The following is a 57671-nucleotide window of genomic DNA, read 5'->3' on the forward strand; positions in this document are numbered from 1 at the left end:
GATCGGTTCGCTGACCAGCGCCTGCAAGGCGACGCTTTCGATCGGCAGACGGAAGCCCGCCATTTCCGCCAGTTGGCTGGAATGACCGGCCACCACCAGCGCCAGCTTCTCGCAGCCGATGCGGCCCTTGCTGGTATTGACGGCGCGGACCTGCCCGGCTTCGGTCTCGATCCCCGTCACCTCGCAGTTCTGGATGATATGCATGCCCATGTCGCTGCACGCCCGGGCATAGCCCCAGGCCACCGCGTCATGCCGCGCCGTGCCGCCGCGCGGCTGATAAAGCCCGCCCAACACCGGATAGCGCGGCCCGTCCAGATTGATGATCGGCACCAGTTGCTTCAGCCGCTGCGGCCCGATCCATTCGGTCGCGACGCCTTGCAGGTTGTTGGCGATTGCGGTGCGCTTGTACCCCCGGATCTCATGTTCCGTCTGCGCCAGCATGATCAGCCCGCGCGGGCTGAACATCACGTTGTAATTCAGATCCTGCGACAGGTTTTCATAAAGTTTCAGCGCCTTGTCATAAATCGCCGCCGACGGGTCCTGAAGATAGTTCGAGCGGATGATGGTCGTATTTCGCCCGGTATTGCCGCCGCCCAGCCAGCCCTTTTCGATCACCGCGATATCGGTGATGCCGAAGTTCTTGCCCAGATAATAGGCCGTGGCCAGCCCGTGCCCACCCGCGCCGACGATCACCACCTTGTAACGCTCTCGCGGTTCGGGACTGGTCCATGCGCGCGTCCAGCCGGAATGCTGGCGCAGCGCCTCTCGCGCGATGGCAAAGATCGAATAGCGGCGGGAAGATGTGGCGGTCGGCATGCTGTCCCCCTGATGGCCCCTTGTCGGTGTTGCAGCCAGCATGCCGGGATGGCCTGCCGCGCTCAAGGGGTTCGTGCGGCAGATCACGGCAAAATGCGCCATCCCTTCAGACCTGCGTCGGATGCGCGGCGCCTGCGGCATGGTTGCGCTTTCGGTCTGCCCGATTCCGCACTAGGACTGTGGCCCAGGCAAGGGGGAAATGATGTTCTGGATTCTTTGCGCGGCGCTGATTGCGGTCGTGACCATCTCGGTGCTGATGCCGTTTCTGCGCAGACGCCGCGAGGCCCAGCCGGTGGCCGCCTATGATCTGCGTGTCTATCGCGATCAGCTGCGCGAGGTCGAGCGCGACCTTGAACGCGGCGTGATCAACAGCGAAGAGGCCGCCCGCCTGCGCACCGAGATCGGCCGCAAGGTGCTGGAGGCCGACCGCCGTCTGGCCGATGCCGGCGGCTCTGCCGGGCCGGGTGCGACCATCGGCGCGGTGGTGGTGCTGGTGGCGGTGCTGGCGGGTGCGGTGGCGCTCTATCTGCGCGAAGGCACGCCCCGGATGCCGGATCAGCCGCTGGCCGGGCGCTTTGCCGAGGCGCAGGCGATCTATGCCAACCGCCCCAGTCAGGCCGAGGCCGAGGCGCAGGCCCCCGCGCGTCAGGCGCCCCCCGAACCGGATGAGACCTATCAGACTCTGATCGCACAGCTGCGCGAGGCCGTGGCCCGCAATCCCGATGATCCGCAGGGTCTGGCACTGCTGGCCACGCACGAGATGCGGCTGGGCAATCCGGAGGCCGCGCGCGACGCGCAGGCGCGGCTGGTCGCATTGCAGGGCGAACAGCCCGATGCCGACGATCTGATCCGCCTTGCCACGCTGATGACCGAAGCCGCGGGCGGCATGATCTCGGCCGAAGCCGAACAGCATCTGGCCCACGCCTTGCAGATCCAGCCCGACAATCCGCAGGGGCGCTATCTGCTGGGCGTGTTGCAGATCCAGACCGGCCGCCCCGACCGCGCCTTTCCGATCTGGCGCCGGCTGCTGGAGGAAGGGCCGGAAACCGCGCCGTGGATCGCCTCGATCCGCAACAATATCGGCGATCTGGCATGGCTGGCCGGGGTGCCCGATTATCAGCCGCCGACGCCCCGCACTGGTCCGGGCCCCGATGCCGATGCCATCGCCGCCGCCGGGGACATGACCGACGAGGAACGCCAGCAGATGGTCGAAGGCATGGTGGCCCAGCTGGAAACGCGGCTGGCCGAACAGGGCGGCAGCCCCGAGGAATGGGGGCGGCTGATCTCGTCTCTGGCGGTGATCGGCCAGCAGGACCGCGCCGCGCTGATCTGGGCCGAGGCGCAGGAACGCTTCGCCGCCTCGCCCGAGGCGCTGGCGACGGTGCGCGAGGGCGCCGAACAGGCCGGGGTGGCGCAATGACCTTCGACGATATCGCGGAATTCGCCGCCGCACTGCCGCCTCTGGGCGCGCTGGCCGGGCTGGATCTGGGCACCAAGACCATCGGCGTGGCGGTCAGCGACGGGATGCGGCAGGTGGCCTCTCCCATCACCACCATCCGGCGGCGCAAGTTCACGCTGGACGCCGCCGATCTGTTGGCCATCGCCGCTGAACGCGGGCTGACCGGGCTGATCCTTGGCCTGCCGCGCAACATGGACGGCAGCGAAGGCCCGCGCGCCCAATCCACCCGCGCCTTCGCCCGCAACCTGTCACGGCTGACCGAGCTGCCCATCGGTTTCTGGGATGAACGGCTGTCCACCGTCGCCGCCGAACGCGCGCTGCTCGAGGCCGATACATCGCGCAAGCGCCGCGCCGAGGTGATCGATCAGGTCGCCGCCGGTTATATCCTGCAAGGCGCGCTGGACCGTCTGCGGCATCTGCCACCATCCGCGGCCTGACACCGCCCGCGCGCAGCGCGCCCGGCCAAGCGGCAGCGTCCGGGACGGGCTTTGCCCGTTCCGCCCCCCCCTTTTCCGATCCACCCTTGCCGTCCGGCACCCGGTCGGGGCAACATGGCGCAACAATTCACCGGGCCATCCATGACCGACAGCCGCGCCACTCCTCTCAGCCCCTGCACCAATATCTGCGTGATGCATCCCCGCGAAGGCATCTGCGCCGGTTGCTATCGCACGATGGACGAGATCATCGCCTGGGGCAGCCTGACCGCCGCTCGGCGGCAGGCGATCATGGACGAGCTGCCCGCCCGCGCCCCACGCATCAGCAAACGGAAACGGCGCGGCTAATCCCTGCGGATGCGGATCTGGCGCAGGGTGCGGCCAAGGCGGTCGCGCACCTCGTCTGGTTCCGAGGCCACCGCACCCAACAGCGCCCGCATATCCCCGCGCATCGTGTTCAACTGGTCGATCAGCGACATCACCATCTCCAGCGCGTCATCCTGCAATTCATAGCAATCGCTCAGATCGCACAGCAATTGCAGCCGCGCCAGATCGGCCTCGCGATAGACCGGCCCCTCGGGCGTGGCGACCGGCGACACGATCCGCGCCTGCACGAAGGCGCCCAGACGCGGTGTGGTCAGTTCATCGACAAGCGCAAGGATATCGGCTTCGGAATAGCGTCGGCTCATCGCTCATCCCCCCGGCTTCGGCTTTGCGCGCGGGTCATAGGCATGTTGCTTGCGCCATTCCTCGAAGAACCGGGCCAGTTCGTCATCGACCTTCGGCGGCATCACGATCTTCAGCTCGATCTGCTGATCGCCGCCATTCACCCCGCGCCCGCGCAGACGCAGCTTCTGCCCCGAACTGGCCCCTTTCGGGATCGTCAGGTTGACCGGCCCGTCGATGGTCGGCGCGGCGACCCTTGCACCAAGAACCGCCTCGTCCAGACCGATCGGCAGGGTCAGCAGGATATCGTCGCCCTCGCGCCGGAAATCGGGATGCGGCGCGACCGAGATCGCCAGATAGGCATCCCCCGGCCCGCCCGAGCCGGTGCCAGGCCCGCCCTTGCCCTTCAGCCGGATGGTCTGGCCGTCGCGGACACCCTTGGGGATTGTCACTTCCAGATCACCGCCTTCGGGCAGGGTGATGCGGGTCTTGCCGCCCCGCGCGGCGGTCAGGAAATCAACCTCCAGCGCGAAACGGTAATCCTGCCCGCGCATGGCGAAATTGCGCTGCTGGCCACCGAATCCCCCGGCGAAACCACCCGCACGACGCCCGAACAGATCCGAGAAAACATCCGACAGATCGGGATCGGAATCGAACCCATAGCCGCGAGAATAGGGGCTGCCCGCCGCCTCGGCATGTTCGCGATAATAGCGGCGCTGAGGCTTTTCCTGCCCCTGCGCGTCGATCTCTCCGGCGTCAAAGCGGCGACGCTGTTCGGGATCCTTCAGCAGCTCATAGGCGGCGGAGGCGGCCTTGAACCGCTCGGCCGCGGCCGGATCGGGGTTCAGGTCGGGGTGATCGGTCTTGGCGATCCGGCGATAGGCCTTCTTGATCTCGGCCTCGGTCGCCGACTTGCCCACACCCAGATCTGCATACGGATCGCCCGCCATCCCCGGCCCCCAAGGTTGTTCTTGATGTCAAACAGATAAGAACCGCAAAGGTTTCATCAATAGGGCAGCGCGTATTGCCGGTGCATCTGGCCGATGGCCTCGCACAGCGCATCGTCGGGCACCCGGCCCAGCCCCGCGATCAGATGCTCCAGCTGCTGCAACGAGGTCGCGCCGATGATCGGCACCACCTTGAAGGGCCGGGTCAACTGCCAGCCGATGGCCAGATGGACGATGTCCCAGCCATGTTCGCGGGCCAGGTCGATATAGGCCTCCACAGCCTCGATCCCGCGCGGGGTCTTGCGCCCGCCCAGATTGCCCTGCCCGCCATGTGCGACATCGACCGCCGCGCGGCTGCCTTCGGGCATGGCCCCGCCGCTGTATTTGCCGGTCAGCATCCCCGCCGCCAGCGGCGAATAGGACAGCAGCGTCACGTCCTCGTTCACCGCGGCCTCGGCCAGATCGGTGTCATAGAGGCGATGCACCAGCGAATATTCGTTCTGGATCGCCGCCATGCGCGGCGCGCCCATGCGCTCCGCCACGTCGATCCAGCGGGTCAGCCCCCATGCGGTATCGTTCGACAGCCCCACCGCCCGGATCTTGCCCGCCTTGCGCGCGGCCTCCAGCGCGCCCAGCACGTCGGCCATGTGATCCAGCGTCTGCTGGCGGTCCTGACCCGAGGGGTCATAATCCCAGTTGCGCCGGAAGGCATAGGTGCCGCGCACCGGCCAGTGCATCTGGTAAAGGTCGATCCGGTCGGTGCAGAGGCGGCGCAGCGAATCCTCGATGGCCTGCGTCACCGCCTTGCCGTCAAAGGGCTTGCCGTCGCGCAGCACCTGCCCCGGGCCGGTGATCTTGGTCGCCAGTTCCACCCGGTCACGATGGCCGGTGCGGGCCAGCCAGCTGCCGATGAATTCCTCTGACCGGCCCGCCGATTCCGCCGTCACCGGGTTCACCGGATACATTTCCGCGCAGTCCATGAAGGTGATGCCAGTTTCCAGCGCGCGATCCATCTGGGCATGTGCATCGGCCTGATCGGTCTGGTTTCCATAGGTCATGGTGCCCAGACAGATTTCGCTGACCTCGACATCGCTGCCGCCCAGTTTCACACGCTTCATCGTCGTTCCCTCGTTCGTTTCGGAGCGCAAGCTAGCGATCACGCAGCGATGCGCAAGCCCATCCGCACCCGCCATCATGGCACCTACCTGTTGAAGCCGGGTCACAATCCGGCCAGTCCGGCGGAAATACACGACTCGATCACGCAACATTCCTTGCCCACGCGCGGGGCTGTTGCTAAGTTGGGCCATGATCACGCAAAAGATGAAATACGCGCTCAAGGCGCTGATGGTGCTGGGCGATGAGCGTGTCGCGACCGGCAAATCCATGCGGATCGAGGAAATCGCCAAAAGGTCCGGTGCGCCGAAGCGGTTTCTGGAACATATCCTGCTGGAAATCCGCAATGCGGGCATCATCGCCTCGACCCGCGGACGGGCGGGCGGCTATGCGCTGATCAAGGACCCGGCGCAGATTTCCATCCCGGAACTGTTGCGCCTGATCGACGGCCCCATCGCCCCCCTGCCCTGCCTGTCGCGCAAGGCCTATCAACGCTGCGACGATTGCACGGACGAGGCAAGCTGCCGTCTGCGCCGCGTCTTTGCCGAGGTTTTCTGGTCCTATCTGCTGATCATCGAATCACTGACTTTGGCCGATATGCTGGGGGGCGCGCCTGCGGGCGACGTGCTGCTGGCGACCTCGAAACCGGCCGCTTGAGGCGGCGATCCGCCTGATTTCGCAGGTCTTTTCAACAGATATTGTGTAGCTGCACACGCCCCGCGCGAGGGAATTTTATTCTCTTTCAGCGGCAGATTTCGCTTCGTATATGCTGTTGCAAATCTACAGTTCATCTGTCGTGATTAGGGGGTAATGGCCCGCTGTCGGGTCGCTGCCTGAAGGAAGACCGCGATGATCACCACGATCAGGATTTCGGACCGCATCACAGCCCAGGGTGACAAGATCACTGACGAGGGCGATGGCCGTATCACCATTTCGACCGGGTTCAGCCTGCTGACCGGCTGGCCCGTCGCCCGTTCGCTGAAAACAGCGGCTGCGGCGCTGGCTCTGGCCTTCACCGCGATGGCCCCGCAGGCGCAGGCACAAAGCCTGCTGAATGTCAGCTATGACCCGACGCGCGAGTTCTATCGCGAATACAACGCGGCCTTCGCGGCCCATTGGGAAAGCCTTGGCAAGGACCGCGCCAGCATCGAGACCTCGCATGGTGGGTCGGGCGCTCAGGCACGCTCGGTCATCGACGGGCTGAACGCACAGGTGGTGACGCTGGCGCTGGCCTCGGATATCGACCGCATCGCCGAAGCCGGCAAGCTGCCCGAGGACTGGCAGTCGAAACTGCCGCACAACTCCAGCCCCTATACCTCGACCATCGTGTTTCTGGTGCGTGAAGGAAACCCGAGGGACATCACCGACTGGGGCGATCTGATCGCCGAGGGCGTGCAGGTCATCACCCCCAATCCCAAGACCAGCGGCGGGGCGCGCTGGAACTATCTGGCCGCATGGGCATGGGCCGAAAAGAACGGGCAAGAGCCGCAGGAATTCGTCGGCCAGCTGTTCAAGAACGTCCCGGTGCTGGACAGCGGTGCGCGCGGCTCGACCACGACCTTCGCGCAGCGGGGCATCGGTGACGTGCTGCTGGCATGGGAGAACGAAGCCTATCTGGCACTGAAGGAGCTGGGCGAGGATCAGTTTGACATCATCGTGCCCTCGGTCTCGGTGCTGGCCGAACCGCCGGTCGCGCTGGTCGAGAGCAATATCGCCGACGATGCGCAGCGCGAACTGGCGAACGAGTATCTGGACTATCTGTATTCGCCCGAGGCACAGGCGCTGGCCTTCAAGCACTTCTATCGCGCCTGGGACACGTCGGCCGCCGCGCCCGAGGATGTCGAACGCTTCCCCGAGGTCGAGCTGGTCGATATCGAGCATTTCGGCGGCTGGAAGCAGGTTCAGGACGAACATTTCGGTGACGGCGGCATCTTCGACCAGATCTACGTCCCGCAGTGAGGCCAGCCGTGAACACGCGCACGCGCCAACCGCTGATCCACCGATCCCCGATGCCGGGCCTTGGCCTGTCGGCGGGGATCACCCTGACCATGCTGTCGCTGGTTGTGCTGCTGCCGATCGGTGCCCTGCTGTGGCAGGGCGCCAATTTCGGCCTGTCCAACATCTGGGCCACGGTGAACCGTCCCCGCGTCTGGGCGGCGCTTTACCTGTCCTTCCGGCTGTCGCTGTTCGCGGCGATCTTCAACCTGATCTTCGGGGTTCTGCTGGCATGGGTGCTGGTGCGCTATCGCTTTCCCGGTCGCCGGTTTCTGGATGCCGCCGTCGATCTGCCTTTCGCGCTGCCCACCGCCGTCGCAGGTATCGCCCTGACCGCGCTTTATGCGCCCAACGGCGTACTGGGCGGGTTTGCGCGTGACTGGATCGCACCCATCGGCAATGCCGTCTTCGGCCCCTTCGGCGCGCAGTTCAGCGGCAAGATCGCCTATACCCAGATCGGTATCTTCATCGCGCTGGTCTTTGTCGGGCTGCCCTTCGTGGCGCGCACCGTCCAGCCGGTGATCGAAGAGATCGAACGCGAGGTCGAGGAAGCCTCGGCCACGCTTGGCGCCGGTCGGCTTTACACCATCCGCCGGGTGATCCTGCCGATGCTGTCGCCCGCCGCGCTGACCGGCTTTGCGCTGGCGCTGGCGCGGGCGGTTGGGGAATACGGCTCGGTCATCTTCATCGCGGGCAACATCCCGATGCTGACCGAGATCGCACCGCTGCTGATCGTGATCCAGCTTGAGGAATTCAACTATGACGCCGCCGCCGCAATCGGCATCGCCATGCTGGTGATTTCCTTCGCCATGCTGCTGGCGATCAACCTGATCCAGATCTGGAGCCGTCGGAGAATCGGTCATGTCTGATACCACCGCCCATATCCCCTTCCGCGCCGCCACCGAGGAAACCCCGCTGGCCCGCCGTCTGCTGATCGGGCTGGGCGCGGGCGGGCTGGTCCTGCTGGTCTTTGCCCCGCTGATCGCGGTCTTTGCCGAGGCCCTGGCGCGCGGCTGGGGCGCGGCCGTCGCCAGTCTGGGCAATTCCGACGCGCAGGCGGCGATCCGGCTGACGCTGACCATCGCCGCGATCTCGGTGCCGCTGAACGCGGCCTTCGGCATCGCGGCGGCATGGTTCATCACCAAGTTCGACTTTCGCGGCAAGGCCTTCCTGATCACGCTGATCGACCTGCCCTTTTCGGTCAGTCCGGTGGTGGCCGGCCTGTGCATCGTGCTGCTGTTCGGCGCCAATTCCGCCATCGGCGGGGTGCTGGTCGCGAATGGCTGGCCGATCGTCTTTGCCCTGCCCGGCATCGTTCTGGCCACGGTCTTCGTCACCTTTCCCTTCGTCGCCCGGGAACTGATCCCGGTGATGATCGAACAGGGCCGCGCCGAGGAAGAGGCCGCCCTGACCCTTGGCGCCTCGGGCCGGCGGACCTTTCTGACCGTGACCCTGCCCAATATCCGTTGGGCGCTGCTGTACGGCGTCTTGCTGTGCAACGCGCGCGCAATGGGTGAATTCGGGGCGGTCGCCGTGGTCTCGGGCAAGATCCGTGGCCAGACCGCGACCATGCCGATCACCATCGAGATGCTTTACAACGAATATCTGTCGGTCGCCGCCTTCTCGCTGGCGGCGGTGCTGACCCTGCTGGCGCTGCTGACCCTGCTGCTGAAAACCGTGCTGGAACGTCATCAGGCAGGCCAGATCGCCGCCACCAACCGACACTGAAATCCGTCACCGACAGGAGGTGCGAATGCATATAGACATCGACGAAATCGCCAAGACCTTCGGCACGACCGCCGCGCTGCATCCGGTCTCGCTGGCGATCCCTTCGGGCGCGCTGGTGGCGTTGCTGGGTCCGTCGGGCTCGGGCAAGACAACGCTGCTGCGCATCCTTGGCGGGCTGGAATATCCCAGTTCGGGCCGGGTGCTGTTCAACGGTCAGGACGCCACGGGCATGAGCGTGCAGGAACGCCGCGCGGGCTTCGTGTTCCAGTCCTATGCGCTGTTCCGGCATATGACGGTGTTTGAAAACATCGCCTATGGGCTGAGGGCGCGGCCCCGCGCCACCCGCCCGCCACGGGCCGAAATCGCGCGGCGCGTCAACAAGCTGCTGGCGCTGATCCAGCTGCCCGATATCGGCACGCGCTATCCCACGCAGCTGTCGGGCGGCCAGCGTCAGCGGGTGGCTCTGGCCCGGGCGCTGGCGATCGAACCGCGGATGCTGTTGCTGGACGAACCCTTCGGCGCGCTGGATGCCAAGGTCCGCAAGGAATTGCGGCAAGGGCTGCGCGACATCCATGATGAGACCGGGCTGACCACGGTTTTCGTGACCCACGATCAGGACGAGGCGATGGAACTGGCCGATCTGGTCGTGGTCATGTCGATGGGCCGGATCGAGCAGATCGGACGCCCGCAGGACATCCGCGCCACCCCGGCCACGCCCTTCGTGCGCGAATTCATCACGCAATAGGCGGACCAGTCCGGCAAATGAAAGGGGCGCCCTGCGGCGCCCCTTTCTCATTTCCGTTCTGACGGCGTCTTTCCGGCTGAGTCATGTTCGCGCCGGATCTCGGCGCTTTCGGCCTGCGCCTCTTCCCCGGCGGGCAGCTTCATCTCGGGCTCTCCGGCGTCGTCAACCTCTTGCAGTTTGCCCTGACGACGCGCCGTCAGCACGTTCTCGGGCAGCAGAGGCGAGTTTTCGGACCGGTCGCGATGCAGCGCCGCGCGGCCCAGCAGAATCAGCGTGACCGGCGTCGTCAGCATGATGAAGGTGCCGATGATCAGTTCGTGAATGACGATCCGGTCCTCCAGCCAGCTGGCCAGCAGCATCGAGGCGATGATGATCCCCGCCGTGCCCCAGCTGGTGCCAAGCGTCGGCGCATGCAGGCGGTCATAGAAATTGCTCAGCCGCGCGAAACCCAGCGCGCCCAGCATCACCAGCGTGCTGCCCAGAACCACGAAAAACGCGATCAGGATCGCCAGCCAGATCGGGATGCCGTCCAGCGCGTTCATTCGATCACCTCGCCCCGGAACAGGAATTTCGCCATCGCCACGGTGGCGACAAAGCCCATGACGCCGATGACCATCGCCGCCTCGAAGAAGAACATCGAGCCAAGCCGCATCCCGGTGACCACGAACATCAGCATCGCCGTCGCATAAAGCGTATCCAGCGCCAGAACCCGATCCTGCGCGCGCGGTCCCCGCAGCAGCCGCAGCCCCGCCAGAACAGCCGCCAGACCCAGCGCAATCTGGGCGTAACCCAATGCGATATTCATGATCAGCGCGCTGCTCATTCAAAAATCTCCATCAGCATCGATTCATAGCGGTCGCGGATGATCTGCCGCCACTCTTCCTCGTCCAGCAGATCGAAGACATGCAGGATCAGCATGTTCCGTTCGGAATCGTAATCCAGCCATGCGGTGCCCGGCGTCGCGGTCACGATACAGGCCAGCACCGCCAGCCCGTTGGGATTGCGCAGTTCCAGCTCGATCAGGACAAAGCCCGAGGTCCGCTTGCCGTGGCGGCCATTGGTCAGGATCAGCCCCGCCACCGCGATGTTGGAACGGATGATGTCCCAGCCCACCACAAAGAACAGCCGCACGATCATGGTCCAGCGGCGCAGACGCAGCGGCACCGGTTGCAGCGCGGCCATCGCCCAGCCCGCCAGCACCGCCAGCCCGCCGCCCAGAACCACATGCCCCAGCGAAAAGCGGGTCAGCAGCAGCCACATCAGCAGCAGCATGAACGAGACCAGCGGATAGGGGATCAACCGGCTCATTCGCTGACCTCCCCTGCCTGAGCCGCGCCATTATCGCCGCCGACCTCCTCGACATCGGCCACGGCGGTATTGTCGGGGGCCTCGCCCGCGCGCGGTGCGGAAAAGACGCCATAGGCATAGGATCGCGGCATGTTCAGCGCCGAGGCGGTTTCCTCCATATAGCGCAGGCTGTCCTGCGCCTTGACGCTGAGCAGCAGAACCATCGCCATCAGCGCGATGACCGGCCCGACCTCTTGCGCGGGAACGCGCGGCGCCATCCCGTCCGAGGCCCAGAAGGACTGGATCCCGATCCGCGCCAGCCCGATCAGCGTGGCAAAGCCCGACACGATCAGCAGCCCGGCAAAGGCCCATGCCAGATTCGGCGGCAGGTTGGTCGCATCCAGCAGCGCCGAAATCATCGCCACCTTGCCGATGAACCCGGCCAGCGGCGGCGTGCCCGACAGCACCAGCACGCAAAAGACGAAACCGATGCCCAGAACCGTCATCGAACCGGGTATGGCAAAGCCGGGCTCTTCGGGGTCGTCCAGATCGGGCTCTTCCATGCCATAGGCGTCGGCGGTCAGCGCCAGCATCGCGGCGATGCCGCCGTCCTCTCGGCTCATCGGTTCGATCAGCAGGAACAGCGCACCGGTCGCAAGGGTCGAGCCGACCATGTAATACAGCGCCCCCGCCAGCATCGCCTGCCCGCCGCCCGCCTGCGCAAAGCCGGTGATGCCCAGCACGGTGCCCGACGAGATCAGCACCAGAAAGGCCGCCATCCGTCCAAGGCCCTGATTGGACAGCACACCGACCATGCCGAACAGGATCGTCGCCATGCCGCTGAAGATCAGCAGTTCCGCCCCGAACCCGGCCGAGGGGCCGGCGCCCTCGCCAAACAGCAGCATCGACAGCCGCAGGATCACATAGACCCCGACCTTGGTCATGATCGCGAACATCGCCCCCACCGGCGCGGCGGCGGCCATGTAGGTGGTGGGCAGCCAGAAGGACAGCGGCCAGCTGCCGCCCTTGATCAGGAAGGCCACGCTCAGCAGCGCGACACCGGCATGGAACAGCGGCCGGTCTCCCTCGGGGATGGATGAGACCAGATTGGCCAGATGCGCCATGTTCAGCGTGCCGGTGACGCCATAGATCAGGCTGACGCCCAGCAGGAACAGCAGCGATCCGGTCAGGTTGATGGCGATGTAATGCAGCCCCGCGCGGATGCGCAACTGCCCCGAGCCATGCAGCAGCAGGCCATAGGACGCCGCCAGCAGAACCTCGAAGAACACGAACAGGTTGAACAGGTCGCCGGTCAGGAAGGCCCCGTTCAGCCCCATCAGCAGGAACTGGAACAGCGAATGGAAATGCTGTCCCTGCCGCTGCCATCCGGCGGTGGCATAGATCAGCGCCGGAATCGCCAGCAGCGCCGTCAGCAGCAACATCACCGCCGCCAGCCGGTCGATGACCAGCACGATCCCCCAGGGCGCCATCCAGTCGCCCAGCAGATAAAAGCCCATCGCGCCGGTATCAGACAGCCCGGCATCCTTGGCCCGGTCCAGCAGCTGGATCGAAACGACCAGCAGCGCCGCCGCCGACAGCAGGCTGAGCCACATTTTGGCCTTCCGCTGCCGATCATCATACAGCAGCATCACCGCCCCGGCGATGAAAGGGATCAGGATCGGCGCGATGATCAGATGCGCGTTCATCTCGTTCATCTTTCGCGCTCCTGCCCGTCAACATGGTCGGTGCCGGTCGTCCCGCGAGAGGCGATCATCACCACCAGAAACAGCGCCGTGGTGGCAAAGCTGATGACGATGGCGGTCAGCACCAGCGCCTGCGGCAAGGGGTCGGTATAGGCGGCGGCATCGACAAAGCCGCCCTTGGGGATGATCGGCGGCGCGCCCGGGCGCAGCCGTCCCATCGAAAAGATGAACAGGTTGACCGCATAGGACAGAAGGCACAGCCCGATGATCACCTGAAAGGTGCGCGGACGCAGCAGCAGCCAGATCCCCGAAGCCGACATGATCCCGATCGCGGCGGACAGGACAAATTCCATCAGGCGGCCTCCCCTTCGGCTGCTTCGGCCTTGGCCTTGGCCTCTTCCTCTTCCTGTTCGCGCAGACGGGCGGCGCGCAGCGACTGGTGGGCGATGGCGATCAGCATCAGCACGGTCGCGCCCATGACCAGCGCAAAGACCCCGAGGTCAAAGGCCAGCGCCGAGGCGGCCGGAACATCACCGATCAGCGGGATGTTGATATATTGCGCATAGGCCGTCAGGAACGGATAGCCAAAGACCCATGCCGCCATCCCCGTGCCGCCCGCCATCAGCAGGCCGAAACCCATCCAGCGGATCGGCAGCACGGTGATGCGGGCCTCGACCCAGCGGACATTGGTGGCGATGTATTGCAGCAGAAAGGCGATGGCCATCGTCACGCCCGCGGCAAAGCCCCCGCCCGGCAGGTCGTGCCCGCGGAAGAAGAAATAGGCCGCGATCATGATCATCACCGGGAACATCCACAGCATGATCACCGAGGGCACATAAAGGTAGTCCTTGAAGGCCGCGCTGCTGGTGCGCTGTTGCTGTTCCGGCGCGGCGATGCTTTCGGACGAAGGGCGGAAACGACGCAGCAGGCTGTAGACGGTCAGCCCGACGATGGCCAGAACCGTGATCTCTCCGAAAGTGTCGAAGGCGCGGAAATCGACCAGGATGACGTTCACCACATTGGTGCCGCCGCCCTCGTAATAGGCATTGGTCAGGAACCAGTTGCCGACATTCGAGATGATCGGCCGGGTCATGATCGCATAGGCGATCCCGGCGATGCCCAGCCCCGATGCCGCCGCGATGACCAGATCGCGGATGCGGCGGGCCTTGGCGGGCAGCAGCTTGTCCTCGGCGATTTCCTCGCGCCGTTTGGGCAGCCAGCGCAGACCCAGCAGCAGCAGCACCGTGGTCACGATCTCGACCAGCAACTGCGTCACGGCAAGGTCGGGGGCCGAGAACCACGCGAAGGTCATGCAGGTGATCAGCCCGGCCCCGCCCAGCAGCACCAGCGCCGCAAAGCGGTGATACTTGGCCTGCCACGCAGCCCCCATGGCGCAGGCAATCCCCACCGCCCACATCAGCGCGAAGCCCGGCGAAACGGGGTTCACATCGGACCCCAATGCGGCACCCGATCCGTGCCACAGCGCCGCCGCCGCCGCCGCGAAAGCCAGCAACACGACCAGCCGCAATTGCGGTTGCAGCTTTTCGGTGCCGATGATGGTGGACATGATGCGCGGCCATTTCCAGCTGAGCCGGAACATCAGCCAGTCATAGATCTTCTGCGCGCGGATCCGATACAGCAGCGGCGGCCCCTCGGGGCCTTCCGCGATCCGGCGCGCGAACAACAGATAGATGATGGCACCCGCGGCCAGCGCGATCATGCTCATGATCAGCGGCGCATTGACGCCGTGCCAGATGGCGATGTCGAAATGCGGCATATCCGGCCCCAGCACCGAACGCGCGGCGATATTCATCAGCGGCCCCAGCGTGAGCGCGGGCAGGATGCCGACCAGCAGGCAGATCAGCACCAACAGCTCGACCGGGCGGCGCATCCATGCGGGCGGCTCGTGCGGTTCTTTCGGCAGATCGACAGGCGCCGGGCCGAAGAACACCGTCAGGATGAAGCGCAGCGAATAGGCGACCGAGAAAATCCCGCCGATGGTGGCCAGCCAGGGCAGCGCACCATCCAGCCAGCTGCCGTTGTGCAGTTCGACCGCCTCGGCAAAGAACATCTCTTTCGACAGGAAACCGTTCAGCAGCGGCACCCCGGCCATGGCGGCGGCGGCGATGATCGCCAGCGTGCCGGTGATCGGCATCAGCCGCATCAGCCCCGACAGGCGGCGCATGTCGCGGGTCCCGGCCTCGTGGTCGATGATCCCCGCCGACATGAACAGCGAGGCCTTGAACACCGCGTGGTTGGCGATGTGGAAGATCGCGGCAAGGATTGCCGCCGGCCCGCCGATCCCGGCCAGCGTGGTGATCAGCCCCAGATGGCTGATGGTGGAATAGGCCAGCAGACCCTTGAGGTCGTGACGGAACAGCGCGATCACGGCGCCCATGACCATGGTGATGATGCCCGCGCCCGCCACCAGCAGGAACCACGCATCGGTTCCGCCCAGGGCCGGGGTAAAGCGCACCAGCAGAAACACCCCTGCCTTGACCATCGTGGCCGAATGCAGAAAGGCCGAAACCGGCGTCGGGGCGGCCATCGCGCCGGGCAGCCAGAAATGGAACGGGAACTGCGCGGATTTGGTGAAGGCACCCAGCAGGAACAGCCCCAGCACCACGGGATAGAGCGGATGCGCCCGGATCACGTCGCCCGAGGACAGCACCCGGTCCAGATCATAGCTGCCGACGATCTTGCCCAGGATCAGCATCGCCATCAGCAGGCTGAGCCCCCCCGCCGTCGTGACGATCAGCGCCGTGCGCGCGCCGTCGCGCGCCCCCGCGCTTTGATACCAATAGCCGATCAGCAGGAAGGAAATGACCGAGGTCAGCTCCCAATAGACCACCAGCATCAGGATATTGCCGGACACGAGCACGCCGACCATCGCGCCGGTAAAAGCCAGCAGCAGCGCATAGAAGCGCGGGACCGGATCGGATTTCGACAGGTAATAGCGCGCGTAAAGCACGATCAGCACGCCGATCCCCAGAACCAGCGTGACGAAGAACCATGCGAAGCCGTCGATCCGGTAGGACAGCGACAGCCCCAGCGAGGGCACCCAGTCCAGTGTGCCACGCACCACCTGACCGGCCGCGATCTCGTCGAAAACACCGGCAAGGATGATCAGCCCCAGCCCCATCGTGCAGGCGGCCAGCCAAGCGGCGGCATTTCGGGCATTCGATGGCAGGGTCGCGGCGGCGATCGCCCCGAGAAACGGCAGAAAGACAAGGATCAGAACCAGATTCTGTTCAGCCATGTCGTTGCCCGTCCCCCGTTTTACGTCGCATTCAGCCCGGCATCCCTGCCTCCATTATCCCCGACAGCAGCCCGGAATGCCGCAAAAGGGGGACCCTCTCGGCATCGCATTTGCAATCTGGAGAACTGCTATCCCAATGCCGGGCTGACCGCCTGTTTTCAACCCCCTTTTCCCGATTATTCCCGAGATTTGGCCAACATTTCTGTGTGCTGGTGCGCAAGCGCCGCAATCGGGGCTTGACAGTGGCAGAACCTGCGCGGGCTGGCAGGCCGGGGGCGCTTCGCCCCCCGGACCCCCAGAAGGTATTTTTCAGAAGTGCGAGGGGGTGGGGCCGCGGCTTGCGCAAGCCGGGCCACCGCCTTAGCCTGCGGGTCGAATGGCAAGGGAGGGCCGCATGACGACGGGTTTGTTCTGGCATCCGGCCGCGATCGGCCATCTGACACCACCGGGGCACCCCGAACAGATGGCGCGCGCAAAGGTGGTGGATGCGGCGTTGGAGGGTCTTGCGCTGGACCGGCGCGAGGCGCCGGTGGCCGAGGATGCCGAGATTTTGCGCTGCCATCCGCAATCATATCTGGACCGGATTCGCGAGGCCTCGCCGCAGCGCGGCTATGCGATGCTGGATGCCGATACGCATATGTCTCCGGGCAGTCTGGAGGCCGCGTTGCGGGCGGTGGGCGGTGCGGTGGCGGCGGTCGATGCCGTGCTGGCCGGGCAGATGGCCAATGCCTTCGTCGCCATGCGCCCGCCCGGCCACCATGCCGAACGCGAGACGCCGATGGGGTTCTGTCTGTTCGGCACGGTCGCCATTGCTGCCCGACGGGCGCTGGATCATCACGGGTTGCAGCGCGTGGCGGTGCTGGATTTCGACGTCCATCACGGCAATGGCACGCAGGATCTGCTGTGGGACGAATCGCGGGCAATGTTCGCGTCCAGCCATCAGATGCCGCTGTTTCCCGGCAGCGGCGGGGTGGCCGAGGCCGGCGCCCATCGCCAGATCGTGAACGTGCCGCTGTCACCGGGAACCGGCGGGGCCGAGGCACGGCGGGCATGGCAGGCGATCCTGACCCGCACCCTTGCCTTTCAGCCGCAACTGGTGATCGTTTCCGCGGGTTTCGACGCCCATGCCGATGATCCGCTGGCACAACTGAACTGGGACGAAAGCGATTTCACCGCCATCACCCGCGCCATCTGCGACATGGCGGCGGAATGCGGCGCCCCGGTGGTATCCTCTTTGGAAGGTGGCTATGATCTGGCAGCTTTGGGCCGGTCCGTCCGCGCCCATGTCGAAACGCTGATAGAGGCCGGAGCATGAGCGAGACCGAGAAGCTGTCCTTTGAAGAGGCGATGCGCGAATTGGAGGCGACCGTCGGCAAGCTGGAAACCGGCGAGGCGACGCTGGAGGAATCCATCGCGCTTTATGAACGCGGCGCCGCCCTGCGGCAGCATTGCGAGGCCCGTCTGCGCGAGGCCGAGGAGCGGGTCGAGAAGATCACCCTTGCCGCCAATGGCGAACCCACGGGCACGGAACCGGCCGAGGGGCTTTGAATGCAGCAGGCACTGGACGGCGTGAAGGCGCGGGTGCAGGTCGCGCTGGAATCGGCGATCGCGCAGCTGCCGGGCGGCGAATTGCGCCATGCCATGCTGTATGCTGCGACGGGTGGCAAGCGGCTGCGGGCCTTTCTGGTGCTGGAATCGGCGCGGCTGCATGGGGTGGCGGATGAGGCCGCCCTGCCCGTCGCGGCCGCGGTCGAGGCGCTGCATGCCTATAGCCTTGTCCATGACGATCTGCCCGCGATGGATGACGACGATTTGCGCCGGGGCCAGCCGACGGTGCATGTGAAATGGACGCAGGCGACCGCGATCCTTGCCGGTGATGCCTTGCAGACGCTGGCATTCGATCTGCTGACGCGGGACGAGATCGGCGATGCAGGCGCGCGGCTGCGGCTGATCCGCGCCTTTGCCCGCGCCGTGGGCGCCGGGGGCATGGTCTGGGGGCAGGCGCTGGACATCGCCGCCGAAAGCGCGTCCGAACCGCTGGATCTGGCCGCGATCACCCGCTTGCAGGGCGGCAAGACCGGCGCGCTGATCCGCTTTGCCGCCAGTGCCGGGCCGCTGATCGCGCATGCGGATACCGGGGCGCTGGACCGCTATGCCGATGCGCTGGGTCTGGCCTTCCAGATCACCGACGACATTCTGGACGTGACCGGAAACGAGGCCACCACCGGCAAGCGCGTCGGCAAGGATGGCGCGGCGGGCAAGGCCACCTTCGTGTCGTTGCTGGGGCTGAAAGGGGCGCAGGCCGAGGCGCAGCGCCTGTGCGATGTGGCCCAGCAGGCCCTTGCCCCCTATGGCGAGGATGCGGGAAACTTGCGCGCCCTTGCGCGTTTCGTTATCGAGCGCGACACTTGAAACGCCCGCCCCTGACATGCCCGGAGGGCCAGCCATGACCGACCTCGCCAAGACCGACCGGCCCCGGACCCCGGTTCTGGACCGCGTGACCCTGCCCTCGGACCTCAAGGGGCTGAGCGACCGCGAGCTGCGACAGCTGGCCGATGAGTTGCGGGCCGAGACGATCAGCGCGGTCAGCGTCACCGGCGGCCATCTGGGCGCGGGGCTGGGCGTGGTGGAACTGACTGTGGCGCTGCATGCGGTCTTCGAGACGCCGCGCGACAAGATCATCTGGGACGTGGGCCATCAGTGCTATCCGCACAAGATCCTGACCGGGCGGCGCGACCGTATCCGCACCCTGCGTATGGGCGGCGGGCTGGCCGGGTTCACCAAACGCGCGGAAAGCCCCTATGACCCCTTCGGCGCGGGCCATTCCAGCACCTCGATTTCCGCCGCGCTGGGTTTTGCCGTGGCGCGCGATCTGGGCGGCGATCCCGGAGATGCCATCGCGGTGATCGGCGACGGCGCCATGAGCGCGGGCATGGCCTTCGAGGCGATGAACAATGCCGGCCATCTGGGCAAGCGGCTGTTCGTGATCCTGAACGACAACGAGATGTCGATCGCGCCCCCCACCGGCGCGCTGTCCACCTATCTGACCCGGCTTTATACCGGCGGGCCGTTCCAGGAGCTGAAGGCCGCAGCCAAGGGCGCCGTCAGCCTGCTGCCATCGCCTATGCAAGAGGGCGCGCGCCGCGCAAAGGAAATGCTGAAGGGCATGGCCGTCGGCGGCACCCTGTTCGAGGAATTGGGATTCAGCTATATCGGCCCGGTCGATGGCCATGATCTGGACCAGTTGCTGCCGCTGCTGCGCACGGTCAGGGCGCGGGCCGACGGGCCGGTGTTGATCCATGCGGTGACGAAAAAGGGCAAGGGCTACGCGCCCGCCGAAAACGCCGATGATCGCGGCCATGCGCGGGGCCGCTTTGACGTGCTGACCGGCCAGCAGGCCAAGGCGAAATCCAACGCGCCCAGCTATACCTCGGTCTTTGCCCGCGCGCTGATCGACGAGGCCGGGCGCGACGACCGCATTCTGGGCATTACCGCCGCGATGCCCGACGGCACCGGCCTGAAACAGTTTGCCGAGCGTTTCCCGCGCCGCACCTTCGACGTGGGCATCGCCGAACAGCATGCCGTGACCTTTGCCGCCGGGCTGGCGGCGGGCGGGATGAAGCCCTTCTGCGCGCTCTATTCCACCTTCCTGCAACGCGGCTATGACCAGATCGTCCATGATGTGGCGGTGCAGGGCCTGCCGGTGCGTTTCGCCATCGACCGCGCCGGGCTGGTCGGGCAGGACGGCCCCACCCATGCCGGCGCCTATGACATCGCCTTCCTGTCGAACCTGCCCGGTTTCGTGGTCATGGCCGCCGCCGACGAGGCCGAGCTGGTCCATATGGTCGCCACCGCCGCCGCCCATGACGCAGGCCCCATCGCCTTCCGCTTTCCGCGTGGCGAAGGCACCGGGGTCGAGATGCCCGAGCGCGGGGAAATCCTGCCCATCGGCAGGGGCCGCATGATCGCCGAGGGCCATTCCGTCGCCATCCTGTCCTTCGGCACCCGCCTGTCCGAGGCGATGGCCGCCCGCGAATCCCTGTCGGCGCGCGGCATCTCTCCCACCATTGCCGACGCCCGTTTCGCCCGTCCGCTGGACCGCGACCTGATCCTGAAACTGGCGGCGGGCCATGACGCGCTGATCACGCTGGAGGAAGGCGCCGTCGGCGGTTTCGGCAGCCATGTCGCGCAACTTCTGGCGGATGAGGGCGTGTTTGATCGCGGGCTGGCCTTCCGTTCGATGGTGCTGCCGGACCGCTTCATCGACCATGACGCGCCCTATGCGATGTATGACGATTCGGCACTGAATGCCGCCCATATCGAGGCAAAGGTGCTGGAAGTCCTGAAGATCGGCCAGCTTGACCGCCGCGCCTAAGGGGCGTCGTTTCCCCGCGCCGGGGCAACCCTGATCGGCTGGTCATGGCCGCCCTGTGATGCGGTCTATTGACTATGGCACAGGTCGGATGGACGATCACCGACCACGCTGGTTAAGCGCCCCTTTCCGATGAGTCCAATGAGATGAACTGGGACGATCTGCGCATTGTTTCGACCGTCAGCAAGACGAACTCCTATTCCAAGGCCGCAAGACTGCTGCATATGGACGAAACCACCGTCAGCCGCCGCATTGCGCGGCTGGAAAGCAGCTTTGGTGTGACCCTGTTCGAGGCCGTGGACGGCAGACGCAACCCGACCGGCCCCTGCCGCGCCATCCTGCAACAGCTTTACGATGTCGAACAGACCGCCGACGATATCGAGCGGATGTTGCAGCGGCATGACTATTCCCGGCGGCGCCTGCGGCTGACGACCATTCCGGCCATCGCCGAACATTATCTGGCGCCGCATCTGCCTGCCCTGCTGAAGGAGCGGCCGGAACTGTCGCTCAGCCTCGACACATCGGATCAAAGTGTCGATATGTCCCGGTGGGAGGCCGATTTCGCCATCCGGCTCAGCCGTCCGCGACAGGGGGATTTCCTGATGCGCCGGATCGGAGAGATGAAGCTGTGCCTGATTCGCGGCCGCGACCCCGATCCGGTGCTGGTGGCCTATCCCCCGGTGCTGAGCGCCACGCCCGAAATGCGGCAGTTGCAACAGGTTCAGGGCGACAACCCGATCCGGCTGGAGACCATGAATCTCAGCATCATCTGTTCGGTCGTGGCCAGCGGACAGGCCACCGGCGTGATCCCCGAATTTCTGGCCCAGACGCTGGACCCGAATGCCCCGGTCGATATCACACCCCTGCCCGAATCGCGCGAAATCTGGATGTTGTCGCAGCCGCATCTGCGCAATGACAGCCTTGCCCGGCACATCTCGGACTGGTGCGCCGACCTGCTGGGTTGAGTTGCACTGCGCCCATCTCATACCAAAATATGAGTATCGAAATCCCCACCCCGGGCAAAACGTCGTAAAAATTTCACATATCCGTCAGTAACTTGGTGAAGGTCACCCGAATCCCCTGCATTTTTGCAGGGGGGGCTCGCGGATTTCCTGCCTTACCGCCTGTGACATCGCGTCGCACTGTCGCTGTGGTCCTGCCGCAACCGCAAGGAGAGGCGACCCACCAGACGAGAGGAGGCGTAAGGTGACCGCGATTAACGAAGTTCTGACACCGGAACGTTCCGAGGGCGTCAGCGACTGCATCGCCTTTACGGGCGGCGTATCACGGGGAATGCGGCTGGCATTACTGGCGGCCGGAGTTGTGCTGGGTGCCGCGGGCGGGTTCGCGCTGAAAGGCGTATCCGGCGGGGCGCCGGTCGGGGCAATGATCGGGCTGGCCGCCGTGGCGGGCGGCATCCTGTCCACATGGTCGCCCTGCGGCTATTCCTCGATTTCGCTGTTGCGACCCACGGGGCGCGGGGTGCGGGCGGTGCTGGGCTGGCTGCCCACCTTCGCGATGCACGGGCTGGGCTATGCGCTGGGGGCGATCATCCTTGGCACATTGCTGGGCGCGATCGGCGGCATCGCCGGGTTGTCGGGTCTTGCGACCACATTCGCGCTGGCCCTGCTGGCGGTGATCGGGCTGGCCTATGGCGCGCATCAGCTGGACCTGCTGCGCATGCCCTATCCGCAGCGGCGCGCGCAGGTGCCCCATGACGCACGCAACCGCTTTCCGAAATGGGTGATCGGCGGGCTTTACGGGCTGTCGCTGGGTCTGGATTACCTGACCTATGTGCAGACACCCCTGCTTTACATGATGACCGCCGCCGCGATCCTGACGGGTAATATCCCCGAAGCCATCGCGATCATCGCGCTGTTCAATCTGGGCCGCTATCTGCCCGTCGCGGTCAATCTGCTGCCGGTGACGGATTACCAGATCCAGGCGTGGCTGGGCCGCAACCAGCAGCGCGCCGCGATGGCCGACGGGGTCATCCTGTCGATGCTTGGCGCCGCCTTCGCCGTTCTTGCGCTGGCCGCCTGACACAGGCGCGGCCCGCTGACCAAATCCGGATTCTTCGACCGTTCGCCCGACCCGCAAGGCGTCGTCCGGCCTCGGTCGCCATCTCAGGGAGGAACTGATGGCCTATCCACCGAAACCGACCCCCAAATATCTGTTACTGCTGACGACCTGCCTGATCGGATCGGGCCTTGCACTTGGCCCGTCATGGGCCCAGACCGCCGAGGAACCGGCAGAGGAAAGCCAGCCCGCCGAAGCCGAGGCCGGGGAAGCCGCCCAGACGCCCGCCGAAGAGATGACCGAAGGCCAGCGCGCCGCCGCCGAGGCAGCCGAAAAGCTGGCCGCAGGCGAGGATGACGAGCCGGTGATCCTCGATGCGCCCGCACCCGATGCGCGCCGCGTCTATATCCAGGACCCGGCCCATTTCGCGGCGGTGACGCAGCAATATGTCGTTGACGGCTCGACCGGGCGGGTGCTGGGGATGACCGATGGCGGCTTCCTTCCGCATCCGGTGGCGGCCGAGGACGGTTCGTTCTTCGCGCAGGCCAGCACGGTCTTTGAACGCATCGCGCGCGGCAAGCGCACCGATTATGTCGAGGTGTTCGACCCGGTCACCTTCCAGCCCACCGCCGATATCGAGCTGCCCGAAGCCTCGCGTTTCCTTGTCGGCACCTATCAGTGGATGAACGCGCTGACCACGGACAACAAATACCTGTTGTTCTATCAGTTCTCGCCCGCGCCCGCCGTCGGTCTGGTCAATCTCGAGGCCGGGGAATTCGAGCGGATGGTGGATGTGCCCGACTGCTATCACATCTTCCCGGCCTCTCCGACGGTGTTCTACATGAACTGCCGCGATGGCAGCCTTGCCCGCGTCGATTTCGCCGATGGCGAGGCCGAGGTGACCAATACCGAGGTGTTCCATGCCGAAAACGAGCTGCTGATCAACCATCCGGCATTTTCGCTGCGTTCGGGCCGTCTGGTCTGGCCGACCTATACCGGCAAGATCTTCCAGATGGACCTGACGGAGGATCAGGCCAGCTTCCGCGAACCCTTCGAGGCGCTGACCGAGGAAGAGCGCGCTGACGACTGGCGCCCCGGCGGCTGGCAGCAGACCGCCTATCACCGCCAGTCGAACCGCATTTTCCTGCTGGTCGATCAGCGCGACGAATGGCGCCACAAGACCGCCAGCCGCTTTGTCGTGGTGATGAACGCCGAAACCGGCGAGCGGCTCGCGAAGCTGGAAATGGGCCACGAGATCGACTCGATCAATGTCAGCCAGGATGCCGAACCGCTGCTCTATGGGCTCTCGGCGGGGGACAAGACGCTGTATATCTATGACGCCGAAAGCGGCGAAGAGCTGCGCAGCGTCGATCAGCTGGGCCACGGCCCGCAGATCATCACCACCCATGACATGGATTCCTGACATGGAGGGGGTGTTTTACGAGCCGTTGCTGACATGGGGGCTGCGCGGCTTTCTGGCGCTGCTTTTCGCGACGGCGGCGATCTCGAAGCTGACCGCCATGGAGGAGTTTCATGGCGTGGTCCGCAACTTCCGGCTGCTGCCGGACGCGGCCAGCCGCGCGGTGGCGATGGTGCTGCCGGTGGTGGAACTGGCGGTGGCGGCGGGGTTGATGATCACCGCCCTTGCCGTGCCCGCCGCATGGGCCGGGGCCGGGTTGCTGGCGCTGTTCGGGGTGGCCATCGCCATCAACGTCATGCGCGGGCGCACGCAGATCGATTGCGGCTGTTTCCGCAACGGCCTGAAACAGCAGATCAGCTGGCTGATGGTGGGACGCAACCTTGTGCTGACCGGGCTGGCGCTGGCCATCGCGGGACTGCTGCCGGTCACTGGCGGCGGCGGCATCGCCGACCTGCTGGTCGGGCTGATCGCCGGGGCCGTCTTCATGCTGCTTTATTTCAGCGCCTCGATGCTGGGCGGGATCGCCGCCCGGCAGAACCAAACCCTGTCACCGAAAGGACGCTGACATGACGTTTCTGATTGCTTCCAATATCCTGCTGTGGGTCGCGTTCCTTGGCGTGTCGGTGGTGCTGCTGGGATTGATGCGCCAGATCGGGCTGCTGCATGAACGCTCGTCGCCGATGGGCGCCATGATCACCGATCACGGCCCCGATATCGGCGACGCCGCGCCCGAATTCGAGCTGCCGGACTATTTCGGGCGCAGCGTCCGGATCGGCGGCGCGTCCGAAGGGCGGCCCCTGCTGCTGATGTTCACCGCGCCGACCTGCCCGGTTTGCGACAAGCTGTTCCCGATCATCAAATCCATCGCCCGGGCCGAGAAGATCTCGGTCGTGATGGTCAGCGACGGCGCGCCCGAGGAACATGCCCGTTTCCTTGAAAACCACGAGCTGGGCCAGATCCGCTATGTCGTCTCGGCCGAGATCGGCATGGCCTTCCAGGTCGGCAAGATCCCTTACGGGGTGCTGCTTGACGCCGAAGGGGTGATCAAGGCCAAGGGCCTGACCAATACCCGCGAACATCTGGAAAGCCTGCTGGAGGCCGACAAGACCGGCTTTGCCTCGCTGCAGCAGTTCATCGCCGGGCGCAAGAAAAGCGCGGCCTGATCCGGCCGTTCAGTCTCAACCCCAAGCAGAGGGAGGAATACGATGCTGGGGAATTTCAGGTTCGACAATGTGGTCGAGAAACTGTCCCGCCGGGTCGCTGGCCGCACCAGCCGCCGTGGCGCGATCGGTCGGCTGGGTGCAATCATGGCAGGCGGGGCGCTGATACCGCTGTTGCCGGTGGACCGTCGGGGCCGGGTCAGCCGCGCCCATGCGGCCAGCCCCGCCGAGGGCACCGATCCGCGCGCCAAATGGCAGCCGCAGGACACCGATATCCAGTCCTGCGATTACTGGCGGCACTGTTCCATCGACGGCAATATCTGCGACTGCTCTGGCGGCTCGCTGACCAACTGCCCGCCGGGCACCAAGCTGGCAACGGCGTCATGGGTGGCCAGCTGCTATAACCCGACCGATGGCGAAAGCTATCTGATCGCCTATCGCGACTGCTGCGGCGCCAATATGCCGGGCCGCTGCCCCTGCCTGAACACCGAGGGCGAACTGCCCGTCTATCGCCCCGAATTCGCCAATGACATCATCTGGTGCTTCGGGGCCGAGGATGACGCGATGACCTATCACTGCACCATCTCGCCCATCATCGGCAAGGCAAGCTGACCACGACCGTCAGAGGCGGGTCCGCCGCCTCTGACACCCTGCCCCATGGAGAAAGAAATGACATTCCTGACGAAGGCGCGGACCCTGATGGCCGCAACCGCGATGGCCCTGACCGCTGCCACCGGCGCTTTTGCCGACAAGGTCGAGGTTCTCGACACCGCCCCCGAAGATGCGGTGGTCGTGAATATCGACCAGCTGAAATACGAGACGCCGGAAATCACCATCAAGGCCGGTGACGCCGTCACCTGGACCAATCAGGAGGTGATGCCCCACAACGTCCATTTCACCGCCGGGGTCGCCGCCGAGGCGGAATTGCGGGGCACGATGCTGAAAAAGGGCGAAAGCTGGTCGGCCCGTTTCAACGAACCCGGCACTTATGATTACCATTGCACGCCGCATCCCTTCATGCGCGGCAAGGTCATCGTGGAATAGACCCAAGGGAGGGCCTCGAGTCATGTGGATTCCCTATGACATCCGTTCGTCGCTGAAGGCCGAAACCGCGCCCGAGACCATCCGCCTGTCGCAGGCGGATGGCAGCAGCCGGGACTTCATCGTCGGGTTCTATTTGCGCAACCCGGTCAGCCAGTCGTGGGAGCTGGATGTGGTGGCCGATACCGAACCGCTGGACATCCCGGCAGGCCCCGGCGCGCCCGGCGCGCATATCTTCATCTATGGCAACGAAGCGGGCAAGCTGGGCGAGGTGATCTATCAGCTGCCCGCCACCTCGGCCGAAGAGGCATTGATGACCGCCCACAAGGATTTCCAGCCCCGGCTAATGCGCTATCTGGCCGAGATCGGTCGCGGCATGGCCATCGGCGGCTGGCGCATACAGGATATGTCGCATGGCGCGCGCTGGCGCTGCACGCCCTTCCGCCCCAGTGCGATGGAACTGGATTTCGAGGCCCTGCAACCGGTCGAGCGCGACCTTGCCCCCTTCGTCGAGCTGTTCCAGCGGGCGCGGAACGCCTTTGACGCCGCTAGCCGCCTGATGGCGGGCTTTGCGGTGCTGAAGGCGGCGCAGAACCGGCATCCCGCATTGGCGAACAGCGGCGCCGACTTGCTGCGGGTGACGCAGGAAATGCTGATCCATTCCGGCGCGCTGGCATGGCCGCAGCCCTTGCAGGACCTGACGCTGGATCAGTTGATCGACCTGATGCACCCCCACCATGACCGGCTGATCACGCCGGATCGGGTGCTGGCCCCGGTGCCGGACGATCTTCCGGCGCAGCGCAGTCTGGCGCAGCTGGCCAATCTGTCGGATCTCATCGCCCATCGGCTGATCCAGGCCGAGATCCGCGCCCGCAGCGACAGTCGCGCGGCGCTGGCCCATGCGCAGGCTACCGCGATGGAACGGCTGGGCACGCGCCGGGCCGGGGCAAGGGCCTGATGCGATGCGCAATTACCTGAACACCCTGCTGCTGATGTCCCCGGTGATCCTGACCACCACGGCGATCGCGGTCAGCGCGGCATCAGAGCGCAGCCAGCGCCACAGCGAAACCGGTGAGCTGACCGCGCTGGAGCAACTGGGCCAGCAGCTTTTCCACGAACCGCTTCTGTCGCGCAACGGCACCCAGTCCTGCGCAACATGCCACGACCCCAACCACGCCTTTACCGATCCGCGGGAAACGGCGGCGGGCCGGGCGGTGTCTCTGGGCGATGACGGGGAATCATGGGGCGATCGCAATACGCCGACCCTGTCCTATGCCTTTCTCAGCCCCGCCTTCCATCAGGATGACAAGGGCCGCTTCAAGGGCGGGCAGTTCTGGGACGGGCGCGCCGACGACCTGAAGGATCAGGCAGGCCAGCCGATGCTGAACCCGGCCGAGATGGGGATGCCCGACAAGGCCTCGGTCATCGGCCGGCTGCGCGACGAGGAACACTATCAAGCCGCGTTCGAGACCGTCTTTGGCGATGGCGCGCTGGATGACGTGGATGCCGCCTTCGATTACACGACCGAGGCGCTGGCCGCCTATCAAAGCACCGAGGAATTCGCGCCCTTCGATTCCAAATTCGACCGTTACCAGCGCGGAGAGGTCGAACTGACCCCGCAAGAGGAATTCGGGCACACGGTCTTCATCACATGGAATTGCCGCCTGTGCCATCAGTTGCGCAAGCAGGGCGTGACCCCGCGCGAAACCTTCACCAGCTTTGAATATCACAATATCGGCGTGCCCGCGAACCACGAGGTCCGGGCGCTGAACGGCATGGGGCCGGATCACGTCGATCAGGGCCTGCTGGACCGACCCGGCATCGACGACCCCGCGCAGGCCGGGCGGGTCAAGGTGCCGACGCTGCGCAATGTCGCCGTGACCGCCCCCTATATGCGCAACGGCATTTTCAAGGACCTGCGCACGGCGGTCATGTTCTATAATAAGTATCCCAGCCGTCGCCCGATCCATCAGATCAACCCCGAAACCGGTCAGGACTGGGGCCCGCCCGAGGTGGCCGAAAACCTGTCCATGCCGGAACTGCAATCGGGGCTGATGGTGAACGATGCGCGGGTCGATGCGCTGGTGGCGTTTCTGGAAACGCTGACCGACCGCCGATATGAACCCCTGCTGGAAGAACAGCGCCACGCGCGCCAGCAGCAACAGGAGACCGCGACGAGGGACTGAACCCGCAAACCCCAATGGGAAGGACGAACATGTCATCCAGCAAACGCAAGATGAATCGTCGCACGGCAATCACCGAGGTCGCGCGCAATGCCGGCGCGGTCTGTCTGGGCGGCTTTTCACTGGCCGCGCTGATCCACTCGACCGGACAGGCCGATGCCCGCGCCCTGCGTCCGCCCGGCGCCCGCCCCGAGGATGATTTCCTGTCGGCCTGCGTGCGCTGCGGGCTGTGCGTTCAGGCCTGCCCCTATGACACGCTGTCGCTGGCCGAATGGGGTCAGGAACCCGCCGTCGGCACGCCCTTTTTCACCCCGCGAGAGGTCCCCTGCTATATGTGCCGTGACGTGCCCTGCGCGCGGGCTTGCCCGACCGGGGCGCTGGACAGCGACATTGCCATCCGCGATGCGAATATGGGGGTGGCGGTGCTGGTCGGGCATGAGGATTGCCTGAACTACAAGGGCATGAATTGCAGCATCTGCGTTCGCGTCTGCCCGATCCGGGGCGACGCCATCACGCTGGAGCCGGGCGAGTATAACGGCCGCGCCATCATGATCCCGACCGTACATTCGCGCCATTGCACCGGCTGCGGCACCTGCGAGAAGCACTGCGTGACCGGCCATGCCTCGATCCGGGTGCTGCCGCGCGATCTGGGTCTGGGCGGATCGGGGCGCAACCGCGCGGGACGGCGGACATGAAACCGCTGGACTGGTGGATATCGGACAGCCGCAAGCTGGGCGTTCAGGCGCATGGCGTGCTGCGCGCGCATAAATGGTGGCTGCTGCGCCGTATGACGCAGGTGTCCCTGCTGGGGCTGTTCATGCTGGGTCCGATGGCGGGCATCTGGCTGGTGCGGGGCAATTTCGCCTCCAGCCAGATCGGCGGGACGGTGCCTTTGTCCGATCCCTATATCCTGTTGCAGGGCCTGTTCGGCGGCACCTCGCCCGCCATGCCGGTGGTGGTGGGGGCGATCATCATCGCGCTGGCCTATCTGATCGTCGGCGGGCGGGTCTATTGCGGCTGGGTCTGTCCGGTCAATGTCGTCACCGACGCCGCGCATTGGCTGCGCGAAAAGACCGGCCTGACCCGCGACCGCAAGCTGGACCGCCGCACGAGGCTGGGGATTCTGGCCGCGACGCTGCTGGCCTCGTTCATCACCGGCACCGTCGCATGGGAATTCGTCAACCCGGTCAGCCTGCTGCAACGCGCCTTCATCAGCGGCATCGGCTTTGGCTGGGCGATCATTCTGGCGGTGTTCCTGCTGGATCTGTTCGTCTCGCGCCGGGCATGGTGCAGCCATCTGTGCCCGGTGGGCGCATTCTATGGGCTGATCGGGCGCGGATCGCTGGTGCGGGTCGCGGCGGTCAAACGCGACGCCTGCACCGATTGCGGCGCCTGCTTCAACGTCTGCCCCGAGCCGCATGTGATCGTGCCCGGCCTGAAGGGCAAGGGCGGCCCGGTGATCCTGTCCGGCGATTGCCAGAATTGCGGCGGCTGCATCGACGCCTGCCCGGTCGATGTCTTTCGCATGACGACGCGCTTCGCGACGACGAGACCCGCCGGATCGCCTAGCCCATCGCGACCTCATCGGGAAACCCGCCCGGCACGACCCCTCCCCGCACCGCCTGCGGAGGGCAGCCATAGCGGCGGCGGAACATCCGGCTGAGATGCGATGAATCGCAAAAGCCGCATTCGACCGAGATCATCGACACTGACTTGTCGCTGTTTTCCAGCATATGCCGCGCCAGCGACAACCGCAGCCCCATGAACGCCGCCTGAGGCGAGGTGTCCAGCGCGGTCCTGAAATGCCGTTCCAGCTGGCGTTTACTGTTGCCCATGCGGCGCGCGATCTCGGCCACGGAAATGGGCATGTCGATATGCTGCTGCATGATCAGCAGGGCGCGCAGCACGATGGGATTGTCGGTGCTGAGGCTGAGCGGCAGGCCCGGCTGCGGCTTGTCGGCCTGGAGGGCCTGATCGATAATCATGATATGCAGGCTTTTGTTCGCCTGCGACCGGCCGATATGCTTTTCCACCAGATGCGCCGCCAGATGGGCGGAACTGGCGCCGCCCGAACAGGTCAGCCGGTCGCGATCGACGACGAAGATCTGGTTCGAGACCGGATTCAGCCCGTCGAACTGCTCAAGGAAATCGCGGTGATGGAACCAGCTGACGCAGCATTTATAGCCGTCCAGCAACCCCGCCCGGTGCAGCACGAAGGCGCCGGTGCAGACCCCGATCAGCGGCACCCCGGCATCGGACGCGCGGTGCAGATATTGCTTGTAGGCGTGGCTGACATTCTCCAGCCCGTCGGCCAGCCCGCCGATCACCGCGATATAGTCGAATTTCGCCGGGTCCCCCAGCCGCTCGTGCGGTTGCACCGATACTCCGCTGCTGGAGGTGACCGCATCCATCGTGTCCGACAGCACCGACCACCGGCACATGATCGGGCGCGAGCGGTCGCCCTCATCCGCCGCCAGCCGCAGCACATCCACGAAATTGGCAAACGCGCAAAGGGTGAATTTCCGCGTCAGGATGAACCCGACCGTCAGCTTGGGCCCCGATTCGCGTGGCCGCAGGGCGCCCGCCGCGACGGGAAAAGACCGGGCAACCGGCCGTGCCGACTGGTTCGTCATCCGCCACCCCCTGACTTTCGCATCTCTGTCGTAGCCTTAACGTATCTCTGCCGCAAATATTCTTCCCCATCCACCGCTTCTGTCGCAATACTTCCCTTCAATGGACCGAGGAAACGTGATCGCCGGTCAATCAACAGGAGGAATGATATGTCTGCGTTTCCGAACAGGGCGAGGGTGGTCATTGTCGGCCTTGGCGGCATCGTGGGTGCCTCGGTCGCCCATCATCTGGTCGCACGCGGCTGGGATGATATCGTCGGGATCGACAAGTCCGGCATCCCCACCGATATCGGCTCGACCGGGCATGCGTCGGATTTCTGCTATGCGACCAGCCATGATTTCCTGTCCACCTGGACCACGCTCTATTCCATCGATTTCTTCGAGAAGATGGGCCATTACGCCAAGGTCGGCGGGATCGAGGTCGCACGCGTGGGCGACGATGCCCGGATGAACGAGCTGAAGCGCAAGGTGGCCTCGGGCAAGGCCTTCGGCACCCGCGCCAGCATGATCTCGCCCGCCGAGGTCAAGGCGAAATTCCCGCTGATCGAAGAGGATCAGATCCAGGGCGCGATGTGGGACCCCGATGCCGGGCTGGTCGTGCCACGTTCGCAGACCGTTGCGGGCAAGCTGGTCGATCAGGCCGAGGCATCGGGCAAGCTGCGCGCCTTTGCCAACTGCCCGGCGACCGATCTGGTGATCGAGGATGGCCGGATCCGGGGCGTGGTCACCCCGCGCGGCACCATCATGGCCGATCTGGTCATCGTCTGCGCGGGCCTGTGGGGACGACTGATCGCGGAAATGGCGGGCGAGGACCTGCCGGTCTTTCCGGTCGATCACCCGCTGACCTTCTTCGGCCCCTATACCGAGTTCGAGGATACCGGCAAGGATATCGGCTTTCCGCTGCTGCGCGATCAGGGCAATTCGGCCTATATGCGCGACACGGGCGACCCGAAAACCACCGAAGGCGGGCAGATCGAATGGGGCTATTACTATGAAAGCGATCCGCGCCTGTGCCATCCCCGCGACATTCTGGAAAAGGATCAGGCCCGGCTGTCGCCTTCGCAGCGCGATCTGGAACTGGACGACGTGCTGTCGCCTCTGGAACGCGCGATCGAGCTGACTCCGATTCTGGGCGAACTGGGCTTCAACGAAAGCCATTCCTTCAACGGGCTGTTGCAGACGACCACCGATGGCGGGCCGTCCATCGGCGAAAGCCAGAAGGTGCGCGGGCTGTGGTATGCCGTCGCCATCTGGGTCAAGGATGCGCCGGGCATGGCCAAGCTGGTCGTGGACTGGATCACCGATGGCCGCACCGCCATCGACCATGCCAGCATCGATTATTCCCGCTTCAACCCCTTCGCGCTGGAAGAAAAATTCATCGAGGAACGCTGCATCGAGACGGCGGCCAAGATCTATAACCCGCCGGTCCATCCGCGCGAACCCTTTGGCGGTGGCCGTGGCATCCGCCGTTCGCCCTTTTACGAGCGCGAGGTCGAACTGGGCGGTCATTTCATGGAACTGGGCGGATGGGAACGCGCGCATGGCTATGCCGCGAACGAATATCTGCTGGAAAAATACGCCGACCGCGTGCCGCTGCGCGAACATGAATGGGACAACCGGCATTTCTGGCGCGTTTCCAATGCCGAGCATCTGGAGATGAGCGAGGATTGCGGCATCATCAACCTGTCGCATTTCCACATGACCGATATCGAAGGCCCCGATCACGTCGCGCTGCTGGAATGGCTGTGCGCGGCAAAGATCGGCGGGGACGGCAATATCGGCAAGGGCATCTATACCCATTTCCTTGACGACGAAGGCAATGTCCGCGCCGATTTCACCGTGATCCGCATGGCGGACCGCTGCCGTCTGGTCAATGGCGCCGATGCCGGGCCGCGCGATCTGAACTATATGCGCCGCGTGGCGCAGGATCGCGGGCTGGACGTGACCATCACCGATGTGACCGAGGATTTCACCACCATCGGCATCTGGGGCCCGAATGCGCGGGCCAAGCTGCAAAAGGTGGTCGAGGACCCCGCTGCGCTGGAAAAGGACGCCTTCCCCTTCGCCGCCATCCGCCCCATCCGCATCGCGGGCCGTGACGTCACCGCCTTCCGCATCTCTTATGTCGGGGAACAGGGGTGGGAGCTGCACATGGCCTATGCCGACGGGCTGGCCGTCTGGGACGCGCTGCGGTCCACCGGCGCCATCGCAGTTGGGGTCGAGACCTATGCGAACTCTCGCCGGCTGGAGAAAAGCCTGCGCCTTCAGAACGCCGATCTGCGCACGGAGTACAACCTCTATGAGGCCGATCTGGCGCGCCCCAAGGTCAAGGAGGCCGATTTCCGCGGCAAGGCGAAGCATCTGGAATATCGCGCCCGCGACCACCAGCCCGCGATGCTGTGCACGCTGGTGATGACCGACAATCTGGACAGCAGCGGCATGGCGCGTTTTCCGGTCGGCATCCTGCCGGTGATCGACCCGGAAACCGGCGAAGTGCTGGTCGATGAACTGGGGCGGCGGTCCTGGACCAGCTCGATCGTCTATGGCCCGACCATCGGTCGCAATATCGCGCTGGCCTATCTGCCCTGGTCGCATTGTCAGGATGGCCGCAAGCTGGTGGTCGAATATATGGGCGAGACCTTCCCGGTCGAGGTCGCGGCGGTGGGTTACAAACCGCTTTACGACCCGGAAAACCTGAAGCCGCGCAGCTGATCCTCATGGCAGACGAATGGCGGGACCGGGGCATTTCCCCGGTCCCGCCTTTTCATGTCAGCCCATCCTTTCGGACGCGTATTCGCCGGGCGAGGCGGGAAAGACCACCGTCTTGCTGCCGTTGAGGAACACACGCCGGTGGATATGGGCATGGATCGCGCGGGCCAGCACCTGTGCCTCGACATCGCGGCCAAGACTGACGTAATCCGCCGCGCTTTGCGCATGGGTGACGCGGATCGTGTCCTGCTCGATGATCGGGCCCTCGTCCAGATCGGCGGTGACGTAATGGGCCGTCGCACCGATCAGGCGCACGCCCTTCTCGTAAGCCTGCTTATAGGGGTTCGCGCCCTTGAAACTGGGCAGGAAGGAATGGTGGATATTGATGATCCGCCCCGACATCTCGCGGCACATCTGATCCGACAGCACCTGCATGTAGCGCGCCAGCACGACCAGTTCCGCCCCGGTGTCGCGCACCACCTGCATGATCGCGGCCTCGGCCTCGGGCTTGGTTTCGGGCGTCACGCGGATGAAATGGAACGGGATATCCGCGTTCACCACCTGCTTCTGGTAATCGGTATGGTTCGAGATCACAGCCATGATCTGCACCGGCAGCGCGCCGATGCGCGACCGATACAACAGATCGTTCAGGCAATGGCCGAAACGCGACACCATGATGACCACCTTCGCCTTTTGCGACAGGTCGCGGAACTGATAGTCCATGCGAAAATCGGCGGCCAGCGGGGCGAAACCGTCGGCCAGCGCCTCAAGCCCCTGTTCGGGCAGAAAGCTGAGCCGCATGAAGAACCGCCCGCTTTGCTGATCGGTGAATTGAGAGCTGTCCTGAATGTCGCAGCCCGCCTGCGACAGATAGCCCGACACGGCCGCCACGATCCCGCCGCGCGTCGGACAGGACACCGTCATTACATGGTTGGTCAATTCCCGCTCTCCTCCGACAATCGTCAGCATTCGGGCAGGTTGACGGCGATGCCACCCTGCGAGGTTTCCTTGTATTTCACATCCATGTCGCGGCCCGTGTCGCGCATCACCCGGATGCAGTTGTCCAGCGGCATGAAATGCGTTCCGTCGCCGCGCAGCGCCAGACTGGCCGCCGACACCGCCTTGATTGCGCCAAGCGCGTTGCGTTCAATGCAGGGCACCTGCACCAGCCCGGCAGCCGGATCGCAGGTCATGCCCAGATGATGTTCCAGCGCGATCTCGGCGGCGTTCTCGATCTGCTCATTGGTGCCGCCCAGAACCGCGCACAGCCCCGCCGCCGCCATCGCGCTGGCGGAACCGACCTCTCCCTGACAGCCGACCTCGGCGCCCGAGATCGAGGCATTGTGCTTGATGATCCCGCCGATGGCCGAGGCCACCAGCAGCAGATCGCGCACCCCGTCCGGGCGGGCGCCGACGCAATGATCCAGATAATAGCGCGCCACCGCAGGCACCACGCCCGCCGCGCCATTGGTGGGCGAGGTGACGACACAGCCCCCCGCCGCGTTTTCCTCGTTCACGGCCATGGCATAGACGCTCATCCAGTCATTGGCCTGATGCGGCTGGTTCAGGTTGCGGCCACGTTCGGCCTGCAACTGATCGTGGATATGCCGCGCCCGCCGGCGCACATTCAGCCCGCCGGGCAGGATGCCGTCCTGCGTCAAGCCGCGCTGGATGCAGTCGGTCATCACCTGCCAGATCCGGTCCAGCCGCTGATCCAGCGAGGCGCCATAGACCGCCTGTTCGTTGGCGCGTTTCATCTGGGCGATGGTCCTGCCCGATTCCCGGCCCATCCGCAGCATGTCCGCCGCCGTGCGAAACGGATAGGGCACCGCCACCGCAGCCGCCTGCCCGCCATTGCCCGCTCCAGCCAGTTCGGCCTCGGTGACGACGAAGCCGCCGCCGACCGAGTAATAGGTCTGACGATGCCAGACATTTCCCGCCCGGTCATAGGCCGACAGGATCAGCCCGTTGGCATGACCCGGCAAGGGCGGGCCGTAATCAAAGACCAGATCCTTGTCGGGATCGAAATGCAGCGGCACCAACCCCTCGGGGCGCACCAAGCCGGTTTCGCGCACCCCGGCCTCGATCTCTTCGGCGCGATCGGGGTCCAGCGTGTCGGGCATCAGCCCGCACAGACCCAGAATGACCGCGCGATCCGTCGCATGGCCCTTGCCGGTGAAGGCAAGCGATCCATGCAGACTGGCCCCCAGCCCGTGCAATTCGCCCGCGCCGGGGATTTTCTCGACCCCGCCGCGCAGATCGTCAAGGAAACGCGCGGCGGCGACCATCGGCCCCATCGTATGCGACGATGAAGGGCCGATGCCGATCTTGAAGATATCGAAGACGGACAGGAACATCTATGCGCCGTAGATCGGGAAGGCGTCGCACAGCACCTTCACTTCGGCCCGCACTGCGGCCTCGACGGCCTCGTCGCCTTCGGGCACTTGCGCCAGCGCGTCGATCACCCGCAGGATCAGGGTGCCGATCTGTTCGAACTCGGCCTCGCGGAAGCCGCGCGTGGTCCCGGCGGAACTGCCCAGACGGATGCCCGAGGTGACGAAGGGCTTTTCGGGATCGTTCGGGATGGCGTTCTTGTTGCAGGTCAGGCCGGCGCGTTCCAATGCGATCTCGGCCACCTTGCCGGTCACGCCCTTGGGCCGCAAATCGACCAGCACCATATGGCAATCGGTCCCGCCCGAAACGATGCCCAGTCCCCCTGCGGTCAGCACGCGGGCCAGCGCCTGCGCATTGGCGATCACCTGCCGGGCGTAATCGGCGAATTCGTCCTGCAACGCCTCGCCGAAGGCCACGGCCTTGGCGGCGATCACATGCATCAGCGGGCCGCCCTGATTGCCGGGGAACACGGCGCTGTTGATCTTCCGGGCAATGGCTTCGTCATTGGTCAGGATGACGCCGCCGCGCGGGCCGCGCAGGGTCTTGTGCGTGGTCGAGGTGGTCACATGCGCATGCGGCACCGGGTTGGGGTATTTCCGGCCCGCGATCAGCCCGGCGTAATGGGCCATATCGACCATCAGATACGCGCCGACCTCATCCGCGATCCTGCGGAAGCCCGCAAAATCGATCTGGCGCGGATAGGCCGAGGCCCCGGCGACGATCAGCTTCGGCCTGGTCTCCAGCGCCAGCGCGCGGACCTTGTCCATGTCGATCAGATGGGTATCGGGATCGACCTCATAGGACACCACGTCGAACCATTTGCCCGACATCGTGACCGGCGATCCGTGGGTCAGGTGGCCGCCATGAGCCAGCGACATGCCCATGATCCGGTCGCCCGGTTGCAGCAGCGCCAGAAACACCGCCTGATTGGCCTGCGCGCCGGAATGGGGCTGCACATTGGCATATTCCGCGCCGAACAGCTGCTTCAGCCGGTCGATGGCGACGGCCTCGACCTTATCGACGAATTCGCAGCCGCCATAGTAACGCTTGCCCGGATAACCTTCCGCATATTTGTTGGTCAGAACCGAGCCCTGCGCCGCCAGAACGCTGGCCGAGACGATGTTTTCCGATGCGATCAGTTCGATCTGGTTCTTCTGGCGGTCCAGTTCCTCGGCCACGGCCGAGGCGATCACCGCATCCGAGATGGTCGTCTTGGGAAGATGGTCAAACATTGTGGTCATCCTTTCAAAAGATCAGGCCGGCTCGGCCGCAAGCTCTCTGGCGCCGGTGTCCAGAAGATGGCCCAGATGGTCGGCAAAGCTGTTCCAGATATCCATGCGAAAGCGGTCATCCGCATCGCGCCACAACACGACCGTCGCACCATCGAACAACGTGCGGCGGCCTTCGCCCACGCCGATGCTGTCGATGTCGCGCGGACAGCCAAGGGTCAGCAGTTCCGCCGCCCGGGGGCCTTCGATCAGGACCGTCACCTCGCGCCCGGAAATATCGACAAGGCTGTGCGGGTGATCGGCCTGAATGCCCTCGCAGGCGGCGATCAGCCCGGCAACCTGCGATGCGGGGGCCAGAATGACCCATTCGTCGGGTCCAAGGGCCAGCACCTCTATGCCGCCCGCCGCCGCGCGCTGCCCGATGCTGGTGGGCAGGCTGACGCCAAGCGCCGCGCCCACCGCCGCCAGATCGGCGCTGCGCGCGCGCAGCGACAGCCGCCCCTGCGCGGCTTCGATGCTGACAGTCGCGGCCCCGGTCCGGACCAGAATGCCGGGGGTCAGAGAAGAAATCCGTGCGCTCATCCGTGCCTCCGGGTTCAGATTTTCAGGCGGGAGTTTTCGGGATCGACAAAGACCGTCCCGGTGATTTTCGCGCTAATGGTGCGATCAGGCATCGGGATATGGACGGTCTCGCCCATCCGGTCCTGCCCGCCCGCGACCAGCGCCAGCGCGATCGGCTGTCCCGCCGCGTCCGAGTGATAGGACGAGGTCACATGTCCCACCATGGTCATCGGCACCGGTTGGCTGGGGTCAAAGACGATCTGCGCGCCTTCCTCCAGCTTCGACCCGTCCTCGGTCAGCAGCCCGACCAGTTGCTTGCGGCCCTTTGCCACCAGATCGGGACGGGCAAGGCCGCGCATGCCGACGAAATCGGGTTTGTTCTTGCCCACGGCCCATGCCATCCCCGCGTCATGGGGCGTCACCGTGCCGTCGGTATCCTGCCCGACGATGATATAGCCCTTTTCGGCGCGCAGGACGTGCATGGTTTCAGTGCCATAGGCCACGATGCCATATTGCTGGCCTGCGTCCCACAGAACCTTCCACAGCGCGGCGCCCATGGGGGCGGGCACGTTGACCTCGAAGCCGATCTCTCCGGTAAAGCTGACCCGGAACAGCCGTGCGGGGATACCTGCGACGGTGCATTCCACGCAGGACATATGCGGGAAGGCGTCCTCGGTCAGTTCCACCCCTTCGACGAAGGGCGCCAGCAGTTTCGCGGCATTGGGACCATTCAGCGCGATGGTGGACCATTGTTCGGTGGTCGAGGTCAGCCAGACCTTCAGGTCGGGCCATTCGGTCTGAAGGTAATCCTCCATCATGTTCAGCACCCGCGCCGCGCCGCCGGTGGTGGTGGTGACGTGGAAACGATCCTGCGACATGCGCCCGATCACGCCATCGTCGCGGATATAGCCGTCATCGCCCAACAGCAGGCCATAGCGGCAGCGGCCCGGCGCCAGCTTGGTCCAGGGGTTGGTGTACATGCGGTTCATGAACTCGACCGCATCCGGCCCCACGACTTCGATCTTGCCAAGGGTCGAGGCGTCGAAGATGCCGACGCTTTTGCGCACCTCTCGGCATTCGCGGCTGACGGCGGCATCCATATCCTCGCCCGCCTGCGGGAAATACCACGCCCGGCGCCACTGGCCGACAGGCTCGAACACCGCGCCGTTTTCCTCGGCCCGTGCGTCGATCTGCGTCTTGCGCGTCACCTCGAAATGCCCGCCCCGGTGATAGCCCGCGAAGGCCCCGAATGTGGTCGGCGTATAGGGCGGGCGGAAGGTGGTCAGCCCGACCTGCGGCGCGGGCTTGCCAAGCGCGTCGGCGGCGATGTTCAGCCCGTTGATGTTCGACATCTTGCCCTGATCGGTCGCCATGCCATTGGTGGTGTAACGCTTGACATGTTCAATGGAGCGCATCCCCTCGCGCACGGCCAGCCGCAGATCCTTGGCGGTCACGTCGTTCTGGAAATCGACGAAGGCCTTGGCGCGGCCCGGGTTGCGGTCGGTCGGCAGTTCCTTGTGCGACACGCCCGCGCCGGGCCGGTCGTGATCGACCGCGATTTCGGCGGCATGGCCGGTCTTGCCAAGGGCGGCGGCGACCTCTCGCCCACGCTCGGCCCCGTCCTTCAGCGCCGCGGCAATCCCCCACAGCCCACGCCCGGCCCCCGCGATCACGCAATCCTCGCGGGTCTGCGCGGCAAGGAAAGTGGTGCGGTCTTCATCCCATGCCAGCTTGCCCTGCGTGTGCGAGAACAGATGCAGCGAAGGCGTCCAGCCCCCCGACATCAGCACCGCGTCGCATTTGATATCCGCGCCAGCGCCGACCGTCCCGCCATTCACCGGGTTCACCCGGATCGAGCTGACCCGCAGCCGCCCCGATGTCGCCGTCACCGTATGCGACAGCCTGACCGGGATACCCAGTGCGCGGGCCTCGTTCACCAGATCCTCGCGGACGGTGGCGCGGGTATCGACGATGGCCTGAACACGCGCGCCTGCGCCGTACAGATCGAAGGCGGCATACCATGCGCTGTCATGGCTGGTCACCACCACCGGCACATTGCCGGCCTTGACGCCATAGCGGTTCAGCCAGGTCTGCGCCGCGCCGGCCAGCATGACGCCCGGACGGTCATTGCCGTGAAACACCAGCGGCTTTTCCAGCGCGCCCTGCGCCAGCACCACCTGCCGCGCCCTGACCCGCCACATCCGTTCGCGCGGCGTGTCTGCGGGCAGGGTCTCAAGGTGATCGGTCACCCGCTGGCACAGCCCGATCATGTTCTGGTGGTAATAGCCGATGGCGGTGGTGCGGGCCATGAACCGCACGCCCAGATCCTTCAGCGCCGCCAGTTCCGCCGCCAGCCAATCCCATGCCGCCTGCCCGTCGATCTGCGCCTGCGGTTCCGACAGCAACGTGCCGCCGGGCTCAGAGCCCTCATCCACAACGACAACGCGCAGCCCATCGACCGCCGCCGCGCGGGCCGCCGCCAGACCGGCAGGACCGGCGCCGACGATCAGCACATCGCAATGCAGATAGCGCGAGGCATAGTGATCCGGGTCTTCCTCGGTCGGCGCCACGCCCAGACCGGCGGCGGCGCGGATGAACGGCTCATAAACCTTGTGCCAGAAACTTTTCGGCCACATGAAGGTCTTGTAATAGAACCCCGCCGAAAACAGCATATAGGCAGCGTCGTTGACCGCGCCCACGTCGAATTTCAGGCTGGGATATTTGTTCTGCGAGGTGGTTTCCAGCCCGTTCCAGATCTCTTGCACGGTGGCGCGGGTGTTCGGCTCGAACCGGCCGGGGCCGCGGCGGGTGCCGATCAGCGCATTGGGTTCCTCGGACCCCGCCGCGATGGGTCCGCGCGGGCGGTGATATTTGAACGACCGGCCCATCAGATGCACACCGTTGGCCAGCAGCGCCGAGGCCACCGTATCCCCCTGCACGCCGCGATAGGTCTTGCCGTCGAAGGTGAAGCTGACCGGGCGGGTGCTGTCCACCCTGCCCTTGCCGGGAACGCGATACTGGCTCATTTGCGCACCTCCGCGCCATCGGTTGCAGCGGTCAGCGCGGCCAGATCGGCGCGCGGCTGTCCCGCCGGATAGGTGGTCAGAAAACGGTCGCTGACCGTGTCGCGCACCGCGTTGAAGAACCGCCCACAGCCATGCAGATGCCGCCAGCGTTCGTAATGCGGGCCGCGCACATTGCTGCGGATGAACAGGAACCCTTCCCATTCATCATCGCCAAGCGCCGAAGGGTCGGTCGCGCGGGCGATATGGGCCTCGCCTGCATAGGTGAATTCGGCCTCGGGCAGGGTCTCGTTGCAATAGGGGCAATGGATCAGAAGCATGGGTCTATCCTCAATGCGCGACGGCAGCGGCGGCGGCTTCGTCGATCAGCCGCCCGGTGCGGAAGCGTTCCAGCGTGAAGGGCGCGTTGATCGGGTGCGGCTCATTCTTGGCGATGGTCCAGGCAAAGGTATGCGCGGCCCCCGGCGTGGCCTTGAACCCGCCCGTGCCCCAGCCGCAATTGACGTAAAGCCCCTCGACCGGCGTCTTGCCCAGAATGGCGGAACGGTCGGGCGTCACATCCACGATGCCGCCCCATTTGCGCAGCATCCGCATCCGGTTGAAGATCGGAAAGACCTCGACGATGGCTGCAACGGTGTGTTCGATCAGCGGCAGCCCGCCGCGCTGGCTGTAGCTGGTATATTGGTCGGTGCCCGAGCCGATCACCAACTCTCCCTTGTCGGACTGGCTGATATAGGCGTGAACGGCGTTCGACATCACCACGCAAGGGAAACAGGGCTTCACCGGCTCGCTGACCAGCGCCTGCAACGGATAGCTTTCCAGCGGCAGCCGCACATCGGCGGTCTGCATCACGACCGAGGTGTGACCGGCCGCCGAAACCGCGACCTTCCTCGCGCGGATGAAGCCCTTGGCCGTCTCGACCCCCGCGACCGAGCCATCGGGATTGCGCCGGATCGCGGTCACCGGGCAGTTCTGGATGATATCGACGCCGCGCATCGCCGCGCCCCGGGCATAGCCCCATGCAACCGCATCATGCCGCGCCGTGCCCGCGCGTTCCTGCAACGCGCCGCCCATCACCGGGTAACGCGCATCGGGCGCGATGTTCAGCGGCGGGCAGTATTCCTTGCATTCCTGCGTCGTCAGCCAGCGGTTATCGACGCCGTTCAGCCGGTTGGAATGGATGTGCCGCTTGAAGCTTTGCACGTCATGGACGTTATGGGCCAGCATCAGCACGCCGCGCCGCGAATACATGACGTTATAGTTCAGCTCCTGGCTCAGCCCCTCCCACAGATCGACCGCATGGTCGAACAGCCGCGCGCTTTCGTCATAGAGATAGTTCGAGCGGATGATGGTGGTATTGCGCCCCGTGTTACCGCCGCCCAGCCAGCCCTTGTCGATCACAGCGACATTGGTGATGCCGTGCTGCTTGGCCAGATAATAGGCCGCGCCCAGCCCGTGCCCGCCCGCGCCGACGATCACCACGTCATATTCGGCCTTGGGCTGACTGTCCGGCCATTGCTCGGTCCAGTGCTTGTGCCCGGTCAGGGCGTTCTTCAAAAGTGAAAATGCGCTGAAGCGTGTCATGTGCGGTTCGCCCGTTGAGTATCCCGGCCTCAACCTAGCGCCCTGACCCTGCGTTATCAGAGGATGTTTGCGTCACTCAAGCGTAACAATGCGCCGGTCGGGTGGAATCCCGATCAGCCGCCGTCGCGCGCCATCGGCCAGTCAGCGGTGTCCTGACGCCGGAACTCTGCCGGGCTTTGGCCGGTCCAGCGCCGGAACGCGCGGCTGAAGCTGGATTCGTTGCGGTATCCGGCCAGATGCGCCACCCGCTTGATCGGCAATTCCCTGCGGCGCAGCAGCTCGGCGGCGCGCAGCCTGCGCGTCCGCGCCTTGAGCTCCAGAAGCGAGGTCCCCTCTTCCATCAGCCCCCGCTGAAGGCTGCGGACCGAGATTCCCAGCTGCCCGGCAATTGCCCCCGCGTCGGGTTCGGCGGCACTGGCGGCGCGGATCAGCAACCCCTCGACCTGCCGCGACAGGGGCCGGTCCTGCCGGTAGATTCGCGCCATCAGATGGATCGGGTTCTGCAACATCTGCCGCAGCGCCTCGTCGTCGCGCAGGATGGGCAGGCGCAGCCACGCCGCGTCGAAAACGATCCCGGCCTGCGGGGCGTCAAAGCCGATCCGCCCCGGAAACATCCGCCTGAACGCTTCGGCATAGGGCGGGGCGGCAAAGGGGAACTGCACCTCGGTCAGCAGGATGCGGTCGTCGGTCAGCCAGCAGGCGATGCCGTGCAGATTGCGCAGCAGGCTGACAAGGCAGAACGGCCGCAGATCGCCCAGATCAGCGGTTTCGTGAACCGAGATGATGGCGTGTCCGTCCAGCGTCCGCGGGGTCAGGGCGATATCGCCGGTCAGCAGGTTGTGATGGCGGCACCAGCGGCGCAGCGCCACCCCCAGCGTGGGCGAGGACAGCGAGGCCCGCAGGATCATCCCATAGCTGCCCCAGGGCAAAGGCCGCGAGAACCAGCCCAGCCCCTCGTCGTCCAGTTCCCGCATGGCGCGGGCGGCCAGTTCCTCGAACGGGCCGATGGCGACATGGCCGACGGGGTCGCGCAGATCGACCCCCCTTATCCCGGCGGCTTGCAGGGCCGGGGCCGGATCGACGCCGCGCTTTTCATAGGCCCGCAGGATCGCCTGCACGAAAGCAACCGGCGTTTCGCCGCGTGTCAGGCTTTTGCGCATCGGCGGGTCCATCATGGCGCATTCTGCACAGAAACTGGCGTCGATTGCAATCGCGCGCGCGTTACAATGGCGCCACAATCGGCAGGGAACAGCGCCGCCCAGCGGCCCCTGCCCTGTGCCGGATACCACAGATTCCGCGCGGTCGATGTGCCGGGCCAAGGGAGGAAAGCATGTTCAACGCCGTGATGAATTTCGGTCTGGGCGAGGAAATCGAGGCTTTGCGCGATACCGTACGCCGCTTTGCCGAGGACGAGATCGCGCCGCGCGCCGCAGCGATCGACGCCGATAACGAATTTCCCGCCGATCTGTGGCGCAAGTTCGGCGATCTGGGCCTGCTGGGCATCACCGTACCGGAAGAGGATGGCGGCACCGGCATGGGTTATCTGGCCCATTGCGTCGCGCTGGAGGAAATCAGCCGTGCCTCGGCCTCGGTCGGACTGTCCTATGGCGCGCATTCCAACCTGTGCGTGAACCAGATGCGGCGCTGGGGAACCGAGGCGCAAAAGGCGAAATACCTGCCCGGCCTGATCTCGGGCGATCATGTCGGCGCGCTGGCCATGTCCGAACCGGGCGCCGGGTCCGATGTGGTCAGCATGAAGCTGCGCGCCCGGTCCGACGGCAACGACCATTATGTGTTGAACGGCAACAAGATGTGGATCACCAACGGCCCCGACGCCAATACGCTGATCGTCTATGCCAAGACCGACCCCGAGGCCGGGCCGCGCGGCATCACCGCCTTCATCATCGAGCGCGGAATGGAAGGGTTTTCCACCGCGCAGAAGCTGGACAAGCTGGGGATGCGCGGCTCGAACACCTGCGAGCTGGTGTTTCAGGATTGCCGCGTCCCCGCCGAGAACGTGCTGGGAGAGGTCGGGTGCGGCGTCAATGTGCTGATGTCGGGGCTGGATTACGAACGCGTCGTGCTGGCGGCCGGCCCCCTTGGGATCATGGCGGCGGCAATGGATATCGTCATCCCCTATGTCCATCAGCGCGAGCAGTTCGGCCAGCCGATCGGCAGCTTCCAGCTGATGCAGGCCAAGCTGGCCGACATGTACACCACGATGAATGCCTGCCGCGCCTATGTCTATGCCGTGGCCTCGGCCTGCGACCGGGGCGAGACGACGCGACAGGACAGCGCAGGCTGCATCCTCTATGCCGCCGAAAAGGCGACGCAGGTGGCGCTGGAGGCGATCCAGTGTCTGGGCGGCAACGGCTATATCAACGAATTCGCCACCGGGCGGCTGCTGCGCGATGCCAAGCTGTACGAGATCGGCGCCGGCACCTCGGAAATCCGCCGGATGCTGATCGGGCGCGAACTTTTCGGCCAGACGAAGTGAGGCCGCAATGACCCGTTTGATCACGAAAATCCTGCCCGGCAGTCCCGAATTCGCCCAGAATGCCGCACGCATGACTGGTTTCATCGACGACATCGCCGCGCTGGCCGACAAGACCATGCTGGGCGGCGAGGAAAAATCCCGCGCCCGCCATATCGCGCGGGGCAAGCTGCTGCCGCGCGAAAGGGTGACGCGGCTTCTGGACCCCGGCAGCCCGTTTCTGGAACTGGGGCTGTTCGCGGCGCATGATGTCTATGACACCGAGATCCCGGCGGCGGGCGTGATCGGCGGCATTGGCCGGGTCGCGGGGCGCGACTGCATGATCCTGTGCAACGACGCCACGGTGAAAGGCGGCACCTATTTCCCGCTGAGCGTCAAGAAACACCTGCGCGCACAAGAGATCGCCGAGGAAAACCGCCTGCCCTGCATCTATCTGGTCGATAGCGGCGGCGCGAACCTGCCCAATCAGGACGAGGTCTTTCCCGACCGCGACCATTTCGGGCGCATCTTCTATAATCAGGCCCGGATGAGCGCGAAGGGCATCACCCAGATCGCCGTGGTCATGGGGTCCTGCACGGCGGGCGGCGCCTATGTTCCGGCGATGAGCGATCAGACCATCATCGTCAAGGAACAGGGCACCATCTTTCTGGCCGGTCCGCCGCTGGTCAAGGAGGCCACCGGAGAGATCGTCGATGCCGAATCCCTTGGCGGCGGCGACACCCATACCCGGCTGTCGGGCGTGGCCGACTATCTGGCCGAAAACGACGCCCATGCGCTGGCCCTGGCGCGGCAGGCGGTGGCCAACCTTGGCCCCGCGCCCGCGCCTTCCATCGCGCTGCGTGCCCCCGTGCCCCCCGCGCTGGATCCGGCCGAGATTCCGGGCGTGATCCCCGCCGACACCAAGACCCCCTATGACATCCGCGAGATCATCGGCCGCATCGTCGATGGCTCGGATTTCGAAGAGTTCAAAGAGCGTTTCGGCACCACGCTGGTCTGCGGCTTTGCCCATATCGACGGCGTCCCTGTCGGCATCATCGCCAATAACGGCGTGCTGTTTTCCGAAAGCTCGCAGAAGGGGGCGCATTTCATCGAGCTGTGCTGCCAGCGCAAGACGCCGCTGCTGTTCTTGCAGAATATCACCGGCTTCATGGTCGGCTCGAAATACGAGGCCGGGGGCATCGCCCGCGACGGGGCCAAGCTGGTTGCGGCCGTCTCTACCGCCGCGGTGCCCAAGGTGACGGTGATTATCGGCGGATCGTTCGGGGCGGGCAATTACGGCATGTGCGGTCGCGCCTTCGGGCCGCGTTTCCTGTGGATGTGGCCCAATGCCCGGATCGCGGTCATGGGCGGCGAACAGGCGGCGGGCGTGCTGGCCACCGTGCGTCGCGGAGCCATCGAATCGCGCGGCGGATCATGGAGCCCCGAAGAAGAGGCCGCCTTCAAGCAACCCATGCTGGAGCAGTTCGAGGCGCAGTCGCATCCGCTCTATGCCTCGGCGCGGCTGTGGGACGATGGCATCATCGACCCCCGCACCACCCGCGATGTCGTGGCGCTGTCGCTGCGTGCGGCGCTGAATGCTCCGGTCGAGGAAACGCGCTTTGGCGTGTTCCGCATGTAAGGGAACCACCATGTTTGCGAAAATCCTGATCGCCAATCGCGGAGAAATCGCCTGCCGCGTCATCGACACCGCCCGCAAGATGGGCATTACCACCGTCGCGGTCTATTCCGACGCCGATGCGGAATCGCGCCACCGGATTCTGGCGGATGAGGCCGTCCATATCGGCCCCGCCCCGGTTTCCGACAGCTATCTGAAGGGCGACCGGATCATTCAGGCGGCGCTGGACAGCGGCGCTCAGGCGATCCATCCCGGCTATGGCTTCCTGTCCGAAAACCCCGATTTCGTCGCCGCGGTCGAGGCGGCGGGCCTGACCTTCATCGGCCCCTCGGCGGCGTCGATCCGCGCGATGGGGCTGAAGGATGCGGCCAAGGCGCTGATGGTCAAGGCCGGGGTGCCGGTCGTGCCCGGCTATCACGGCGAACGGCAGGACGCCGATTTTCTGGCCGCCGAGGCCGACAAGATCGGCTATCCGGTGCTGATCAAGGCCCGCGCGGGCGGCGGCGGCAAGGGGATGCGGCTGGTCAACGACCCCGCCGATTTCGCCGCCGCGCTGGAGGGTGCGCAGCGCGAGGGCCAGTCCAGCTTTGGCGACAGCGCGGTGCTGATCGAGAAATACATCACCACCCCGCGCCATATCGAGGTGCAGGTCTTTGGCGACCGTCACGGCAACACCGTCCATCTGTATGAGCGTGACTGTTCGCTGCAACGCCGCCACCAGAAGGTGATCGAAGAGGCCCCCGCCCCCGACATGCCGCCCGAGGTCCGCGCGGCGATGACCGAAGCGGCGGTGCAGGCCGCCCGCGCAGTCGATTACCACAATGCGGGCACGATCGAATTCATCGTCGATGGCTCCGGCCCGCTGCGCCCGGACGGGTTCTGGTTCATGGAGATGAACACCCGCCTGCAAGTCGAACATCCCGTGACCGAGGCGGTGACCGGCCTCGATCTGGTCGAATGGCAGTTGCGTGTCGCGGCGGGTGAGCCGCTGCCGCTGTCCCAGGACCAGATCGGGCTGAACGGCCATGCCTTCGAGGCGCGGATCTATGCCGAGGATCCGGCGCGGGATTTCCTGCCCGCGCCCGGCCCGCTGCTGCATGTCAGTTTCCCCGATGGCGCGCGGATAGATACCGGCGTGCGGGGCGGCGACCGCATCAGCGCGCATTACGATCCGATGATCGCAAAGGTGACCACCCATGCCGCCAGCCGGTCCGAGGCGCTGTTCCGCCTGCGTCAGGCGCTTGGCCGCACCCATATCGCCGGAACCGCGACCAATCTGGGCTTTCTTCAGGCGCTGTGTCTGGACGACGACTTCGCCTCGGGGCGGATGGATACCGGGCTGATCGGGCGCAAGCAGGACACGCTGACCCATGTGCCAGCGCCCGACGACGCGGCGGTGCTGTTTGCCGCGATGGCGGCGCTGGATCTGGACCCGGCGCGGCCGCGTTTCGGGTTCCGGCTGTGGGGCTCGGCCAGCCGCCGGGTCGAGCTGGTCTCGGACGGCCAGCTTGTCGCCCGCGATCTGCGGCTGCTGGGCCCCGGCCATATCGCGGTCGAGGATGGCGATACCGCCACCGAATTCGAGGCAGTCTCGGTCAGCGCCGACGGGATGCGCGCGCGATGCGGCGGGCGCAACCTGCTGGCCCGCGTGGCGCGGATCGGCGGGGCCGTGTCGGTGCTGCTGGACGGGCGGATCACCGATTTCGCGATCATCGACCCGCTGGCGGTCGAGGCGACGGGCGGGGCGGCGGAAAACCGCATCACCGCGCCGATGACCGGGCTTGTGCGCTCGGTGCCGGTGCAGCCGGGCAGCAAGGTCGGGCGCGGCGATATCCTTGTCGTGCTGGAGGCGATGAAGATGGAACACAGCCTGCGCGCCGCCACCGACGGCACCATCGAGGCGGTTCATTGCGCCGTGGGCGACAATGTCGGTGACGGCGCCCTGCTGGTCGAATTCGCCCCCGCCGATCCGCAACCCGACGGCGAATCCCACAGCGAGAATGCCAATGTCTGATCCGGTCACCATCTATGAGGTCGGCCCGCGTGACGGGTTGCAGAACGAACCGGGCTTCGTCCCGACCGAGGTCAAGGTCAGGCTGATCGACCTGCTGTCGGAAACCGGACTGCGCCGGATCGAGGCCGCCAGCTTCGTCTCGCCCAGATGGGTGCCGCAGATGGCCGACGCCGCCGAAGTCATGGCCGGTATCCGCCGCAGGCCCGGCATCCGCTATGCCGCGCTGACCCCGAACCTCAAGGGGTTCGAGGCCGCGCAGGCGGCGGGCGTGGATGAGGTCGCGGTCTTTGCCTCGGCCTCGGAAGGGTTCAGCCGCAAGAACATCAACTGCTCGATCGCTGAAAGTCTGGAACGCTTCGCCCCGGTGGCACGGGCGGCGCAGGCGGCGGGGATATATCTGCGCGGCTATGTGTCCTGCGTGGTCGAATGTCCCTATGACGGCTCGGTCGCGCCCGAGGCCGTGGCCTGGGTCGCGCAGGCGCTGCTGGACGGTGGCTGCTATGAGGTCTCGCTTGGCGACACCATTGGCCGCGCCACCCCCGAGGCCGTGGACCGGCTGCTGGCGCATCTGACCTCGACCATCGACCCGGCGCTGCTGGCCGGGCATTTCCACGACACCGGCGGACATGCGCTGGACAATGTGCAGGTCGCGCTGGACCACGGGTTGCGCACCTTCGACAGCGCCATCGGCGGTCTGGGCGGTTGCCCCTATGCGCCGGGCGCGCGCGGCAATGTCTCGACCCTGCCGCTGCTCAGGATGCTGGACGATACCGGCTGGCGGACCGGGCTGGACATCGCGGCGCTGGAACGGGCCGAGGCCTTCATGGCGCAAGAAATCGCCGGAGCCACGAAAGAACCAGTGAAGGGCGGACAATGACACAGACGATCCTGATTCAGACCGACAGCGACGGCATCGCGACCATCACCCTGAACCGTCCCGACAAGCATCATGTGATGAACGCCCGGATGATCGCCGAACTGACCGAGGCGGCGCATGACCTTGGCCATGACGCCAATGTGCGCGCGGTGGTGCTGGCCTCGACCGGGCCCAGCTTTTGCGCCGGGGGCGATCTGGAATGGATGCGGGCGCAGCAGCAGGCAGACCGCGCCGGCAAGATGGCCGAGGCCGGCCGGCTGTCGGCCATGCTGGCGGCGCTGAACGCCCTGCCCAAGCCGCTGATCGCGCGGGTGCAGGGCAATGCCTATGGCGGCGGCGTCGGGCTGATCGCGGTCAGCGATATCGCCATCGCCGCCGAGGGCGTGAAGCTGGCGCTGACCGAGACCCGGCTGGGCCTGATTCCGGCCACCATCGGCCCCTTCGTCGTCGCCCGCATGGGTCAGGGCATGGCGCGGCAGGTGTTCTTTTCCGGCAACGGCTTTGACACCGGTTTCGCCCTGCGCGCCGGGCTGCTGCATCAGACCTGCCCCGCCGACAGGCTGGATGAACATGTGCAGCGTCAGGCGCAGGCGGTGCTGAAGACCGCCCCCGGCGCCGTCGCCGCTGCCAAGGCGCTGTGCCTGTCACTGGGCGGCGACGAGGCCCGCGATATCGAGGCCTCGATCACCGCGCTGGCCGATTGCTGGGAACGCGACGAGGCGCAAGAGCGTATCCGGGCGTTTCTGGGCTGAACCGCCCGGCAGCCATCGGCCCTGATCATCCCGTTGTCTGAACCATGCCCGCATCAAAACGGGCGTTGTTGCACAAGCCTGACGGCAAGTGATTCACTTTGCGAATCCATGCCGTTAGACGCGCTGCATGAGCAAGCCATCACCCGCCCGCTATCGCACGACGAACTGGTCCAGCTACAACGCATCGCTGCGCAAGCGGGGGTCGCTGCTGATCTGGGTGGACACGGACATGACCTGGCTTGCGCCGCGTGATGGGAGGCCTGGGAGGCCAGCGGTGTTTTCCGATGCGGCGATACAGTTCTGCCTGTCGATCAAGGTCCTGTTCAAGCTGCCGCTTCGCCAGATCGAGCCAGGTTCCGCCACTGGTTCGAGGAACCTTGGCGAGGCGGGATGGTGGCGAGCCTGCTGAAGCTGGCGGGGCTGGACTGGCCGGTGCCTGACTTTTTCACGCTGTGCCGCCGACAGAAGACCCTGGCCGTGCAGATCCCCTATCGCCGCGCCGACGGGCCGCTCAACCTGCTGGTCGACAGCACGGGCATCAAGTTCCTCGGCGACGGCGAATGGCAGGCGCGCAAGCACGGGGTGCAGGGGCGGCGCCAATGGCGCAAGGTGCATCTGGCGATGGACCCGGCCACGTCCGACATCCGCGCGGTGGAATTCACCCCTAGCCGTGACGGCGACAGCCCCGTTCTGCCCGACCTACTCGGCCAGATCCCGGCGGACGAGAAGATCGGCACGGTCACCGCCGACGGCGCCTATGACACGCGCCGCTGCCACACCGCTATCCTCGCGCGTGAGGCCACCCCGATCATTCCGATCCGCAAGAACGGGCGGCTGTGGAAGGAAGATTGCCCGGCGGCACGCGCCCGAAACGACACCCTGCGCGCCACCCGACATTACGGTCGGGCTTTCTGGAAACGTTGGACTGGATACCACGCCCGCAGCCGGATCGAGGCGAGGATGCGCTGCCTGAAATCCTTCGGCGAACGCATCATGGCGAGAGACCCGGATCGCCAGACCGCCGAAGTCCACATCCGCGTCGCACTCATGAACCGCTTCAACGCCCTCGGCACAGCCGACATCGTCCGCCTAGCCTGAGTTGAGTGGGGGAAGGGGCAGTCACGCCTCAAGCGATAGTTGCGCAACAACGCCATCAAAACGGGGCTTTCATCCCCAGAAAACCGGAATTGCATCCTAAAGCATTTCTACTGAACCCTGAATCGTTTGGGGTTCCGTCGCAGCGCGGATCGTGATTCCCTTCTGTCTGGGAGGATAGATCATGTCAGCACCATTGCCGTCGGCGCTCCGGACGCGGTTTCAGCTATATATCGAGGAGGGTTTAAGCGGTCGGGCGGCGGCGCTGCGGCTGAAACTCTCGCCGGCGACCGGAGCACGTTGGGGCCGGGCGATCAGGACCAGGGGGCATGCCGAACCATTGCCCCAGGGACGTCCCAAAGGGCATGGAAAGCTTGCCCCGCACCGGGCCTTTTTCGAGGAACTGCTCGCACAGGATCCCGACATCACGCTGTTCGAACTCAGGGACGCGCTGGTCGCAGCGGAAGGCGTTCGTGTCCATCACTCGTCCATTGCCAGTCTGCTGTCTCGCCTTGGGTTCACCTATAAAAAAAGTCGCTGGTGGCCGCCGAACGCCGCGGTGCCAGGGTAAGACAGCGGCGAACCGACTGGTTCGAGCATCGCTTGCCAACCATCGCGGATCGGCCGGAACGCGTGGTTTTCATAGACGAGACCTCAGTGAAGACCAATCTCACCCGTCTGCGGGGTCGTGCCCTGTGCGGCACACGCCTGACCATGGATGCGCCCTTCGGCAGCTGGGGAACACAGACCCTGATTGCCGGGCTCACACCGGATGCCCTGATTGCGCCCTGGTGCATCAAGGGCGCAATGGACGGTCCCGCCTTCGCAACCTGGGTTCGCGAGGTCCTGATCCCGGAGATCGAGCCGGGAACCGTGGTGATCCTCGACAACCTTGCCACCCACCACAACAAGCAGGCTGCTGAGGCTCTGCGTGCCCATCGCTGCTGGTTTCTCTATCTGCCGCCATATTCGCCGGACCTGAACCCCATCGAAATGGCATTCGCAAAACTCAAGGCGCACCTGCGCAGGATCGGGGCAAGAACATTTACCGACGTCTTCAAGGCCATCGGCGAAGTCTGTGATCTCTTCGATCCCGGCGAATGTTGGAACTACTTCAAGGCCGCAGGATATGTCGCAGGTTAAAACAGAAATGCTTTAATTCCGGCCATAAACCCTCATCAATATCACATTGACGAAAAACCCATCGCGTGAGAGAATAGCCTATTATAAACCTTGGGGTTGTACGGCTATTATTTCGCCACCTTTCAAGGATCAAGCAGGCAGGATTTCAGGCTTTTCGTCACCAGTTCTTCTGGAGTAACGGCCATGATTGATTCCTCCGAATCCCCGCAGCCTCGCATTTCAATGGCGGAATTGCAGCGACTCATGCGCGATCCCGAAACGCCGGAATCGATGCTGAGAGAGTTCTTCATCGAGGCGCCCGAGGCCTCGGGTCCCTTCCATCCCGGCATCGTGCCCAATCCCGAACGCGTCGAGATAGACCCCGCGGCGGACGCCTATGAAGGGGCGATGATGATGGGCTGGGCGTCCAGCCTGACCCGGCAGCGTCGGCAATTGGCGTTTCGCACCCGTCAGTTGCGCCGCGACAAGCGGCCGGTTCTGGTGGCCGAGGGCGACAGCTGGTTCAATTTTCCGATCCTGCTGGAGGATGTGATCGACCACCTCTCTGCGGATTTCTCGATCTGGAGCGTCGATGCGCCGGGCGATACGCTGCAAAACATGGTCATCGACAACCCGGAATACATGCAGGCGCTGCAAAGCCAGAAGAACAAGGTCAGCGCGTTTCTGTTTTCCGGTGCCGGCAATGACATTCTGGGCGAGGATCAGACCGGCGCCGCGGTATTGCCGCAGATCCTGCGCAAATATCAAAAGGACAAGCCCGCCGAATGGTATGTCGGGACGCGGGCCTTTACCAATAAACTGGCCTTTATCGAGAAATGCTATTCCAAGGTGTTTTCCGATGTCGAGGCGGCGTTTCCGAAACTGCCGGTCATCTGCCACAGCTATGACTTTGCCATACCGGGCGGCGGGCCGGGCGATCCGCGCCGGCCGCGCTATGCGGCGCAGGATCACTGGCTGGGTCGTCCCATGCGAGAGATGCTGAACATCACCGACCCCACGCTTCAGCGAGAGATCGTGGCGGTGATGATCACCCGGCTGAATGCGCTGATCTCCGGACTGTGCGGCGGCAACATGCCCGGGGGCAGGTTCAGGAATGCCTGGCTGACGCCGACGCCGCGAACCCTGTTGCAGATCGGCTTGTGGAACGATGAGCTGCATCCGACCGGTCAGGGTTACGGGATGATCGCGGACAAGTTCCGGGCGGTTCTGAAACAGGCTCTGCCCGGGATTGCGGCCCCGGAGCCGGAACTGGCCATGATCGCCGAGGCCTTCACCCCGGCGACCGAAGAGGCATTCGTCTGCACCGATGCCGGCGAGGGGGTCGAGTTCGAAAGCAATCTGGAAGCCCTTGCCAAACCCGCCGTGGACCGGACCGAGACGACCAGCCACAAGGCATCGCGTCAGGGCGCGCGGATCGATCATATCGTGGTCCACTATACGACCTCGCGCAATATCGAGGGCACGATCACCCATTTCAAGACCGGCGCCCCCCGCACCAGCGCGCATTACATCATAGGCCGTGACGGCAAGCTGGTGCAGATGGTGCCCGACAACGACACCGCATGGCATGCGGGCAGCGGGGCGATGAACCGCCGCTCGATCGGGATCGAGCATGTCGCGGCGCCGGGCGATGAGATCACCCCGGCGCAGGGCGCCACCTCGGCGGCGCTGATCGGCTGGCTGATGGCGCATTACGGTATTCCACGCGACAATGTCCTGCCGCATTGCTGCATCAAGGCGACAAGCTGCTGCGGCGATCTCTATCGCGGTTTCGGCGGCGGGGCCGGGAAATCCTGCGCGGTGCAGAAGGCGGCGCTGGATCAATGGATGACCAGTCAGGGCATCGGCGCCGACACCGTTACCGTCGCGGCGGTCTGCGCCCCGACCGTCACCGCAACCCGGTCGCCGCAGATCGCCACACAGGATCAGCGGCAGGCGATGGCACGGCATATCCTCGATTTCGAGGCGCGCCGTGACGCTCAGGGGCGGATTGCGGTCCATGAACTGCCGCCGGACGATGGCGGCGGGCGCTATGAGGTCGCGGGCATCAACGAGCGTTTCCACAAGGAGGAATGCGACCTGCTGGTGGCGCTGATCCGCGCCGGGCGGCATGACGAGGCCGAGGCCCGGGTTCGCACCTTTGTCCTGCGCTATACCGACAAGGCCGCGGAATGGACCAGCAATCCCGCCATCGAATTCAACCTGCGCGACTGCATGTTCAACCGCGGACCGGGTGGCGCGGCCCGCATCCTGCAACATGCGCTTGGCGTGGCGGTGGACGGCGCCGTGGGCGTCATCACCCGTGGCGCATTGGCAAAGGCCGAAGCATCCCCGGTGGCGCTGCTGGACCGGCTGCGGGCGTCCCGCGAATGGTATGAACGCGTCTATGCCCGCCGCAATGAAACAAGCCGGTTCTGGCGGGGTCTGGTGAACCGCTGGAACAAGGTGCGCGCATTGGCGCAGGATTTCCTGCCCGCAACGCCCTTTGTCACGGAAAGCCACCCGGTTCCGCGCCTCGAGGAAAGACTGGTACTGCAATCGTTTGACATGACGCCTTCGCAGTCGGGCGACGGCGCGGATTCCGCCCCCGCCTCACCGGATTTCATCGTTCCCGGCATCAGCTCGCGGCCGTTTTCCGATATCGGGCGGGACAGTCCGATTGCCGATCCGGGCGGGATGCTGGTGGGCTGGGGCGCCCTGATCCGTGGCGTTGACCGCGCCCGGTTCGAGGTGCAGGTCGGCAGCGACAACTCCCTGCCCGCCGCCTTCCTCGAGGCACTGGTCGCCCATCGCGCGGCGGTCGGTCGCATTCAAACCAATGGCTTGAATTATCAGGGAAAGCATGGGGCATGGACAGGAACCGGCTTTCTGGTCGGCCCCGACATCCTGCTGACCAACAATCATGTGCTGAACTCGCCCGAGGTGGCCCGCAATGCCCGCGTCGAATTCGATTTCGAGATCAGCACCGAAGACCTGTCGCGCGGCATCGCCGAACCGGATCCGAACATCCAGCGCCGCAGTTACAGGCTGAACCCGGGCAGGCTGTTCGTGACCAGCCCGGCGGAAAATGGCGGTCTGGATTATACCTTCGTCGGCGTGACCATCGAACCTGCCGAGGCCCCGAAACCCGTCCCGATCTGGCGCGCGGCCTTTCCGGTCTCGAACGGCGAACAGGCCTTCGTGCTGCATCATCCGGGGGGGCGGGGCAAGCGCGTCTCGCTGGACGATGTGGCGGTGATCGACATCCAGACGGATGTGGTGAAATACACCTCGGACACGCTGCCGGGCTCGTCTGGCGCGCCGGTTTTCGACAGGCGGGGGCGGCTGTTCGCGCTGCATCATGCGGGCGTCAGCGGGACGTTTTCGCTTGGCGACGGGCGGGTGATCGACGGCATGAACGAAGGCATCAAGATGGCCGCCATCGCCATGGATCTGGAACATCGCAGCAGCCAGCCCGATGAGGGCGACATGGCCCGACAGGTGCTGGACCTGTTCCACGGATCGGATTCCATGGCGGGCTTTTTCGGCAACCTTGGCCGGGAGGTGGCCATCGCACCCAATGCCAGCAGCACCGAAGTCGTGCATACCGGCTATGGCAGCAGTGGGGCGGATGTCGATGTCGGCTTCCTTTCGCTCGACTGGCTGGAAGGCGGCACGCCCGACCCGGTGCAACTGCGCGAGGCCGCAAGGATGATCATCGACATCGGTGGCGATCTGTGGAGTCTTGAGGGCATTTCCGAAACCACCGCCCGCGCCGTTCTGGCCGAGATCGCAGAGCTGTTCAAACATCAGATGTCGATGCTGGTCGCGGACCCAGACGCGCCCCCGGATCAGCCGCAGCAGGTGGTGATCTGGAACCCTTATGACATGGAGATCGAACGCGCCACCTGGCCCGCCGGGACCGCGCGTTATTGGTCGCTGCCGACTGAGGGCGGCACGGGGATTTTCACCGGCCCGCCGCCGCTGTTCACCCTGTCGGCGCGATCCAGCGGCTTTTCCGCCCATCTGCTGCCCTTCCGCAGTTCCGTATCCGACGCGCAGCAGCGTTTCGCGATTCCGCTGATGATCCGGGCGGCGGTCGAGACGGGAACCGACAAGGACTGGCTGATCGGCGGCAACTTGGCCGAATCGATGATGGGCGACGGGCTGGAGGTCGCAAGACAGGCCGGTTTCGCGCCCATGGCCGCCTTCGATCCGCATGATGGCGGGCTGGTTTTCCTTGCGCGTCAGGACACCGGGATCAGCCAGATCTTCCTGCCGCGCGGCATGACCTCGCTGATCGGCGACAGCGCCCGCTTTACCATCGCGGGGAACCGCTCGGTGGATGAATATGCGGATCGCTTTTCCGCAGGGGCGCCGGTTCTGGCGCGGCTGTCGGTCAGCGCCGGCCCGAAACGCCCCGCCCCCGACAGCGACGACATCACCCGGCAGATCGAGGCATTGCTGGCGGTCTGACAACGCCCTTCACCAGCCAGCCCCTCACCGGGCTGGCTGGCCGGGTCCGGTCGCGTCGCCCACACCCCACGGCCTCAGGCTTTCGCGCAGGCTGGCCGCGATGGCGCCATAGGTCTGTTCGCGCGGCGCATTCCGTCTCCAGACCAGCGAGATATGCCGGACCGGCGCACGCGACGACATCGGGCGGGCCACGACCAGTTGTTCGCGCATGACCTCGGAACGGATATAGAGCGACGGCAGCAACGAGATGCCCATGCCCGTGGCGACCATCTGGCGCAGGGTGTCCAGCGTCGCGCCCTCGTAATCGCGGGCGTGGATGGCGCCCACATCGTTGCACAGGTGCATGATCTGGTCATGCAGGCGATGGCCGCATTCCATCGTCAGGATGGTCTGCCCCGCCAGATCATGCGGGGCGATGTGATCCTGCCGGGCAAGGGGGTGATCGGCGGGCAGCACGACCTGAAGCGGCTCGACCAGCAGGCGGTGACATTCCAGATCCTTCCGCTCGACCCCGTCGGGCAACAGGATCACGTCCTGGGCACCGTCGCGCAATTGCCGCACCAGCATGTCGCTGCGCTCTTCGCGGACCCAGATGCGCATGTTCGGGAACCTGTCGCGCAGCGCGGGCATCGCGACCGACAGGACATAGGCGCCCACGGTCTGCACCACCCCGATCTGAAGCATCGCCTGCGGGGCGTCGGGATCGTTGCGGTGGGATATCTCGCGGATATCCTCCAGATCGGCGATGA

51 protein-coding genes and 1 pseudogene (2 of these 52 only partly in view) are annotated in these 57671 nt (G+C 65.4%); 32 read left to right on the forward strand and 20 right to left on the reverse strand.

Annotated elements, in window-relative coordinates; translation table 11 throughout:
• Positions 1-816, reverse strand: partial view of a sarcosine oxidase subunit beta family protein gene (locus JHW40_RS00585; RefSeq protein ID WP_090612532.1) — the 5' portion only. Its footprint begins 450 nt before the window's first position; 816 of the gene's 1266 nt are visible here — the first part of the coding sequence; it begins with the start codon at positions 814-816; the stop codon falls past the left edge of the window.
• A 202-nt stretch (positions 817-1018) separates the two neighbouring features.
• Between JHW40_RS00585 and ccmI the strand changes: the two genes are divergently transcribed.
• The 3 genes from ccmI (at position 1019) to JHW40_RS00600 (ending at position 3057) form a co-directional block, all read left to right on the forward strand.
• Positions 1019-2236 (forward strand): c-type cytochrome biogenesis protein CcmI, encoded by a 1218-nt coding sequence (gene ccmI / locus JHW40_RS00590; RefSeq protein ID WP_090612535.1) that lies wholly within the window; start codon positions 1019-1021, stop codon positions 2234-2236.
• Positions 2233-2712 (forward strand): Holliday junction resolvase RuvX, encoded by a 480-nt coding sequence (gene ruvX / locus JHW40_RS00595; protein ID WP_090612425.1) that lies wholly within the window; start codon positions 2233-2235, stop codon positions 2710-2712. Before ccmI ends, ruvX begins: the two co-directional genes overlap by 4 nt.
• A 114-nt stretch (positions 2713-2826) precedes the next feature.
• On the forward strand, positions 2827-3057 hold the full coding sequence (locus JHW40_RS00600) for a DUF1289 domain-containing protein (RefSeq protein ID WP_244519194.1): 231 nt from the start codon (positions 2827-2829) through the stop codon (positions 3055-3057).
• On the opposite strand, the gene JHW40_RS00605 is transcribed toward JHW40_RS00600, so the two are convergent.
• Genes JHW40_RS00605 through JHW40_RS00615 form a run of 3 tightly spaced genes read right to left on the reverse strand, consistent with a single transcriptional unit; the run spans position 3054 to position 5440 of the window.
• Complete coding sequence (locus tag JHW40_RS00605; protein ID WP_090612429.1) at positions 3054-3398, reverse strand: hypothetical protein; 345 nt, start codon at positions 3396-3398, stop codon at positions 3054-3056. The two genes, JHW40_RS00600 and JHW40_RS00605, sit on opposite strands and share 4 nt — an antisense overlap.
• Positions 3399-3401: 3 nt before the next feature.
• Entirely contained in the window at positions 3402-4325 is a 924-nt protein-coding gene (locus tag JHW40_RS00610) for a DnaJ C-terminal domain-containing protein (RefSeq protein ID WP_090612432.1), read from the reverse strand.
• 56 nt (positions 4326-4381) lie between these two features.
• A complete protein-coding gene (locus JHW40_RS00615) occupies positions 4382-5440 on the reverse strand; it encodes an aldo/keto reductase (RefSeq protein ID WP_090612537.1) in 1059 nt (352 codons plus the stop codon).
• A gap of 187 nt (positions 5441-5627) precedes the next feature.
• Here JHW40_RS00615 and JHW40_RS00620 point away from each other — a divergent pair, with 187 nt between their 5' ends.
• The 5 genes from JHW40_RS00620 (at position 5628) to JHW40_RS00640 (ending at position 9903) form a co-directional block, all read left to right on the forward strand.
• Positions 5628-6092: an RrF2 family transcriptional regulator gene (locus JHW40_RS00620; protein ID WP_090612434.1), complete on the forward strand. Its 465-nt coding sequence runs from the start codon at positions 5628-5630 to the stop codon at positions 6090-6092.
• Between the two features lie 363 nt (positions 6093-6455).
• Positions 6456-7394: a sulfate ABC transporter substrate-binding protein gene (locus tag JHW40_RS00625; RefSeq protein WP_244519197.1), complete on the forward strand. Its 939-nt coding sequence runs from the start codon at positions 6456-6458 to the stop codon at positions 7392-7394.
• Positions 7395-7444: 50 nt separating this feature from the next.
• Positions 7445-8299 (forward strand): sulfate ABC transporter permease subunit CysT, encoded by an 855-nt coding sequence (gene cysT / locus JHW40_RS00630; RefSeq protein ID WP_090612540.1) that lies wholly within the window; start codon positions 7445-7447, stop codon positions 8297-8299.
• Positions 8292-9158 (forward strand): sulfate ABC transporter permease subunit CysW, encoded by an 867-nt coding sequence (gene cysW / locus JHW40_RS00635; RefSeq protein ID WP_090612438.1) that lies wholly within the window; start codon positions 8292-8294, stop codon positions 9156-9158. The genes cysT and cysW overlap by 8 nt, the downstream gene beginning before the upstream one ends.
• A 25-nt stretch (positions 9159-9183) precedes the next feature.
• A complete protein-coding gene (locus JHW40_RS00640; RefSeq protein ID WP_090612441.1) occupies positions 9184-9903 on the forward strand; it encodes a sulfate/molybdate ABC transporter ATP-binding protein in 720 nt (239 codons plus the stop codon).
• Between the two features lie 47 nt (positions 9904-9950).
• Here JHW40_RS00640 and mnhG read toward each other — a convergent pair whose 3' ends face one another.
• Genes mnhG through JHW40_RS00670 form a run of 6 tightly spaced genes read right to left on the reverse strand, consistent with a single transcriptional unit; the run spans position 9951 to position 16152 of the window.
• Positions 9951-10445 (reverse strand): monovalent cation/H(+) antiporter subunit G, encoded by a 495-nt coding sequence (gene mnhG, locus JHW40_RS00645; protein ID WP_090612443.1) that lies wholly within the window; start codon positions 10443-10445, stop codon positions 9951-9953.
• Positions 10442-10726 carry a K+/H+ antiporter subunit F gene (locus JHW40_RS00650; RefSeq protein WP_090612446.1) on the reverse strand — a complete coding sequence of 95 codons (285 nt, stop codon included), beginning with the start codon at positions 10724-10726 and terminating at the stop codon, positions 10442-10444. Before JHW40_RS00650 ends, mnhG begins: the two co-directional genes overlap by 4 nt.
• Positions 10723-11211, reverse strand: a complete 489-nt coding sequence (locus JHW40_RS00655; RefSeq protein WP_090612449.1) for a Na+/H+ antiporter subunit E — start codon at positions 11209-11211, stop codon at positions 10723-10725. The genes JHW40_RS00650 and JHW40_RS00655 overlap by 4 nt, the downstream gene beginning before the upstream one ends.
• Positions 11208-12905 carry a monovalent cation/H+ antiporter subunit D gene (locus JHW40_RS00660; protein WP_244519195.1) on the reverse strand — a complete coding sequence of 566 codons (1698 nt, stop codon included), beginning with the start codon at positions 12903-12905 and terminating at the stop codon, positions 11208-11210. Before JHW40_RS00660 ends, JHW40_RS00655 begins: the two co-directional genes overlap by 4 nt.
• Complete coding sequence (locus tag JHW40_RS00665) at positions 12902-13246, reverse strand: Na+/H+ antiporter subunit C (RefSeq protein ID WP_090612451.1); 345 nt, start codon at positions 13244-13246, stop codon at positions 12902-12904. Before JHW40_RS00665 ends, JHW40_RS00660 begins: the two co-directional genes overlap by 4 nt.
• Positions 13246-16152, reverse strand: a complete 2907-nt coding sequence (locus JHW40_RS00670; protein ID WP_090612454.1) for a monovalent cation/H+ antiporter subunit A — start codon at positions 16150-16152, stop codon at positions 13246-13248. Before JHW40_RS00670 ends, JHW40_RS00665 begins: the two co-directional genes overlap by 1 nt.
• A gap of 394 nt (positions 16153-16546) precedes the next feature.
• On the opposite strand from JHW40_RS00670, the gene JHW40_RS00675 reads away from it, so the two are divergent.
• From JHW40_RS00675 to napH, 15 genes are all read left to right on the forward strand, one after another.
• Complete coding sequence (locus tag JHW40_RS00675) at positions 16547-17467, forward strand: histone deacetylase family protein (protein WP_090612456.1); 921 nt, start codon at positions 16547-16549, stop codon at positions 17465-17467.
• Positions 17464-17700: an exodeoxyribonuclease VII small subunit gene (locus JHW40_RS00680; protein ID WP_090612459.1), complete on the forward strand. Its 237-nt coding sequence runs from the start codon at positions 17464-17466 to the stop codon at positions 17698-17700. The genes JHW40_RS00675 and JHW40_RS00680 overlap by 4 nt, the downstream gene beginning before the upstream one ends.
• Positions 17701-18564 carry a polyprenyl synthetase family protein gene (locus JHW40_RS00685; protein WP_090612460.1) on the forward strand — a complete coding sequence of 288 codons (864 nt, stop codon included), beginning with the start codon at positions 17701-17703 and terminating at the stop codon, positions 18562-18564.
• Positions 18565-18598: 34 nt separating this feature from the next.
• On the forward strand, positions 18599-20527 hold the full coding sequence (gene dxs, locus JHW40_RS00690) for a 1-deoxy-D-xylulose-5-phosphate synthase (protein WP_090612463.1): 1929 nt from the start codon (positions 18599-18601) through the stop codon (positions 20525-20527).
• Between the two features lie 143 nt (positions 20528-20670).
• A complete protein-coding gene (locus tag JHW40_RS00695) occupies positions 20671-21489 on the forward strand; it encodes a LysR family transcriptional regulator (RefSeq protein WP_090612466.1) in 819 nt (272 codons plus the stop codon).
• A gap of 241 nt (positions 21490-21730) precedes the next feature.
• Positions 21731-22567 carry a methylamine utilization protein MauF gene (locus JHW40_RS00700; RefSeq protein ID WP_090612470.1) on the forward strand — a complete coding sequence of 279 codons (837 nt, stop codon included), beginning with the start codon at positions 21731-21733 and terminating at the stop codon, positions 22565-22567.
• 97 nt (positions 22568-22664) lie between these two features.
• Entirely contained in the window at positions 22665-23966 is a 1302-nt protein-coding gene (gene mauB / locus JHW40_RS00705; protein WP_211657299.1) for a methylamine dehydrogenase (amicyanin) large subunit, read from the forward strand.
• Position 23967: 1 nt separating this feature from the next.
• Positions 23968-24528, forward strand: a complete 561-nt coding sequence (locus JHW40_RS00710; protein WP_090612471.1) for a MauE/DoxX family redox-associated membrane protein — start codon at positions 23968-23970, stop codon at positions 24526-24528.
• A 1-nt stretch (position 24529) separates the two neighbouring features.
• Positions 24530-25126 (forward strand): methylamine dehydrogenase accessory protein MauD, encoded by a 597-nt coding sequence (mauD, locus tag JHW40_RS00715; RefSeq protein WP_090612473.1) that lies wholly within the window; start codon positions 24530-24532, stop codon positions 25124-25126.
• Between the two features lie 42 nt (positions 25127-25168).
• A complete protein-coding gene (gene mauA / locus JHW40_RS00720) occupies positions 25169-25735 on the forward strand; it encodes a methylamine dehydrogenase (amicyanin) small subunit (RefSeq protein WP_090612474.1) in 567 nt (188 codons plus the stop codon).
• Between the two features lie 57 nt (positions 25736-25792).
• On the forward strand, positions 25793-26167 hold the full coding sequence (locus tag JHW40_RS00725) for an amicyanin (protein WP_090612477.1): 375 nt from the start codon (positions 25793-25795) through the stop codon (positions 26165-26167).
• Positions 26168-26189: 22 nt separating this feature from the next.
• Positions 26190-27122, forward strand: coding sequence for a methylamine utilization protein MauJ (gene mauJ / locus JHW40_RS00730; protein WP_170851817.1), 933 nt, complete (start codon positions 26190-26192; stop codon positions 27120-27122).
• Positions 27123-27126: 4 nt separating this feature from the next.
• Entirely contained in the window at positions 27127-28350 is a 1224-nt protein-coding gene (locus tag JHW40_RS00735; protein WP_170851818.1) for a cytochrome-c peroxidase, read from the forward strand.
• Between the two features lie 29 nt (positions 28351-28379).
• Positions 28380-29042: a ferredoxin-type protein NapG gene (gene napG / locus JHW40_RS00740; protein ID WP_090612479.1), complete on the forward strand. Its 663-nt coding sequence runs from the start codon at positions 28380-28382 to the stop codon at positions 29040-29042.
• Entirely contained in the window at positions 29039-30010 is a 972-nt protein-coding gene (napH, locus tag JHW40_RS00745) for a quinol dehydrogenase ferredoxin subunit NapH (protein WP_090612482.1), read from the forward strand. The genes napG and napH overlap by 4 nt, the downstream gene beginning before the upstream one ends.
• On the opposite strand, the gene JHW40_RS00750 is transcribed toward napH, so the two are convergent.
• The gene (locus tag JHW40_RS00750; RefSeq protein ID WP_090612485.1) at positions 29913-30980 is read right to left on the reverse strand and encodes a GlxA family transcriptional regulator; all 1068 of its coding nucleotides are present in this window, start codon (positions 30978-30980) and stop codon (positions 29913-29915) included. The two genes, napH and JHW40_RS00750, sit on opposite strands and share 98 nt — an antisense overlap.
• Before the next feature lie 147 nt (positions 30981-31127).
• Between JHW40_RS00750 and JHW40_RS00755 the strand changes: the two genes are divergently transcribed.
• On the forward strand, positions 31128-33689 hold the full coding sequence (locus JHW40_RS00755) for a GcvT family protein (protein ID WP_090612487.1): 2562 nt from the start codon (positions 31128-31130) through the stop codon (positions 33687-33689).
• A gap of 57 nt (positions 33690-33746) precedes the next feature.
• Here the strand turns inward: JHW40_RS00755 and purU are convergent, their stop codons facing one another.
• The 8 genes from purU to JHW40_RS00795 all read right to left on the reverse strand — a co-directional run bounded on the left by purU (position 33747) and on the right by JHW40_RS00795 (position 43637).
• On the reverse strand, positions 33747-34610 hold the full coding sequence (gene purU / locus JHW40_RS00760) for a formyltetrahydrofolate deformylase (RefSeq protein WP_419182479.1): 864 nt from the start codon (positions 34608-34610) through the stop codon (positions 33747-33749).
• A 38-nt stretch (positions 34611-34648) separates the two neighbouring features.
• Positions 34649-36043 carry an L-serine ammonia-lyase gene (locus JHW40_RS00765; protein ID WP_090612490.1) on the reverse strand — a complete coding sequence of 465 codons (1395 nt, stop codon included), beginning with the start codon at positions 36041-36043 and terminating at the stop codon, positions 34649-34651.
• Positions 36044-37312, reverse strand: a complete 1269-nt coding sequence (gene glyA, locus JHW40_RS00770; protein WP_090612493.1) for a serine hydroxymethyltransferase — start codon at positions 37310-37312, stop codon at positions 36044-36046. It lies immediately after the preceding gene.
• A gap of 21 nt (positions 37313-37333) precedes the next feature.
• A complete protein-coding gene (gene soxG, locus JHW40_RS00775) occupies positions 37334-37891 on the reverse strand; it encodes a sarcosine oxidase subunit gamma family protein (RefSeq protein WP_090612495.1) in 558 nt (185 codons plus the stop codon).
• Positions 37892-37905: 14 nt separating this feature from the next.
• On the reverse strand, positions 37906-40896 hold the full coding sequence (locus JHW40_RS00780) for a sarcosine oxidase subunit alpha (RefSeq protein WP_090612498.1): 2991 nt from the start codon (positions 40894-40896) through the stop codon (positions 37906-37908).
• The gene (locus JHW40_RS00785; RefSeq protein ID WP_090612501.1) at positions 40893-41213 is read right to left on the reverse strand and encodes a sarcosine oxidase subunit delta; all 321 of its coding nucleotides are present in this window, start codon (positions 41211-41213) and stop codon (positions 40893-40895) included. Before JHW40_RS00785 ends, JHW40_RS00780 begins: the two co-directional genes overlap by 4 nt.
• A 10-nt stretch (positions 41214-41223) precedes the next feature.
• Entirely contained in the window at positions 41224-42477 is a 1254-nt protein-coding gene (locus JHW40_RS00790) for a sarcosine oxidase subunit beta family protein (protein ID WP_090612502.1), read from the reverse strand.
• Between the two features lie 113 nt (positions 42478-42590).
• Complete coding sequence (locus tag JHW40_RS00795; protein WP_272849015.1) at positions 42591-43637, reverse strand: AraC family transcriptional regulator; 1047 nt, start codon at positions 43635-43637, stop codon at positions 42591-42593.
• Between the two features lie 170 nt (positions 43638-43807).
• Here JHW40_RS00795 and JHW40_RS00800 point away from each other — a divergent pair, with 170 nt between their 5' ends.
• The 8 genes and pseudogenes from JHW40_RS00800 (at position 43808) to JHW40_RS00835 (ending at position 56922) form a co-directional block, all read left to right on the forward strand.
• Complete coding sequence (locus JHW40_RS00800) at positions 43808-44974, forward strand: isovaleryl-CoA dehydrogenase (RefSeq protein ID WP_090612507.1); 1167 nt, start codon at positions 43808-43810, stop codon at positions 44972-44974.
• A gap of 7 nt (positions 44975-44981) precedes the next feature.
• Positions 44982-46589 carry a carboxyl transferase domain-containing protein gene (locus tag JHW40_RS00805; RefSeq protein ID WP_090612509.1) on the forward strand — a complete coding sequence of 536 codons (1608 nt, stop codon included), beginning with the start codon at positions 44982-44984 and terminating at the stop codon, positions 46587-46589.
• A gap of 10 nt (positions 46590-46599) precedes the next feature.
• Positions 46600-48600 (forward strand): acetyl/propionyl/methylcrotonyl-CoA carboxylase subunit alpha, encoded by a 2001-nt coding sequence (locus JHW40_RS00810; RefSeq protein WP_090612510.1) that lies wholly within the window; start codon positions 46600-46602, stop codon positions 48598-48600.
• Positions 48593-49477 carry a hydroxymethylglutaryl-CoA lyase gene (locus JHW40_RS00815; RefSeq protein WP_090612513.1) on the forward strand — a complete coding sequence of 295 codons (885 nt, stop codon included), beginning with the start codon at positions 48593-48595 and terminating at the stop codon, positions 49475-49477. Before JHW40_RS00810 ends, JHW40_RS00815 begins: the two co-directional genes overlap by 8 nt.
• A complete protein-coding gene (locus tag JHW40_RS00820) occupies positions 49474-50229 on the forward strand; it encodes an enoyl-CoA hydratase-related protein (RefSeq protein ID WP_090612515.1) in 756 nt (251 codons plus the stop codon). The genes JHW40_RS00815 and JHW40_RS00820 overlap by 4 nt, the downstream gene beginning before the upstream one ends.
• 127 nt (positions 50230-50356) lie before the next feature.
• A pseudogene (locus JHW40_RS00825) lies at positions 50357-51327 on the forward strand (IS5 family transposase).
• 181 nt (positions 51328-51508) lie between these two features.
• Positions 51509-52467, forward strand: a protein-coding gene (locus tag JHW40_RS00830) for an IS630 family transposase (protein ID WP_272849016.1) whose coding sequence is annotated in 2 segments (ribosomal slippage) — positions 51509-51850 and positions 51853-52467 — 957 coding nt in all. Because the reading frame shifts where the segments join, the coding sequence is not laid out codon by codon here.
• Positions 52468-52650: 183 nt separating this feature from the next.
• Complete coding sequence (locus tag JHW40_RS00835) at positions 52651-56922, forward strand: N-acetylmuramoyl-L-alanine amidase (RefSeq protein ID WP_090616140.1); 4272 nt, start codon at positions 52651-52653, stop codon at positions 56920-56922.
• A gap of 24 nt (positions 56923-56946) precedes the next feature.
• Here JHW40_RS00835 and JHW40_RS00840 read toward each other — a convergent pair whose 3' ends face one another.
• Positions 56947-57671, reverse strand: partial view of a hydrogen peroxide-inducible genes activator gene (locus JHW40_RS00840; protein WP_090616143.1) — the 3' portion only. 214 nt of this gene lie beyond the right edge of the window; the window shows 725 of its 939 coding nt (coding positions 215-939); its start codon lies off the right edge, out of view — the gene reads right to left on this strand; its stop codon occupies positions 56947-56949.

The sequence above is a fragment of the Paracoccus alcaliphilus genome, assembly GCF_028553725.1.
In the GTDB taxonomy this organism is placed as follows: domain Bacteria; phylum Pseudomonadota; class Alphaproteobacteria; order Rhodobacterales; family Rhodobacteraceae; genus Paracoccus; species Paracoccus alcaliphilus.

Excerpts from the sequence above, each read along its gene's own strand:
- JHW40_RS00605 (WP_090612429.1), bottom strand. The coding sequence starts at position 3,398 with ATGAGCCGACGCTATTCCGAAGCCGATATCCTTGCGCTTGTCGATGAA.
- JHW40_RS00660 (WP_244519195.1), bottom strand. The coding sequence starts at position 12,905 with ATGAACGAGATGAACGCGCATCTGATCATCGCGCCGATCCTGATCCCT.
- JHW40_RS00640 (WP_090612441.1), top strand. The coding sequence starts at position 9,184 with ATGCATATAGACATCGACGAAATCGCCAAGACCTTCGGCACGACCGCC.
- JHW40_RS00750 (WP_090612485.1), bottom strand. The coding sequence starts at position 30,980 with ATGACGAACCAGTCGGCACGGCCGGTTGCCCGGTCTTTTCCCGTCGCG.
- JHW40_RS00805 (WP_090612509.1), top strand. The coding sequence starts at position 44,982 with ATGACCCGTTTGATCACGAAAATCCTGCCCGGCAGTCCCGAATTCGCC.
- JHW40_RS00625 (WP_244519197.1), top strand. The coding sequence starts at position 6,456 with ATGGCCCCGCAGGCGCAGGCACAAAGCCTGCTGAATGTCAGCTATGAC.
- JHW40_RS00600 (WP_244519194.1), top strand. The coding sequence starts at position 2,827 with ATGGCGCAACAATTCACCGGGCCATCCATGACCGACAGCCGCGCCACT.
- JHW40_RS00820 (WP_090612515.1), top strand. The coding sequence starts at position 49,474 with ATGACACAGACGATCCTGATTCAGACCGACAGCGACGGCATCGCGACC.
- JHW40_RS00755 (WP_090612487.1), top strand. The coding sequence starts at position 31,128 with ATGTCTGCGTTTCCGAACAGGGCGAGGGTGGTCATTGTCGGCCTTGGC.
- JHW40_RS00795 (WP_272849015.1), bottom strand. The coding sequence starts at position 43,637 with ATGCGCAAAAGCCTGACACGCGGCGAAACGCCGGTTGCTTTCGTGCAG.
- JHW40_RS00615 (WP_090612537.1), bottom strand. The coding sequence starts at position 5,440 with ATGAAGCGTGTGAAACTGGGCGGCAGCGATGTCGAGGTCAGCGAAATC.
- JHW40_RS00810 (WP_090612510.1), top strand. The coding sequence starts at position 46,600 with ATGTTTGCGAAAATCCTGATCGCCAATCGCGGAGAAATCGCCTGCCGC.
- cysT (WP_090612540.1), top strand. The coding sequence starts at position 7,445 with ATGCCGGGCCTTGGCCTGTCGGCGGGGATCACCCTGACCATGCTGTCG.
- ruvX (WP_090612425.1), top strand. The coding sequence starts at position 2,233 with ATGACCTTCGACGATATCGCGGAATTCGCCGCCGCACTGCCGCCTCTG.
- soxG (WP_090612495.1), bottom strand. The coding sequence starts at position 37,891 with ATGAGCGCACGGATTTCTTCTCTGACCCCCGGCATTCTGGTCCGGACC.
- JHW40_RS00655 (WP_090612449.1), bottom strand. The coding sequence starts at position 11,211 with ATGAGCCGGTTGATCCCCTATCCGCTGGTCTCGTTCATGCTGCTGCTG.
- mnhG (WP_090612443.1), bottom strand. The coding sequence starts at position 10,445 with ATGAACGCGCTGGACGGCATCCCGATCTGGCTGGCGATCCTGATCGCG.
- mauB (WP_211657299.1), top strand. The coding sequence starts at position 22,665 with ATGGCCTATCCACCGAAACCGACCCCCAAATATCTGTTACTGCTGACG.
- JHW40_RS00765 (WP_090612490.1), bottom strand. The coding sequence starts at position 36,043 with ATGTTCCTGTCCGTCTTCGATATCTTCAAGATCGGCATCGGCCCTTCA.
- JHW40_RS00780 (WP_090612498.1), bottom strand. The coding sequence starts at position 40,896 with ATGAGCCAGTATCGCGTTCCCGGCAAGGGCAGGGTGGACAGCACCCGC.
- ccmI (WP_090612535.1), top strand. The coding sequence starts at position 1,019 with ATGTTCTGGATTCTTTGCGCGGCGCTGATTGCGGTCGTGACCATCTCG.
- JHW40_RS00710 (WP_090612471.1), top strand. The coding sequence starts at position 23,968 with ATGGAGGGGGTGTTTTACGAGCCGTTGCTGACATGGGGGCTGCGCGGC.
- JHW40_RS00685 (WP_090612460.1), top strand. The coding sequence starts at position 17,701 with ATGCAGCAGGCACTGGACGGCGTGAAGGCGCGGGTGCAGGTCGCGCTG.
- JHW40_RS00725 (WP_090612477.1), top strand. The coding sequence starts at position 25,793 with ATGACATTCCTGACGAAGGCGCGGACCCTGATGGCCGCAACCGCGATG.
- mauA (WP_090612474.1), top strand. The coding sequence starts at position 25,169 with ATGCTGGGGAATTTCAGGTTCGACAATGTGGTCGAGAAACTGTCCCGC.
- JHW40_RS00650 (WP_090612446.1), bottom strand. The coding sequence starts at position 10,726 with ATGAGCAGCGCGCTGATCATGAATATCGCATTGGGTTACGCCCAGATT.
- cysW (WP_090612438.1), top strand. The coding sequence starts at position 8,292 with ATGTCTGATACCACCGCCCATATCCCCTTCCGCGCCGCCACCGAGGAA.
- napH (WP_090612482.1), top strand. The coding sequence starts at position 29,039 with ATGAAACCGCTGGACTGGTGGATATCGGACAGCCGCAAGCTGGGCGTT.
- JHW40_RS00735 (WP_170851818.1), top strand. The coding sequence starts at position 27,127 with ATGCGCAATTACCTGAACACCCTGCTGCTGATGTCCCCGGTGATCCTG.
- JHW40_RS00680 (WP_090612459.1), top strand. The coding sequence starts at position 17,464 with ATGAGCGAGACCGAGAAGCTGTCCTTTGAAGAGGCGATGCGCGAATTG.
- JHW40_RS00610 (WP_090612432.1), bottom strand. The coding sequence starts at position 4,325 with ATGGCGGGCGATCCGTATGCAGATCTGGGTGTGGGCAAGTCGGCGACC.
- JHW40_RS00620 (WP_090612434.1), top strand. The coding sequence starts at position 5,628 with ATGATCACGCAAAAGATGAAATACGCGCTCAAGGCGCTGATGGTGCTG.
- JHW40_RS00670 (WP_090612454.1), bottom strand. The coding sequence starts at position 16,152 with ATGGCTGAACAGAATCTGGTTCTGATCCTTGTCTTTCTGCCGTTTCTC.
- napG (WP_090612479.1), top strand. The coding sequence starts at position 28,380 with ATGTCATCCAGCAAACGCAAGATGAATCGTCGCACGGCAATCACCGAG.
- JHW40_RS00785 (WP_090612501.1), bottom strand. The coding sequence starts at position 41,213 with ATGCTTCTGATCCATTGCCCCTATTGCAACGAGACCCTGCCCGAGGCC.
- JHW40_RS00800 (WP_090612507.1), top strand. The coding sequence starts at position 43,808 with ATGTTCAACGCCGTGATGAATTTCGGTCTGGGCGAGGAAATCGAGGCT.
- JHW40_RS00815 (WP_090612513.1), top strand. The coding sequence starts at position 48,593 with ATGTCTGATCCGGTCACCATCTATGAGGTCGGCCCGCGTGACGGGTTG.
- JHW40_RS00675 (WP_090612456.1), top strand. The coding sequence starts at position 16,547 with ATGACGACGGGTTTGTTCTGGCATCCGGCCGCGATCGGCCATCTGACA.
- glyA (WP_090612493.1), bottom strand. The coding sequence starts at position 37,312 with ATGTTTGACCATCTTCCCAAGACGACCATCTCGGATGCGGTGATCGCC.
- mauD (WP_090612473.1), top strand. The coding sequence starts at position 24,530 with ATGACGTTTCTGATTGCTTCCAATATCCTGCTGTGGGTCGCGTTCCTT.
- JHW40_RS00665 (WP_090612451.1), bottom strand. The coding sequence starts at position 13,246 with ATGGAATTTGTCCTGTCCGCCGCGATCGGGATCATGTCGGCTTCGGGG.
- dxs (WP_090612463.1), top strand. The coding sequence starts at position 18,599 with ATGACCGACCTCGCCAAGACCGACCGGCCCCGGACCCCGGTTCTGGAC.
- JHW40_RS00835 (WP_090616140.1), top strand. The coding sequence starts at position 52,651 with ATGATTGATTCCTCCGAATCCCCGCAGCCTCGCATTTCAATGGCGGAA.
- mauJ (WP_170851817.1), top strand. The coding sequence starts at position 26,190 with ATGTGGATTCCCTATGACATCCGTTCGTCGCTGAAGGCCGAAACCGCG.
- purU (WP_419182479.1), bottom strand. The coding sequence starts at position 34,610 with ATGACGGTGTCCTGTCCGACGCGCGGCGGGATCGTGGCGGCCGTGTCG.
- JHW40_RS00695 (WP_090612466.1), top strand. The coding sequence starts at position 20,671 with ATGAACTGGGACGATCTGCGCATTGTTTCGACCGTCAGCAAGACGAAC.
- JHW40_RS00790 (WP_090612502.1), bottom strand. The coding sequence starts at position 42,477 with ATGACACGCTTCAGCGCATTTTCACTTTTGAAGAACGCCCTGACCGGG.